Source organism: Actinoplanes oryzae (assembly GCF_030757795.1).
Taxonomy (GTDB): Bacteria; Actinomycetota; Actinomycetes; order Mycobacteriales; family Micromonosporaceae; genus Actinoplanes.
Window position 1 is genome coordinate 1 of record NZ_JAUQWH010000051.1, and the last position, 50893, is coordinate 50893.

Consider the following 50893-nt stretch of genomic DNA (forward strand, 5'->3'; position numbering starts at 1 on the left):
GTGTCGCGCGGCGCAGCGGTGTCGCGCGGCGCAGCGGTGTCGCGCGGCGCGGCAGGTCCGGGCTTCGGCGCCGCCGGTTTGTCGTGTGCGGCCGCGGCGTCGCGCCGGGTGGCCGCTCCCCACGGGTCGCCGGCCTCGTCGACGGGGGCCTCGCGCACCGGTCCGGCGGTCGCCCGGGTGGCCGCGGACCACGACTGGTCGGGCGTCGGCTCGGGCCGGACGGGACCGCTCCTCGGCTCGGCCCGGCCCGGGCCGCTCCTCGGCCTCGACGAGCCCGTCGCGGAACTCACCGCGGAGAACGCCCGCATGAGACTGGCCACCCCGGTGGCGAAGTCGCCGGCACCCGCGGCCAGCTTCGCCGCCGTGTCGGGGCTCGGGTCCCGCAGCGACGCCATGGCGCGACAGATCGGGCACACGCAGCACTCCGCCGAGCCGGTCGACCACCCGCCCCGATGCGCGGCCGACCCGCCCGATTTGTCGGAAGAGTCACCACTCACGGCGTCGGTGATGCGCCCGATCGCCCCGGTCACCAGGTCCCCGAGACCGCCCAGCCCCCCGAACCCGCCCAGGTCACCGGACCTGTCCGGATCGCCGGATCCGCTCGGGTCTCCGGACCCGCTCGAACCGCCGGACCCGCCGGACCCGCTCATCTGCGAGGCCATCGCCAGCACCGTGGCGACGAGCCGCTCGGCCTCTTCACGTGCCGTTCCCGTGCTCCCCGCCATGGCCCGGCCTCCGTTACTTGCTCTCGACGCGGCGCTTGAGCTCCTTGAGCGCCGTATCCATGATCATCTTCTCGGCCTTGCGCTTGAACATCCCCAGCATGCCCACGGTCAGCTCGACCTCCAGGGAGTACGTGACGCGCGTCGCGCCCTCCCCCTCGGCGACCAGGTCGTAGGAGCCGGTCAGCGCCTTCTGCACCTTCGACGGTGCCACGAGATGCCACTCGATGCGCGACAGGTCCTCCGCGTACGCGTAATCGAGCTCGTAGTCGTCGGCCAGCGGCCCGGCGTCGATCACGAAGCGCACCCGCGCCGCGTAGCCGTCCTCGTACTCCTCGACGACCTCGGCCACCTTGACCGCGTCGGCCCACTCGGGATAGCGCGGGAAGTCGCAGATCACCGCGGCCACGACGGCCGGCGGGGCCTGGATGAGGATCGACTGCGTCGACGTGTCCGCCATGGCTGGGAGGCTACCCGGTACCGGTCCCGGGGCGGTGATCTCCCCCGCCGGTGGCGCATCGCCGCCGGGCAAGGCCCCGGGCCCTGCGGCTACGATCCGTCACGTGCCCGCCTCAGCCAGCGCCCCCCTGCGCCTCCATCCGCTCGCCGTGGCCGCCCGCCTCGTCATGCTCGCCCTGGTCACCGCGCTCACCCTGATCGCGACGCAGGACGCGAAACAGCTCGGGTGGATCGCATTGTTGCTGGTCGCCGCCCTGCCCGCGGTGCTCGCCCCGGACCACCGGTTCGCGGCGCCGCTGGGCCGGATCGCCGAGGTGACGATCACCGGGCTGGCGGCCGGGTCGGTGGCGGCCGCAGCCAACACCCTGGGCACCGTCGACGTGGGCTTCGGCGCCGAGGCCGTCCTCCCGTACCTGGCTGTGCCGCTGCTCACCGCGGCCCTGCGCCGCCGTCCCACCGAGGGCGCCGCCCTGCTCGGGGTCGCCGCCGTGGCGATGGTCGTCGGCGGCCTGATCGTGGGCGACGGCACGGCGGTGATCACCCAGCTCGGCTATCTGGCCGCGGGCGCGCAGTGGCTGGTGCTCGGGGCGATCATGACCTTCGCGGCGGACACCATGCGCCAGTTCATGACGCCGGCCGAGCCGCAGCCCCAGCCGTACGAGGAGGCCACCCGCCTGCTGACCCAGCTGCGCAGCGTGGCTCGTTCGCTGCCGGGGGCGACGCTGGACCCGGGCGGCATCTCGGAGCACCTGCTGGAGGAGCTGCGCACGGTGGCCCCGGCGGCGCGTACGGCGGTGTTGTCGGCCAGTGGCGGCGGGCGCCTCGTCGTGCTGGCCCAGTCGGGGGCCGAGCGGGTCGACTGGGAGACCACGCTCGACGCCGACTCCGCCATCGCCGACGCGTGGGCCTCGCAGACCCCGATCACGGCCAACCGGTCGCAGGCCCGGTCGCACGCGGGCGGGGAGGCGTCGTCGCTGGTCGTGCCGCTGGTCGCCGGGGTCCGTACGATCGGGCTGGTCGTGCTGGAGGCGGACGCCGCGAGCGCGTACCCGTCGCCGGTGATCGCCAAGGTCACGGACGTGACCGGACCGGCCGCGCTCAGGCTCGAGGCCGCCCTGCTCTTCGACGAGGTGCGCTCGCTCGCGACCAATGAGGAGCGTCAGCGCCTCGCCCGGGAGATCCACGACGGCGTCGCGCAGGAGCTCGTCATGGTCGGCTACGGGATCGACAACGCCCAGGCGACCCTGCCCGAGGGCGCCGACGAGACCGCCGAGGAGCTGCGCACGCTGCGCAGCGAGGTGACCCGGGTCATCACCGAGCTGCGGCTGAGCCTCTTCGAGCTGCGCTCCGAGGTGGACCGCAACGGCGGCCTGGCGGCGGCGATCGCCGAGTACGCGAGGACGCTGGGCACCTCGGCCGGCCTGCGCGTCCACTTCACCTTCGACGAGTCCACGGCGCGCCTGCCCGCCGCGACGGAGGCCGAGCTGCTGCGCATCGCCCAGGAGGCGATCACCAACGCGCGCAAGCACGCCGGCGCCTCGAACCTGTGGGTCACGTGCACGGTCGATCCCCCGTACGCGGAGATCGAGGTCTCCGACGACGGCAAGGGCTTCGCCGACGACCGGCCGGACGGCCGCTACGGCCTTGCGATCATGGCCGAGAGGGCGGAACGTATCCGTGGTCGGCTGGAGATCAGGCCGCGACACCCCAGCGGGACAACCGTAGCGGTAGTGCTCGGAACCTCCGCTCGGCGCGATAGCGTGCGGGATAGCGTTTCCGCACCAGAAGGGGAGTAACCCGAGCATGTCGACCAGTCCGATGCCGACGACCCGCACCAAGGTGCTGCTCGTCGACGATCACGACCTGATCCGTAAGGGGCTGCGGCACGCGTTCGAGCGGGACCGGCAGTTCGAGGTGGTCGGCGAGGCCGCCACGGCCGCCGAGGCCGTCCGCCAGGCCGGCGCGCTCCAGCCCGACGTCGTCATCATGGACCTCCGCCTGCCCGACGGCAGCGGCCTCGAGGCGACGCGCGCCCTCCGCAAGAACAACGCGAACATGGGCATCGTGGTGCTGACCATGTATGCGGGCGACGACCAGCTCTTCGGCGCGCTCGAGGCCGGGGCCAGCGCTTTCGTCCCCAAGACGGCCCCCGCGGACGAGGTCGTGGCGGCCGCCCGGCACGCGGCGTCGGCGCCCAGCGCGTTCACCGCGGCCGACCTCGCCGAGGCCATGAAGCGCCGCCTCGCCCCCTCCGGCCCGCAGCTCTCCCCGCGCGAGGGCCAGGTGCTGCGCCTGCTCGCCGACGGCATGAGCGTGGCCGGCATCGCCAAGCAGCTCTTCGTCTCCGAGTCGACGGCGAAGACGCACATCTCCAAGCTCTACGAGAAGCTCGGCGCGGCCAACCGGGCCCAGGCCCTCATGACCGCCCTGCGGCTGGGGCTGCTCGAGGCCCCCGACGCGCCCAAGTTCTGATCCGGTCCGCGGCACCGCCGGCCCCCGCTTCGGGGACCGGCGGTGTTCTTGTTGTCACCCGTTCGGGTGGACTATTGCCGTTCACCGGACATCTGCGGCGTGTCCGGACACGTCAATTTTCACTCATGGCATTGCCGCGGCTACGGCCGTCAGCAGTTGCGGCTTGGTCGGCACGCCGGCCGCCCGCTTGGTCACGTCGCCGTCCGGACCGATGATCAGCAGCGTCGGCGTCTGCTCGATCCGCAGGGCTCGCACCGCGTCGAGGTGACTCTCCGCATCGACCTCGACATGCCGCACCCCGGGCACGAGCGCGGCGACCTCCGCACTGACCCGCCGCAGCGCCCGGCACGGCGCGCAGAACGCCGTCGAGAACTGCAGCAGCGTCACCCCACCCGGCTCCACGCCCAGCCCGGCCAGCAGCCCCTCGTCGATCTCCACCGGACAACTGTGCCTCACGCGGCGTCCTGATAGGCGCTGGCCTGCAGCGTGAACAGCTGCGCGTAGTTCCCGCCGAGCGTCATCAACGCCTCGTGGTCGCCCTCTTCGACCAGCTCACCGTGGTCGAACACGTAGATCCGGTCGGCCTCGCGGACGCTGGCCATGCGGTGCGTGATGAGCACCACCGTACGGCCGGCGGCCAGCTCGCGCAGCCGGCTGTAGATGTCGTGCTCGGCCCGTGCGTCGAGGTTGGCCGTGGGCTCGTCGCAGATCAGCAGCGGCGCGTCCCGGTAGAACGCCCGGCTCACGGCCAGCCGCTGCCACTGCCCGCCGGAGAGGTCGGCGCCGTCGGTGAAGTGCCGGGACAGCAGGGTCTGGTACTCGCGGGGCAGCTCCATCACGAACTCGTGCGCGTCGCCGGCCCGGGCGGCGTCGTGGATGTCGGGGGTGTGCGCCTGCCGTTCGTACCGGCCGATGGTGATCGTCTCCCGGGCCGAGAGCGGCCAGCGGGTCGGCTCCTGCATGACCACGGCGACGCGGCGGCGCATCGACTCGGGGTCGATCGTGGTGAGGTCGCGCCCGTCCCAGGTGATCCGCCCGCCCTCGGGCCGGTAGAGCCCGGCGAGCAGGCTGGCGAGCGTCGACTTGCCGGAGCCGTTCTCGCCCACCAGCGCGATGATCTGGCCGCGGCGCAGGGTCATGCTGACGTCGCGTACGGCCGCCCGCTCGGCGTCGGGATAGCGGAACGTCACGCCCTCCACCCGGATCTCCTCGAAGCCCTCCGGCGCCTCCCGCCCGGAGTCCTGCTCGGTGCGCGCCAGCGACAGGTCACAGAAGCCCTGGAAGTCGGAGAAGTAGAGCCCCTGCTCGAACACCCTGTTCGCGCTGTACGCCAGCTCGGTCAGCTTCCCGATGCCGGTGCTGATCGCGTACGCCGCCGCCCCGCCCGCGGCCAGTTCCATGCGCCCGGTCCACAACAGCCAGAGCAGCACCGCGTACGTGATCCCGGTCGCCACGGCGCTCAGCGAGTTGCCGACCAGGGTCGTCCGCACCTGGTGCGTGGAGAGCCGGATCTCCTCCCGCGTCGCCGCCGTCAGCAGCCGCCGGATCTCGCCCAGCAGGAACTCGCGGACCGTGAAGGCGCGCAGCTCGGCCGCGGGCTCCCGGGCCGCCAGCAGGTACGCGAGCATCCGCTGCCGCCGCCACACCGTGATGAACTTCAACATCTGCCGGTAGCCGAGCCGGGCCGACCGTACCGCCGCCCAGGCGATGGGTACCACGGCCAGGACCAGCAGCGGCAGCAGCACCGGGTGCAGCACCGCCAGCACGCTCGCCGCCGCCACCAGCCCGATGAGGTGGGTGCCGAGCTCGATGGCCCGGTCGACCAGCATCTGGCCGGCGTCGATGCCCCGGTCCCGCGCCCGTTCCATGGCGTCGCGCCAGTCCGGGTCGTCAAAAGTGGACAGATCGACCGCCGTGGTCAGCTCCAGCAGCCGCATCTCGGCCGCCTGGAACACCAGCGGCGACAGCCGCCCGTTCGCGGCGGCGGCGGCCGAGGTCAGCGCCCCGCGCACGGCCAGCGCCCCCACCAGCAGGAGCAGCGACGGTACGGCCGCCCGCACCCGCTCCGGCGTCGCGCCCGCCTGCAGCAGCCCGTCGAACACGCCCACCACGCTGATCAGCCCGACCGCGCTCGCCGCCCCGCCGAGCAGCTGGAACACGACGAGCGCCAGCGTGGTCCGCGGCCCGGCCCGCCACGCGAGCGACCAGGCGTCCCGCAGCAGTCGCGGCAGCCGGCGGCACATCTGCAGGAAGCTCGCCTTGGCGGCCTCCTCAGTGCTGCGCAACCAGTACGGCAGCGCGAGCTCGGCCTCCTCCCCGTCCGCCTCGTCACTCTCCAAGGCGGCGGTCAACGGCCCCGCACCGTCCGGCGCATCGGCGGCAGCTTCTGGAGAACTCGCGTGGGGCATCGACGGCTCCCGTCCCATGGGCTCTCCGCCGTTCCTACCCCGATCTGACGCACAGCGTCCACCCACCAACGATGAGTGACCGCCATTCATCCCGATCTGGCACTAAGCGGACCCGCGCAGCAGCTCCCCCAGGCGCGCGGCCTTGGTCTCCCAGCGCCACTCCGCCTCGACCCACGCCCGCCCGGCCGCCCCCATCCGCCGGGCCAGCTCCCGGTCGCCGAGCAGCCGCGCCACCCGGTCCGCGATCGCCGCCACGTCCCGCCCGCCGACGACGAAGCCCGTCTCCCCCTCGCGCACCGCGTCCGGCGCGCCGCCCGAGTCCCCGGCCACGACCGGCAGCCCGGTGGCCGACGCCTCCAGGTAGACGATGCCCAGCCCCTCGACGTCGAGCCCGGCGCCCCGGGTCCGGCACGGCATCGCGAAGACGTCGCCGGCGGCATAGTGCGCCGGCAGTTCCTCCCACGGCACCGAGCCGGTGAAGACCACGTCGGACTCGACGCCCTGCGAGCGCGCGAGCTCGGCCAGCTTCTTCCGCGACGGCCCCCCGCTCACGATCAGCAGCGCCGCCCCGGGCACCCGCCGGCGCACCTCGGGCAGCGCGCGGATGAGCATGTCCTGGCCCTTGCGGGGCACGAGCCGCGAGATGCACACCACGACCGGCCGGTCGCCGAGGCCCCACCGGGCCCGGACCGCCGACCCGTCGACCTCCGGGTGGTACGCGTCGACGTCCACGCCCGGCGTGAGCCGCTCGAGGGTGGTGAGCCCGTCCAGTGCCTTGCCGAGCCGGGCCCGCTGATAGTCGGTGAGGTAGGTGACGACGTCGTTGCCCCTGCCGATCCGCCGCAGCAGCTGCCGGGCGCCGGGCAGCGCCGCCCAGCCGATCTCGTGCCCGTGCGTGAGCGCCACGGCGCGCTCGATCCCGGCCCGCCGCCGCAGCCCGCCGGCCAGCAGCCCGAGCGGCGCCGCCGCCCCGAACCACACCGAGTCGCACTCGTGGGACCGTGCGATTTCCGCCGCCCGCTTGGCCACCGCCGGCGTGGGCAGCAGCACCCCGGTCTGCTCCCGGATGACCTCGAACGGCTGCTCGGCGTCGAACTTCTCCGCCCCGCGCCACGTGGACGCGTAGACGACGACCGACCCGGCCGGCCGGCGGACCGCCAGGTTGTGCACGAACTGCTGGATGCCCCCGGGCCGCGGCGGGAAGTCGTTGGTGACCAGCAGCGTCCGCCCGCCCGCTCCGGCCCGGCCGGCGTCTCCGCCCGCCGCTGTCTCGCCGCTCGCTCCGGCACGGGCTGCGTCTCCGCCCGGCCCGGCGTCTCCGGCTCGGCCGGCTTGCCCGCTCATCGTTCTCCTCGTGCGTAGGCGGCGGCCGCGGCGATGCGCTCCACCGTGGACGGGTGGGACGCGGTCAGCGCGTGCTCCCACGCCGGCGGGTCCGGGTCGGACAGGTTGACGGTGCCGAGCCGGCGCTGCATCGCGGCCATGGTCTCCGGCTCGCCGGTCAGGTCCATGGCGTGGGCGTCGGCCCGGGCCTCGACCCGCCGCGACACGAAGGCCTGCGCCGGGCCGCCGATCAGGCCCGCGAGGGTCACCAGCGCGAGCAGCAGCGCGATCGCCCGGGGCTCAGCCATCGACTCGACGCCCGCCCGGCGCAGCAGCCACCCCAGCGATCCGAGCAGGAAGAGCACCACCACCGAGGTCGCCGCCCCCAGCGCCCCGAGCACCGTGCCGATCAGCACGTCGTTGCGCTTGGCGTGACCCAGCTCGTGCGCCGCGACGGAGACGACCTCCTCCGGGGTGGCCTCGGTGAGCATGGTGTCGTAGACGACGATCCGCCGGGTGGGGCCGAACCCCGACACGTAGGCGTTCACCGCCCGGGTGCGCCGGGACGCGTCGGCGACCAGGACGTCCTTGACCGGCACGCCGTCGCGCGCGGCCAGCTGCATCAGCTCGGTGCGCAGCGGGCTCGCCGCCATCGGCGTGAACTTGTTGAAGATCGGCTCGACCACCACCGGCAGCACGAACGACAGCAGCACGACGAGCACCGCCGCGCCCGCCGCCCCGAAGGCCCACCACCAGCGCGGCGCGAACCGGGTCACCGCGAAGAAGCCGAGCAGCACGACGCCGCCCAGCACCGCCCCCACCGCGTAGGACTTGGCGAGGTCGACCGCCCAGGCGCCCCAGGACTGGGTGGAGATGCCGTACTCCACGACGATGCGGTGCCGCCACGCCGCGAACGGCAGGGTCAGCACCTCGACCACGAGCACGACCAGGAGCCCGCCCAGCACGGCCCGCGCGATCCAGTGGTCGCCGAACGGCCGCCCGGCCAGGGCCACCAGCCGCGCCCCCAGCGGCGTCAGCCCGAGCACGAGCGCGGCGGCCAGGCCGAGGACCATCGACCCGTACGTCGCCGGGCGCAGCGCCGCGTGGAAGGCCCGCGCCCGCGCGACCTGCCCGGCCGGGAACTCCCGCAGCGCAGCCACCTGGTCGGCCCGGGGCGCCGGGGGCCGGTGCCAGGGGATCGTCGCCGCGGCGAAGGCGGCCAGCGCCACCACGAGCACGCCCAGGGCACACAGAGCCCATCCACGCGGTGTCACACGCCCACCTCCCGCCGACCGATCGGACCCGGCCGGGAGATCCGGCCGATGAGCGCCCATCCTAGGTCGTCGGGAGCGGGCGCCGGGCGAGCCGCCACCGGGCCTGTGGACAACGGATCAGGCCTGCGCCCGCCTGTGGACAACGCCGCCGGCCCGGGCGGCGGGGCGGACAATGATCACGCCACGTGTCCGCGCGGGCGGAACAGCGGCACGGACACCGGCGGCTCCGGCGTCTCCAGCAGCTCCACGTCGAAGCCCGCCAGCTCGAACATCTCCACCGCCCGCAGCTCCGCGGGCGTCAGGTCGGCGAGCCCGTCGGGCGTGTCCGACAGCGTCTTGATCAGGCAACCCTCGCATCCGCGCCCCCGTCCGGGGCAGCGGCCACAGTCGATGAGCATCCTTCCTCCTCACCGGCGGAGGCCCGGCCGCGATCCGGGGGAAGTGCGTGCCGCGGACCGGCCACCATCGGTGACCATCACGCTAGGCGGGGGGTACGACAAAAATTACGCGCGCGACAACCGCCGCAGCAGCGAGTCGGCCCCCATCGGGTAGGCGCCGTGCCGCCGCACCCCGTCCGCGACCTCCCGGTCCGACGAGATGACGACCAGCGGGCGCCCCGCCGGCTCGGCCCGCACCAGCTGCCGGATCAGCTCGTCCGCGGTGTCGCCCTTGTGCGAGAAGAGCACCCGCACGCCCCGCGGCGCGGGCGGCAGCCCGTGCACCCGCTCGGCGCCGTCGAAGACCACGGTCACCTCGTCGCCGGTCTGCGCGGCGATCCCGCCCAGCCCGGTGATCAGGCGCTTGCGCTGCTGCTCCAGCGACATCTCGGCGAAGCCGCGCTTGGTCACGTTGTAGCCGTCGACGATCAGGTGGGCGCGGGGCAGGCCGAGCAGCTGGTCGAGCCGGCCGGGATCGTCGGTGTCCTGCGCCCGGGGCCGGGACCGCTCGAGCGCCCCGGGCCGGTCGGCGGACTGGTCGGCCACGAAGTCGGCGGGCAGCTTGTCCGCCGGGCCGAGCGCCAGCTCCCGCCGCAGCCCGGTCGCCGCCTGCCCGATCGTCTCGAGCAGCAGCCAGAGCCGGGCGTCGCCGGCGGCCCGGGCGTCCTTGACCGTCTGCCTGCCCGACGCCGCCTGGGCCTCCGCCTCGGCGAGGCGCGCGCGCATCCGGCGCACCTCGGCGTCGTGCTCCGCCGCGGCCTTGGCCGCGCGCCCCTTCTCGGTGGCCACCAGGTCGGTCGCGCGCTTGTGGGCGGCCTGCGCCTCACGCAGGGCACGGGCGGTGCTGCGGGCCTCCTCGCGCAGCTGGCCGAGCTCCTCGCGGACCCGGGCCAGCTCGTCGCGCAGCTTGTCGGCCTCGACCTTGGCGACGGCCCGGTCGTGCTCGGCGCGGGTGGCGCGCTGCTCGGCCTCGCGGATCTGGCTCGCCACGGCGGCGCTGTCGGCCTCGGCGCGCACCGACTCGCCGGCCGCCTCGACCAGCTCGCGCCAGCTCTCGGGACGGGCCAGATAGGCGAGCGCGGCCACCTCGACCGGGTCGGCGGCGGCGGGGGCCATGCCGGCCGCGACCGCCTCGCCGAGGTCGCCGGCGTCGGTGAGGATCTTGCCGCCCAGCCGCTGGCGGAAGAGCGGGTCCGCGGCGAGCTGCGCGGCGATGGCCTGCCCGCCCAGCCGGGCCCGCCGATGGGGGGCGAAGCGGGCGACCCGCCGGAGCGCGACCGGGACCTCCTCGCCGGGCAGCCCGGGCAGCGCCGCGGCGGCCAGGGTGGTGATGCGCTGCCGCACGGCCTCCGGGAGGGAGGGCTCGTCGAGAGGCGCCGCCACCTCCTCGGGGCGGTCGTCGGACTCGTACGGCGCGGACATCTTCCTATTCTTCCACCCTGGGCAGGGAAAAAGCTTGCGGAGGCAAGTGATGTTTCCGGCCGGCGCCCGGGGAATGTCACACCCTGCCTCTACTCTGCCCGCCGTGGCACAACCGGCATATGTCCAGGGCACTCTGGACACCCTCCTCACCGCCGACGGCTCGGTCGATCCCGCCGCCCTCTCCCTGCGCGACACGACGTTCGTGGTGCTCGACCTGGAGACCACGGGCGGCGCCCCGGACGGCGGCGGGATCACCGAGATCGGGGCGGTCAAGGTCCGCGCGGGCGAGGAGCTGGGAGTCTTCGCGACCCTGGTCAACCCGGGCGAGCCGCTGCCGCCGTTCATCACGGTGCTGACCGGCATCACCGAGGCGATGCTGGCCCCGGCGCCGCCGATCGAGGTGGTGCTGCCCAGCCTGCTGGAGTTCCTGCGCGGTGCGGTGCTGGTCGCGCACAACGCGCCGTACGACGTGGGGTTCCTGAAGGCGGCCTGCGCCCGGCACGGCTACACCTGGCCGAATCCGCGGGTGGTGGACACCGCGGCGCTGGCCCGCCGGGCCCTGACCCGCGACGAGGTGCCCAACCGCAAGCTGGGCACGCTGGCGCAGTTCTTCGGGGCGGCCGTCACGCCCAGCCACCGGGCCCTCGACGACGCGCGGGCCACCGTCGACGTGCTGCACGGGCTGATCGAGCGGCTCGGCAGCTTCAAGGTGCACACGCTCGGCGACGCGATCGAGTTCGCCAAGGTCATCACGCCCGCCCAGCGGCGCAAGCGGCACCTCGCCGACGACCTGCCGCACGTGCCGGGGGTCTATGTCTTCCGGGCCGCCGACGACCGCCCGCTCTATGTGGGCACGTCCGTCGACATCGCCAAGCGCGTGCGCAGCTACTTCACGGCCGCGGAGAAACGCGCCCGGATGTCCGAGATGATCGCCGCGGCGACCCGGGTCGAGGCGGTCGAGTGCGCGCACCCGCTCGAGGCCGAGGTCCGTGAGCTGCGTCTCATCGCGTCGCACGCGCCGCCGTACAACCGCCGGTCCAAATATCCCGAGCGCGTCGTCTGGCTCAAGCTGACCGCCGAGCCGTACCCCCGGTTGTCGGTGGTCCGGCAGCTGGCCGAGGACGGCGCGTCCTATCTGGGCCCGTTCTCGTCGCGCCGCACCGCCGAGCTCGCGGCCGCGGCGGTCTACGACGCCGTCCCCTTGCGCCAGTGCACGCACAAGCTCTCGCTGCGCACCAAGACCGCGGCCTGCGCGCTGGCCGAGCTGGGGAGATGCCCGGCGCCGTGCGAGCACCTGATCACCCCCGAGGAGTACGCGGCCACCGCCGCCGATCCGTTCCGGACGGCCACCCACGGCGACCCCCAGCCGCTGGTCGACGCGTTGATGGCGCGCATCGAGGGCCTGTCGGAGCGGCAGCGCTACGAGGAGGCGGCGGTGCTCCGATCCCGGCTCGTCGCCCTGCTCCGCGCGGTCGTGCGCATGCAGCGGCTGGGCGCGCTGACCCGGATCGGCGAGCTGGTGGCCGCCCGGCGCAACGACGCGCTGGGCTGGGACATCGCCGTGGTCCGGCACGGCCGGCTCGCCGCGGCGGCCTCCTCGCCGCCCCGGGTCCACCCCCGGCCTACCCTGGACATGGCGCTGGCGACGGCCGAGACAGTCCTACCGGGACCGGGGCCGGTGCCCGCGGCGAGCGCCGAGGAGACGGAAAAGATCCTCGCGTGGCTCGACCGGCCGGACACCCGGCTGGTGGAAGTTTCCGGCGACTGGGTGTCACCGGCGCGTGGCGCTGCGCGGTTCACTAGCCTTCTCACCAGGGCGGAAGCCGCGTCGTCGAGAAGAGACTCATCCGTTCGCTCATCGGTAACTGACCGTTCGGACGACGCTCGCTCGCTTAGGCTGTAGGGAACTCGGTTGGCCCGTCCGGATCTGGGTAGGGGCAAGCCGGGAGAAGTGGCGATCCCGCGCCCGGTGCGCGGGCGATCGGTGAGGAGGTGTCCGAGTGGACGTCGACGCCGGCCACGGCGCCGCGCTGGGACGTGCCTTGCCTGCGACGCCGCTCGCGCGGCGGCTCCGGTCCTTCCTCAGCTTCCAGGGCAACGACGACGACCCGGTCACCACTCTGACCCGGACCCATCGCGCAGTCCATCCGACCGCCGACGCCGCGGTCCTGCGCCGCAGCTACGCGGTCGCGGAGAACATGCACCGCGGCCAGTTCCGCAAGAGCGGCGACCCCTACATCACCCACCCGCTCGCGGTCGCGCAGATCTGCGCCGAGCTGGGGATGGACACGACGACGCTGGTCGCCGCCCTGCTGCACGACACCGTCGAGGACACGGCCTACACGCTGGAGACGCTGCACGGCGACTTCGGCCCCGAGGTGAGCCATCTCGTCGACGGCGTGACCAAGTTCGACAAGGCGTTCTACGGCAAGGCGGCCGAGGGCGAGACCATCCGCAAGATGATCGTCGCGGCCGGCAAGGACGTCCGGGTGCTGGTGATCAAGCTCGCCGACCGCCTGCACAACATGCGCACGCTCGGCGCCCGCTCCCCCGCCTCGCGCGCCCGCATCGCCACGGCCACCCTCGACGTGCTGGTGCCGCTCTGCGACCGCCTCGGCATCCAGGCCCTCAAGCGCGACCTCGACGACGTGGTGCTCTACCACCTGGAGCCCGACTCCTACGCGCGCATCGACGAGCATGTGAAGAACCGCCCGGGGTGGCACGAATACCTCGCCGACGTCACCGCCAAGGCCCGCACGGCCCTGCGCCGGTCCCGCGTCGACGCCGAGGTCACCCCCCGGCCGCGGCACTACTACTCGATCTGGAAGGACACGGTCGCGGGCGGGCACGCCGTCCCCTTCGACCTGCCCCGCATCGCGGTGGTGGTGGACGGCCCGGAGACCGACTGTTACGCCGCGCTCGGTGCGATCCACGGGCAGTGGCGACCGGTCGCCGGCCGCTTCAAGGACTTCATCGCCACCCCGAAGAACAACCTGTACCGCTCGCTGCACACCACGGTGACCGGCCCGGAGGGGCGCCTGGTCGAGGTCCTCATCCGGACGGTCTCGATGCACCAGTGCGCGGAGTACGGCGTGGCCACCGGCTACCGCTTCCCCAAGTCCGACATGGCCTCGCCGGGTCAGGACCAGCTCACGTGGCTCAAGCGCGTGCTCGACTGGCAGGAGGAGGCGACCGACGCGAGCCAGTTCCTCGCCTCGCTGCGCTGCGACCTGTCCGAGGCGCAGATCACGGTCTTCGCGAAGGGCCGGATGGTCGAGCTGCCGTCCGGGTCCACGCCGGTCGACCTGGCGTACGAGCTGCATCCCGACAAGGGTGACCAGACGCTCGCCGCGACCATCAACGGCCGGCTCGCCCCGCTGAGCTCGGAGCTCCGCGACGGGGACGTCGTGGAGATCTTCTCGGAGAACGAGGGCCAGGTGCCCGCGGCGCCCGGCGCGCAGAAGGGCCCCCGCAAGGAGTGGCTCGAGTTCGTCAAGTCGACCCAGGCGCAGATGCAGATCAAGCGGCACTTCTCCGAGGAGAACGCGCCGGGCATCAGCATCCAGGACAAGGTCCGGCTGGGCCGCGCCACGATCGGCCTCACGCTCCGCAAGCACGACCGCGGGCTGGCCAGCGAGGTGCCGCTCCGGCGGCTGGCCGAGGAGCTCGGCTATCCCGACCTGGAGACCATGCTGGTGGCCGTGACCGAGCGCAACCTCGAGCCCGATCAGGTGGTCGAGCAGCTCATCGCCCTGGTCGACCACCCGGACTAGGCAGCTGGACGATCACCGATAGCCTTGTCGCCGTGAAGATTCCCCGACGGGTGCGCGGTGCGGCCTATCGAGCGTTCTACAACCTGCCGCACCCGGTGCGCCGGCGGATCGTGCGGCTCGTCGTGCCGAAGTACCTGGTCGGCGCGGTCTGCCTGATCTCCGACGCGGAGGCGCCCGAGCCGGGCCGCCTCCTGCTGCTGCGCCAGCCGCCGGGCCGCGCCTGGGGCCTGCCCGCCGGCCTGCTCAAGAAGGCCGAGCCGCCGCACGTCGGCGCCGCCCGCGAGCTGCACGAGGAGTCCGGCGTCCGGATCGACCCCGACGACCTGACGCCCGCCACGCCCAACGCCATCGTGCACGCCAAGGGCTGGGTCGACATGATGTTCACCGGCTCGGTCCCGGCCTCCACCACCGAGCTGATCGTGGACGGCGGCGAGGTCATCGAGGCCGGCTGGTTCGCCCTCGACGACCTGCCCAAGCTCACCCCCAACACGGCGAAGGTCCTCGGCGTGTACGGCATCGGTCCCCGGGCCGCGTCCTGATGCCCGGCATCCCCACCGTCCGCTCCGCCCGCGCGGCTTCGTGATGTCCGAGGTCTGCGCGATCATCCTCGCGGCCGGCGAGGGGCAGCGGCTGCGTCCCCTCACGACCCTGCTGCCCAAGGCCCTGTGCCCGGTCGGCAACGTCGCCCTCCTCGACCGTGCCCTGCAGCGCGTGGAGGCCCTGGGCCTGCCGGCGGCTGTCAACGCCGCCTACCTGGGCGAGCAGGTGGTGGCCCACGTCGGCACCCGCGCGCACGTCTCCGTCGAGCCGGACGGCCCGCTGGGCACCTCGGGCGGCGTCGGCCTGCTCCGCGACTGGATCGACGGCCGCGGCGTCCTGGTCGGCAACGCGGACGCCTACCTCGCCGACCCCGACCGCGCGCCGGGCAAGGACATCGCCGCGCTGCTCGACGGCTGGGACGGCGACTCGGTCCGCATGCTGACCACGGCCCCCCGCCCCGGCCGCGCGGGCGAGTTCGGCGGCGAGTGCTTCGCGGGCTTCTCGCTGCTCCCGTGGCGCCTGGTCCGCGACCTCACCCCCGCGTTCTCCGACCTGGTCCGGACCGTCTGGCGCCCCGCGGAGGCGGCGGGAGACCTCTCCCTGATCCGGTACGCCGGCCGCTACATCGACACGGGCACCCCCGCCGACTACCTGGCCGCCAACCTCCACGCGGCCGCCGGCACGACCGACCCCACGGCGGTCGTCACCGGTCACGCCACGCAGTCCGTCATCGGCGCCGGCGCCACCGTCGCCGGCCAGGTGACCCGCAGCGTCATCTGGCCCGGCGCCACCGTCGCCCCCGGCGAGCTCCTCACCGCCGTCATCCGCGCCGGCACCGACATGACCGTGTCCGCGCCTGCCTGATGGACTCTGCCGCGTCGCCGGCCCTCCCGCTGACCAGGCCCTGTCCTAGCATGAAGCGACGCCGATCAAAGGAGCCCGCGTGAACACCGCCATCGTGCACATCGACTGCGCCACCGACCAGATCCCCGAGGTGGCCGAGGCCCTCGCGGCGACGCCCGGGGTCAGCGAGGTCTACTCCGTGGCCGGCGGCGCGGACCTGATCGCCATCGTGCGCGTCCCGAAGTTCGACGACATCGCCGAAGTGATCGCGGGCCGCATCTCCAAGACGCCCGGCGTCGTGAACACGGAGACCTACATCGCCTTCCGCGCCTACTCCCGCCACGACCTGGAGGACGCCTTCGCCATCGGCCTCCCCGACGCCGACTGAGCGACACCGCCCCGCCCCGGCCGAGCCCCGACCCGCCTCGACCGAGCCGCGCCGGCCCTCGACCGAGCCGCGCCGACCCTCGATCGCGCAGAGCCCACCCACCCCGGTCGAGCGGCGACGGAGCATCCGGCCGTCCGGCGCTCCCCGGTCGACCGTGCGAGCGCTCGGGGAGTCGCACAGCGAGGCGGCTCTCCCCGTCTGACGGCGCATCCGAGGGCGTGCCAGAGGCCGAGGGAGAGGGTGAGCCGGCGGAGGAGAGGGCGGACAGCCAGCGGAGGAGAGGGCGGGGCAGCCGGCGGATCCGTGGGGGCCGGAACGCAGAAAACGGGGCCCCCGATCGGGGACCCCGTTCTCGACGTGCGTGACCTCAGCGGCCGGAGGTGATCTCCTCGCGGGTGCCCGGGCCGCTCACCGGCGGGACGGCCGGGGACACCGGCGCCTCGACCGGCTTCTCGACCGGGAAGAAGAAGCCCTTGACCGCGGGCGCCAGGGCGCCGAGGCGGTTCATCTTCTTCGGGACGACCCAGCCGGCGTAGTCCAGCGGGAGCGGGTGGCCGTGGTCGTCCACCGGGCCGAGCGGCTGGTGGACCTCCTCGAACTTGCCGTTCGGCAGGCGCCGGATGATGCCGGTCTCCACACCGTGCGCCAGCACCTCGCGGTCGTGCTGCTGCAGACCGAGGCAGATGCGGACGGAGATGTAGTAGGCCAGCGGGGGCAGCAGGATCAGGCCGATGCGGCCCGCCCAGGTCATCGCGTTGAGGCTGATGTGGAACTTGTCGGCGATGACGTCGTTGGCGCCGGAGATCGTGGCCACCATGAAGAACGTGAAGGCCATCGCGCCGACACCGGTGCGCTCGGGCGCGTCCCGCGGGCGCTGCAGGATGTGGTGGCTCTTGTGGTCCTTGAGCCGCCGCGCCTCCATGCTCGGGTAGAGCATCGGCAGCGTGAACAGCGCGCCGAGGCCGACCACGGCGGGCCAGAACAGCGGCGGGATCACATAGCCGTCACCGATCGGGATGTCGATCTGCCAGGCGGGCATGAGCCGGACCAGGCCGTCCATGAACATGACGTACCAGTCGGGCTGGCTCGCCGAGGAGACCTCGGCCGCGCGGTAGGGGCCGAACAGCCAGATCGGGTTGATCTGGAAGAGGCCGGCCATCAGCGCGATCGTGCCGAAGACGGCCATGAAGAAGCCGCCCTGCTTGAGCGCGTAACGCGGGAACATGCGCTCGCCCACGACGTTGTCGTTGGTCCGCATCGGGCCCGGCCACTGGGTGTGCTTCTGCTTGAAGACGATGCCCAGGTGCGCCGCGATCAGGGCGAGCAGGCCGCCCGGGATCAGCAGCACGTGCGCGATGTAGAACCGGCCGATGATCAGCTCGCCCGGGTACTCCCCGCCGAAGACCGCCGCCGAGAGCCAGGTGCCGATCACCGGGATGGACAGCATGATCGCCGAGGCGATGCGCAGGCCCGTGCCGGAGAGGCCGTCGTCCGGCAGCGAGTAGCCGGTGAAGCCGGCGAAGAAGCCGAGCAGGAAGAGGATGACGCCGATCGTCCAGTTGGCCTCGCGCGGCTTGCGGAACGCGCCGGTGAAGAACACGCGGGCCATGTGGATCACGATGGACGCCATGAACAGCAGCGCCGCCCAGTGGTGCATCTGCCGCATGAACAGGCCGCCGCGCACCTCGAACGACAGGTGCAGCGACGACGCGTAGGCCGCGGACATCTCGGTGCCACGCAGCGCCGTGTAGGGCCCGTCGTAGGCGACCTCGCGCATGGACGGGTCGAAGAACAGCGTCAGGAACACGCCGCTCAGCAGCAGCACGACGAACGAGAACAGCGCGATCTCGCCGAGCAGGAACGACCAGTGGTCGGGGAAGACCTTGTTCAGCAGTCCGCGCAGGGGGGTGGCGGCCTGGAAACGGTCGTCGACACCCTTGCCGATGTTAGCGGGGACCTGGGCCAGGTCCAGCTTCCGGCGTTTCATGGCCGCTCCCAGAAGTCGGGTCCGACAGCTTCCCGGAAGTCCGACCTTGCCACGAAGAAGCCTTCCTCGTCCACCTCGAGGGGCAGCATGGGCAGGCGGCGGCTGGCCGGACCGAAGATCGGGCGCGCGTTGTCGGTGATGAGGAACTGTGACTGGTGGCACGGGCAGAGCAGACGGTTGGTCTGCTGCTCGTAGAGGCTGGCCGGGCAGCCGGCGTGGGTGCAGATCTTCGAGTAGGCGACGTAGTTGCCCCACATGCCGCCCTTGTTCACCTCGTCGCCCTCGGCGGCGGAGCGGGTGCGCTCGGCGTCGTCGGCGCGCAGGTGCACGAGCAGGGTGGGCGAGTCGGCGTGCTCGTTGGTCGCGCCGTGCGGAATGCCCGGGAAGACCGTGATCTGGCCGCCGACGCTCACGTCGTCGGGCCGGACCGGCGAGCCGTCCTGCCGGGTGAGGCGGACGAGCTGACCGTTGTTGCTCACGGGGTCGAAGCCGGTGTGGTACATCATCGGCTCGTCACCCTTGTGCGGGTTCTCGATGAGGCCACCGATCAGCGGGGCGGCCGCGGCCACGCCCAGCGGGGCCAGGCCCAGGGCGATCGCGCCCTTGAGCAGCGGCCGGCGCTGCACGCCCAGCTCGTCGACCATGTAGACCATGGTCTGGCCGGTGATCAGCCGGTCGTCGTCGCTGGAGGGCTGGTTGTGCCGGTCCTGGATCGAGACCTCGTGCGGCAGCAGCTTCTTGGCCCAGGCGAGGATCGCGATGCCCAGGAGGAAGAGCGAGAGGCCGAGCGTGATGCCCAGGACCGGGGTGAAGTAGTCGCCCATCGAGCGGCCCAGCTCGGCACGCCAGGGCCACACGATGAAGGCGACCACGAAGGCCAGCGCGAAGAGGCCGGAGACGAGGAACAGCAGGGCGATGTTGCGCACGATGCGCTTCTCCGCCTTGGAGTTCTGCCCGTCGAACTGCGACTCGTACGTGACGATCTCGATGTCGTCGCGCCGGGCGCCCTCACGGACGATGTCGAAGCGCGACAGCTTGGGGTCGTTGACGTCGACCGGCTCGGTGCCGGTGCTCGTGCCGTGCGACCCACCGTGCGTGACGGTCATGACTTCCCCGCAATCCACAGCGCCGCGAAGACCAGGAGCGTGATGCCGACCACGAAGATCGCCAGACCCTCGGTCGACGGTCCGTAGCCGCCCAGGTCGAACAGGCCGCCCGGGTCGGTGTCCTCCTGGAGCTGCAACGAGATGTAGGTGATGATGTCCTGCTTCTCGCTCGGTGTCAGCTCGTTGTCACCGAAGACCGGCATGTTCTGCGGGCCGGTGAGCATGGCGCCGTAGATCTGCTCGGCCGTCGGGTCGTGCAGGCTGGGCGCGAACTTGCCGGACGAGAGCGCGCCGCCTGCGCCGCCGAAGCCGTGGCACTGCGAGCAGTTGAGCCGGAACAGCTCACCACCGTTGGACAGCGCCTCGGGGTCGGACTCGACGTCCTTGGTCAGCGAGCCGGCCGGGATCTCCGGGCCGCCGCCGAGCTCCTGGATGTACTGCCCCAGCTGCTTGGTCTGCGTCTCGTCGAAGACCGGGCGCTTCTGCTCGGCCTGGGCCTCCTGGCGGGTCATCGGCATGCGGCCGGTGCCCACCTGGAACTCCACGGACGCGGAGCCGACGCCGATGAGGCTCGGACCGCGGCCCTCGACGCCCTCGGCATTGCGACCGTGGCACGTGATGCAGCTGTTGTCGAAGAGGGCCTTGCCCTCCTGGGCCGCGGTGGAGAGCTGCCGGTCGTCCTCGGCGAAGGCGCCGGGCGCGAAGGCGGTGTAGACGCCTCCGGCCAGGGCGAGCGCGGCCAGCATGCGGACCGCTGCACCGATACGCCGGCGAGCCCGGCTGGGCGCGGAACGCCGCCGGGTGAACACCCGGAAGCGCCGTCCGGCGGGGGTGTCAGAAGTCATGGGCTGTGTCCCTCTGGGTGTTGACCTTGAAACTCACGGACGGCGGCGGGCTACTGCAGCCAATAGATCATGGCGAACAGCGCGATCCACACGACATCGACGAAGTGCCAGTAGTACGACACCACGATCGCCGAGGTCGCCTGGGCCGGCGTGAAGCGGCCCATGGTCGTGCGGATCATGTAGACGATGAAGGCGATGAGCCCGCCGGTCACGTGCAGACCGTGGAACCCGGTCGTCAGGTAGAACATCGAGCCGTACCCGTCGCCGTTGAGCTTGATGCCCTCGTGGACGAGATTGCGGTACTCGTTCGCCTGGCCGAGCACGAAGATCAGGCCCATGACGAAAGTGATCGTGAACCAGCGCCGCAGCGCGAACACGTCACCCTTCTCCGCCGCGAACACGCCGAGCTGGCAGGTGACGGACGAGAGCACGAGGATCACCGTGAACGTCGTCGCGTACGGGATCTTGAGAGCTTCGGTGTGCTCTTCCCACATGCTGTAGTCAGCTGCGCGGATCGCGAAGTACATGGCGAACAACGCCGCGAAGAACATGAGCTCACTGGAGAGCCACACGATGGTCCCGACGCTGACCATGTTGGGTCGGGTCAGCGAGTGGATCCGGCTCTTGTCGATGGCTGAGGCCGCTGTCACGGGCTCATTATTGCCCCGCGATCACCTCAACGTGTCGCGGGGGGCCTAATCCGGTGTGTGTCGTGGCCCGGTAGAACGCGCGCACCCCGTCCGGGCATAGCCTGAAGTGGTGCAACACGTCGAAACGGCCACGCTCGCGGCGCCGGCGGGCGATACTGTCCCCCCGCCGTTCACCGTCGGCGCCATCTTCACCGAGATCCGGCTGACCAGCCTGATCGCGCTCTTCCTGCTGGTCGCGGCGGCGCTCTACCTGTACGGCGTGCACCGCCTCAGGCAGCGCGGCGACCACTGGCCGGCGGGCCGCACCGCGGCGTTCCTCGCCGGCGGGCTGGGGTCGATCGCGGCCGTCACGGTGACCGGCATCGAGGCGTACGACACCACGCTGCTCAGCGTGCACATGGTGCAGCACATGGTGTTGTCCATGGTGGGCCCGATCTTCCTGGCCCTGGGCGCCCCGATGACGCTGGCGCTGCGCACGCTGCCCAAGGACGGGCGCAAGGTGCTGCTCGCGATCGTCCACAGCCGGTACGTCCGGGTGCTGACGTTCCCGCTGGTGGCGTTCGGCATCTTCATCGCGAACCCGTTCGTCCTCTACTTCACGGGGCTCTACCGGGCCACGCTCGAGCACGCCTGGCTGCACGAGTTCATCCACGTGCACTTCATCGTGACGGGCTGCCTGTTCTTCTGGCCGCTGCTGGGGCTCGACCCGCTGCCGAACAGGTGGCCGTACCCGGCTCGCGCCCTGCTCATGGTCCTGTCCGTGCCGTTCCACACGGTGCTCGGCCTGACGATCATGCAGAGCAAGGACCTGCTGGGCGGCGACTGGTACCCGAACCTGCACCTGAGCTGGATGGATCCGCACAGCGACCAGGTCACGGCGGGCGGCATCCTGTGGGCGGGCGGCGAGATCGTGAGCGTCACGATGCTCGGCATCCTGGTCCTGCAGTGGATCAAGCAGTCCGAGCGCGAGGCCCGCCGGGTCGACCGCGCCCTGGACCGGGCGGAGGCGGAGGAGGCGGCCGCGGCCGCGGATCCGCCCGCCACGTCCGATGTGACGGAAGAGACGGAAGAGACGCAGGCCACGTCGCCCGGCGCGGCGAGCAAGATCACAAACCCGCACGCCACGACCGGACCACGCACCGACCCCGAGTGACCGGGCGGGTACCATCAGCGGGCATCTACGAGCGTCGGAAGCCGGGGCAGATCAATATGAGTGATGCCAGCAAGACCGAGCCGAGCACCTACACCGTCCTGCTCTACAGCGACGACAGCGCCGTCCGCGACAAGATCCGCCTGGCGATCGGCATCCGCCCCGCCGCGGACCTGACCGTGGAGTTCGTCGACGCGTCGACGTGGGAGGACTGCCGCCGGCTCCTCGACGAGTACGAGATCGACCTGATGGTCCTGGACGGCGAGGCGAGCCCCGCGGGCGGCCTCGGCATCGCCCGGCAGACCAAGGACGAGTATGCGGACCCGCCGCCCACCTGCGTCGTCATCGCCCGCGCGGCGGACCGGTGGCTCGCCGCCTTCGCCCAGGTCGACGAGACGCTGACCTTCCCGCTCGACCCGGTGACCACCGGCCGCACGGTGGCCGGCATGCTGCGCGCCCGCCGCTCCGGCGCGGTGCCGCTCGGCACCCTGGGCAAGCTCGCCTGATCCCGGCCCGGGTCCGGTCCGCCGGGCCCGGGTTTTCCCGGCCGCCATCCTGGCCTGCACAGGCCAGGTGATCCGCGCCGAGGTTTGAACCCCGATCCGCTCGCTCCCCCCGGAGGCCCCCATGGCCACGCCCACCTGGCCCGATCTGCTCGGCACGCTGCTGCGCGCCGAGGAGCTGCCCCGGGAGCACACGGCCTGGGCCATGGGCGAGATCATGGCGGGCAACGCCACCCCGGTGCAGATCGCCGGCTTCGCGATCGCGCTGCGCGCCAAGGGTGAGACGCCCGCCGAGCTGTCCGGCCTGGTCGACGCCATGATCGCCAACGCCACGCCGGTGGACCTGCCGGAGGAGACCCGGGCGGACGCCGTCGACGTGGTCGGCACCGGCGGCGACCGCGCCCACACCGTCAACATCTCCACGATGGCCGCGATCATCGTGGCCGCCGCCGGGGTGACGGTCGTCAAGCACGGCAACCGCGCGGCCTCGTCGGCGTGCGGCACGGCCGACCTGCTCGAGTACTTCGGCATCCCGCTCGACCTGGGCCCCGGGGGCGTGCGCCGCACCGTCGCCGAGGCGGGCGTCGGGTTCTGCTTCGCGGCCCGCTACCACCCGGGCATGCGCCACGCGTCGGTCCCGCGCCGCGAGCTGGGCCACCCCACGTTCTTCAACTTCCTCGGCCCGCTGTCCAACCCGGCCCGCCCCCGCAACGCCGCGGTCGGCTGCTTCGACCTGCGGATGGCCCCGGTGATGGCCGAGGTGTTCGCCCGCCGCGGCGACTCCGCCCTGGTCATGCGGGGCGAGGACGGCCTCGACGAGTTCACGACGGCCGCGCCCACCCGGGTCTGGCTGGTCCGCGACGGCGAGGTGACGGAGTCGCTGGTCGACGCCGAGGAGTTCGGCCTCCCCCGCAGCGCCCCGGGCGCCCTGCGCGGCGGTGACGCCGAGTTCAACGCCGGCGCGGCGCTGCGCGTGTTCGCGGGCGAGAAGGGCCCGGTCCGCGACGCCGTCCTGCTCAACGCGGCCGCCGCCTTCGCCGCGCACGACGGCTTCCCCGGTTCCTTCGGCGAGGCCATGCGGGCGGGCATCGACCGCGCCGCGAGTACGGTGGACTCCGGCGCCGCCACGGCCCTGCTCGGCACGTGGGTCGAGGCCGCCAAGCGGGCCAAGGCCGCCGAGCAGTAGGCCCGGCCCGCCCCCACCGACGACCACAGCAGAGACATGGAGGAAACCCTGTCCGCGACGGCCGGACATCCGATTTGTCCCAACACGCCGGGGCGACGTCCCACCATTGCCCGGCGGAGTCGTGACAACGTTTGAATGACATTCGGGTAATTCCACCTTCCGACGAAGAGGAGCCACCCGTGGACGAACGAGAGCTGCGCTGCGTCCTCTGCGACGCCGAGATGCCGTTCGAGGTGCCGCCGTGCACCGACGGACACGACGACTGCCCCGAGCTCGTCTGTACCCGCTGCGGTGCCGCCGAGATCCTGGCGCCCCTGGAGATCCGCGTCTGGCTGCGCCCCAACGGCAACCGGGTCGCCCCGCTCCAGCGCACAGCCGCCTGAGCCGCCTTCCGCCGCCCGCCCCGGCCACCGGGGAGGGCGGCCCCTCTTCCGGCCGCCCACGCGCCTCTCAGCCCCGCAACGTCTCCCTGGGCGCACCAGGGGGCCACCCGCCTCGTCAGCACGCCCTCGGGCGCCTGCGCACTGGGGCGATGAGCTTTTCGCGACGCGTCGATGCACTGCGCGGCGGGATGCCCGGGCGTGCGGCCGGCCGGATTGCCGCTGCGACACACGCGTGACAGCGCCCTCCGGCGACACCGGCAGCCTGCGCATCCGGCGACAGCATCCGGCGACACCGGCAGCCTGGGCGTCCGGCGAACACCGGCAGCCTGGGCGTCCGGCGAACACCGGCAGCCTGGGCGCGGTCACGCCCATCGACGCCGGCCCGCCGTACCCGGGAAAGGCCGGAAACGCAGAAGGCCCGCACCGAAGTGCGGGCCTTGCGGGAAACTCAGCGGGTCAGTGCTCGACCGGGTGCCGGGTGCCCGAGTAGTACTCGAAGAGCAGACCGCAGGCGGCGAAGACCACCATGATCATGCCCAGGGCGATCAGCCACCACATCCAGAAGACCAGGCCGAGGCCGGCGGTGGCGGCGGCCAGCGCGAGGCCGAAGGGCCAGTAGCTGCCGGGGCTGAAGAAGCCGATCTCGCCGGCGCCCTCGGCGATCTCGCCGTCCTCACGGTCCTCGGGGCGGTCGTCGATGCGCCGGGCGACGAACCAGAAGAAGCCGCCGCACATCGAGCAGAGCAGGCCCGACAGGACCAGCGCCACGGTGCCGATCCACTCGAGGTGGCCGACCTCGCCGTGGGTGTAGAGGCCGTAGACGATCGCCGCGCCGAAGAGGAAGACGGCGACGCCCGCGAAGATCTTGTATTCGGTCTTCAACTTGGTCCCCTACTTCCCGAGCGCCGTGGTCTGGCCGGACTGGTTCCAGGAGTCCGTGTGACGGCGGCTGTCGTACGGCTGCGTCGTCACCGCGTAGCGCTGGTCACCGGTGAAGCCGATGGCCTCCATGGCGTCCTCGGTGGTGGCGCCGCCCTCCTTGGCCTGCAGGAAGGTGTCGAACTTCTCCGGCGAGACCACGACGAGCTCGAACTGCATGAACGCGTGGTACGTGCCACAGAGCTCGGCGCACCGGCCGACGTAGCGGCCCTCCTTGTCGAGGGTGACCTCGAAGGCGTTGCGCACGTTGCCCGGGAAGACGTCCCGCTTGAACAGCATCTCCGGCACCCAGAACGAGTGGATGACGTCCTTGCTGGTCTCCTCGAACCGGACCTTCTTGCCGGTCGGCAGCACGAGCAGCGGGATGACGTCGGTCGAGCCGAGCGTCGAGGCGACCGTGTTGGCGTCCTCGCCCATGCCGTCGCGGTAGTTGAACTGCCAGTTCCACTTGAACGCGACGACCTCGACGGTCATGTCGGGCTTGGCGGAAAGCTTGTCCACCTCGGTCTGCACGATCGCGGTGTAGTAGAAGAGCACCGCCACGATCAGCACCGGGGTGACCGTGTAGAGGACCTCCATGGGCATGTTGAACCGGGTCTGCACCGGGAGCTTGTCGCCCCGCTTGCGGTACCGGATGATGCACCAGAAGATCAGGCCCCACACGAAGATGCCCACGACGAGGGCCGCGATCACCGACGCGATCCACATGTCGTACATGTCGTGTGCCTGCTCGGTGATGCCGTGCTTGGGCCAGCCGAAGCCGCCCATGGCGTCACCGATCTGATCGGCCGAACAGCCGGACAGCACGGCGAGCAGCAGAGCACCACCGACACCGAGCCCGGCGAGCCGAACGACGCGAGGTCGCGCGACCGAACTCCTTGAGACCACCTGCTCCTGCCTCCCTAGAGCACCGCCCGGTGCCAGCGAAATCCGGACACCGACGGCAAGGTGTCACCGACGGTCGCACACTACTCGACCTGCCGAGGCCCTCTGCCTGCCGGGGGTCGGATCTTGCGGGCACACCCCCGTTGCCGTGACGATACCGTTCTCTGGTGGAAGCCGACGCTTATTTGGACGCCGCGAGCGCGGCGCCGCTGCATCCGGTCGCCCGGCAGGCACTGCTCGCGGCGCTGGAGGACGGCTGGGCGGACCCGGATCGGCTCTACGCCGCGGGCCGGCGGGCCCAGCAGCTGCGGGAGGCCGCGACGGCCACGGTCGCGAGCTGCCTTCAAGTACGGCCCGACGAGGTCAGCTTCTGGCCGTCCGGCACCGCCGCCGCGCACGCCGCCGTCCTGGGCGGACTCGCGGGACGTGTCCGAGCAGGCCGGACGTTGGTCCACTCGGCGATCGAGCACTCCGCGGTCCTGCACGCCGCCGCCCGCCACGGCGACGCCGCCGAGGTGGGAGTGGACCGCCTCGGCCGCCTCGACCTGGACGCCTGGGCCGACGCCGTCACCCGCCCCGGCGTGGCCCTGGCGAGCCTGATCAGCGCCAGCCACGAGGTGGGCACCGTGCAGCCGGTCGCCGCGGCGGCATCGCTGTGCGGCGACGTGCCCCTGTACGTGGACGCCGCCCAGACGGTCGGCCATGCGCCCGTACCGGCGGGGTGGTCGTTGTTGTCGGCCAGCGCGCGCAAGTGGGGAGGCCCCGCGGGCGTCGGCGTGCTGGTGGTGCGCAAGGGCACGCGATGGGTGTCGCCGCACCCCGGTGACGATCTTCACAGGCCCCGGGCACAGGGGACGCTCGACCTGCCGGCGGTGGTCGCGGCCGCGGCGAGCCTGCGGGCCGTCCTGGCCGAGGCCCAGCAGGAGTCCGTACGCCAGAGCGCCCTCGTCGGCCGCATCCGCGCCACCGTCGCGGCGACCGTCCCCGACGTGGAGATCATCGGCGACCCGGACGACCGGCTGCCGCACCTCGTCACGTTCTCGTGCCTGTACGTGGACGGGGAAGCGCTGCTGTACGCCCTCGACCGGCGCGGCTTCGCGGTGTCGTCGGGCTCGTCGTGCACGGCGTCCACCCTGCGCCCGAGCCACGTGCTGGAGGCGATGGGAGTGCTCAGCCACGGGAACGTGCGCGTGTCGCTGCATCCCGGCGTGTCGGCCGCCGACGTGGACCGTTTCCTGGCGGAGCTGCCGGGGATCGTCGCCGGCCTGCGCGCGGAGGCCGGCCTGTGACGGCCCGCCGGTGTCTATTTTCGATCACGGCCGCCGGCGCTCCGACCGTCGTCGACCCACGCGGGCGTCTCCCGATGGTGGCGGTCGGGCCATGACCGTCGTCCACTCCCGCGGGCTCCTCCCGACGGTGGTCGGGCCATGACCGTCGTCGACTCGCGCGGGCGCCGGTGTCCTCTGCCGATCATCGATCTCGCGCGGGCGCTGCCGGAGGTCGAGGTCGGCGGCCTGATCCGGGTGCTGGCCGACGACCCGGCCGCGGCCAACGACATCCCGGCGTGGTGCCGGCTGAAGCACCAGGAGTACGCGGGAAGCCCCTCCCCCGGCGTCTACGAGGTGCGGCGGCTCAGCTGACGGTCACGGGCGCAGGTAGTTCACGACCGGCGGGACGGGATCCTTGGCCAGGTGGGTGTCGACCACCACGCGGGGACCGAGATAGGGCTCGTACGCGGCCGGCTGTCCCGCCGCGCCGGCGCCGCCCGCTTCCAGCCGGCGCCGCAGCTCCTCGTCGTCGCCGCACACCACCTCGACCACCCGCAGCGGCACGTCGAGGCGCTCGGCGAGATCCGTCCACAGCTGCCGCACCGCCCGCACCGGGTTCACCGCGTCGATGATCACACTGTGGCCGAGGGTGAGTTGCGTCTCCGCGAGTGCGGCCACCACGCCGTAGGCGGCCAGGCCCGGATCGCGCACATCGTACGTTCGCAGGGCCGAGTCGACGGTGTCGACCGCGAGGACGACCGCGGGCAGGGCCGCCCCCACCTGCTGCGCCAGCGTGGTCTTTCCCACACCCGGCAGCCCGGCGAAGACGGCCAGCACCACAGTCGTTCTCCTCGTTCGCTTCCGTGCGGCCCGCGGAGCGCGGCTCAGGCTTGCGTCAGCCCTGCGCTCGCCTCCGTCATCGGCCCTCGTCCTACGCCAGCCTTCGTCGCCCGCGGGGTCTCGTCAGACCGTCGCCCGTCATCGGCCCCGTGAGGCCCTTGTCACGCCTTCGTCAGGAAAGGCTGGATCTCGGCGGCCGCCTCATCACCGTACGAGTCGGCGAGCCGCTTGAGGAACAGATCGGGCCGGATGTCGTACTCCTGGCCGCCGTCCGTCTCGAGGACGTGCGCCGCGACCAGGGAGCCGGCCTGCGCCGCCCGCTCGAGCCCCACGCCCCAGCTGAGCGCCGCGAAGAAGCCGGCCCGGAAGCCGTCGCCGACCCCGGTCGGGTCCTGCGGCACGACGTCCCGCGCGACCGGCACGTGGATCCGCTCGATGTCCCGCCCGGTGATCTCCACGCCGTCCGCGCCGAGCGTGGTGACCCGGATCGTCACGTGCTCGAGCACCTGGTCGCCGGTGAGGCCGGACTTGGTCTCCAGCAGCGAGCGCTCGTACTCGTTGGTGAGCAGGTAGCGCGCCCCCTCGATGAGCGGCATGACGTCCTTGCCGTCCATCCAGGCGAGCTGCTGCGACGGGTCGGCGGCGAACGCGTAGCCCCGGGCCCGGCACTCCTCCGAGTGGCGCAGCATCGCGGCCGGGTCGTTGGCGCCGATCAGCACGAGGTCGAGGCCGCCCGCGCGCTCCGCGACGGGGGCGAGCTCGATGTTGCGCGCCTCGGCCATCGCGCCGGCGTAGAACGACGCGATCTGGTTCAGCTCCTCGTCCGTCGTGCAGACGAACCGGGCGGTGTGCAGCACGTCGCTGACGTGCACGGACCCGCAGTCCACCCCGTGCCGCTCGAGCCACGACCGGTAGTCGGCGAAGTCGGCACCAACCGCACCAACCAGAATCGGGCGGAGCCCCAGCTTCCCCATGCCGAACGCGATGTTCGGCGCCACGCCGCCGCGCCGGACCACGAGATCATCGACGAGGAAGGAGAGGGAGACCTTGTGCAGCTGATCGGCGATCAACTGCTCGGAGAACTTGCCGGGAAAATGCATCAGGTGGTCGGTGGCGATCGAGCCGGTAACGGCGATCTTCATGGCGGCCCTCGGGGGTCGGGTGCGATTACCCCAGGAGCCTACCGGGGGTTCGCATGCCGGACATCCCCGCGTCGTCCCGCTTCCACCACGCCGAGAGCAACCCTCGAGCGCGCCGGGCGTGTCACGCAACCGCCCGGACCGCTTCGGCGCGGGCGTTCGCGCCCGGCCGGCCGGCACCAGCACGAGCGGCACTGCCCTGCGTCGAGCGGCGCCGACCAGGAACGAGCGCGCTGACCGGGAGCGAGCGACGCCGAGCGGGAGCGAGCGACGTTGACCGGAGCGAGCGACGCTGACCGGGAGCAAGTGCGCTGACCGGGAGCGAGCGGCGCCGACCGGGAACGAGCCCGCTGACCGGGAGCGAGCGGCGCTGACCGGGGACGGCGAAGGCCGCCGGTCCCGGCTGGGGACTGGCGGCCTTCGGGGCGTGCGGTGGCGGCTCGGGGCCGCCGGGCGGCTCAGTGGAAGCTGTCGCCGCAGGCGCAGCTGTTCTGCGCGTTGGGGTTGTCGATCGTGAAGCCCTGGGCGTCGATGCGGTCCGCGAAGTCGATCGTGGCGCCCGCGAGGTAGGGGGAGCTCATCCGGTCGACGACGACCTCGACGCCGTCGAAGTCGCTGACGACGTCGCCGTCGAGCGAGCGCTCGTCGAAGAAGAGCTGGTAGCGGAGGCCGGAGCAGCCGCCGGGCTGGACGGCGATGCGCAGCCGCAGGTCGTCGCGCCCTTCCTGCTCGATCAGGGCCTTGACCTTGACAGCCGCGACGTCGGTCAAAATGACGCCGGTCGGCGTGGCCGTGGTGGCCTCGGTCGACTCGGTGTGCGCTTCAGTGGTCACGTGCGGTTCTCCCTGCCGGTCAGCTGATGTGCCGTAGAGGTCAACGCTAACTCTCCCGGGCCCTATTCCCAATCGGCAGGTGCGAGATGTCGGCCACCGGAATCCCGGAACGCGCTCAGCGGCTCCACTGCCGGGCCAGCCGGGCGCCGATCTCGCGCAGCCCCGCGGCCGGCTCGGCGAGCGCGCGCTCGGTCGAGCCGTAGTGCTCCACCAGGGCGTACGTCTCGGTGACGCCCGCGGCGGCGGCCTCGCGGTGGCCCGTCTCGTTGCGGCCGGCGACGACGACGCAGGGCAGGCCGTGGTCGCGGGCCTGGTTGGCGATGCCGGCGGTCACCTTGCCGCGCAGGGACTGGTGGTCGAAGGAGCCCTCTCCCGTGATGACCAGCTCCGCGGCCGCCAGCGACGCGTCGAGGCCGATCAGGCGGGTGACGAGGCCGATTCCGGAGACGACCCGGCCACCCAGGGCCAGCAGCGCCGCGCCGATGCCCCCGGCCGCGCCCGCCCCGGGCATCGAGGCCAGACCCTCGACCCCAAAAGCCTTCTCGAGTACGCCGGAGAAGTGCTCGAGCGCGGCGTCCAGTCGCATGACGTCCTCGCGGGTGGCGCCTTTCTGGGGCCCGAAGACGTTGCTGGCCCCGTACAGGCCGGTCAGGGGGTTGTCCACGTCCGTCGCGGCGACCAGGCTGACCTGGCGCAGCTGGGGCGTTCCGGCGAGTGCTTCGGCCGTACCCAGGGCTGCTCCGCCGTAGGGAAGCGCGTAGCCGCCGACGTCGACCGGCCCCGCACCCAGCGCGGCGAGCATCCCGGCGCCGGCGTCGTTGACCGCCGATCCGCCCAGCCCGACGACCACCTCGGAGGCGCCCGCCTCGACCGCGGCCGCCAGCAGCAGGCCCAGCCCGTACGACGTCGTGGTGTTGGGGTTGCGCTCCTCCGCGGTCAGCAGGTGCAGGCCGCACGCCTGGGCGCTCTCGACATAGGCCGTGGTGCCGGCGAGCAGCACCTCTCCGCGCACCGGGCGCCCGAGGGGGTCGACCGTGGCGACCGTTGTCCGGCGGCCGCCGAGCGCGGTGCCGAGCACGTCGACGAAGCCGGGGCCGCCGTCGGAGAGCGGCCGCAGCACGCACTCGTCGGCGGGCGCGACCTCGTGCCAGCCCTGCGCCACGGCGGCGGCGACCTCGGCGGCGCTGAGCGTTCCGGCGAACTTGTCGGGGCAGATGAGTACGCGCACGAGCAGAAAGTACAGGTTTCGCTCAGCCTCGGCTGGCAACGTTATAGGCATGCCCACGCTTGTTCAGAGACTGCAGAAGTTCCTTGCCAGCCCGCAGGGCCAGAAGGTGATCTCCGAGGGGCGCCGCCAGCTGGCCAAGCCGGAGAACCAGGCGAAGCTGAAGCAACTCGCCACGCGCTTCCAGAGCCGCCGCCCGCGCTGAGGGCTTCGCCACACCTCGATCGACGTCACGCTGTGGAAACATAGTGGCGTGACGTCGACCTGGACCGAACCCGCGAACACCCCTCTCGCGCTGCTGCTCCTCGGCCAGGGCACCGACCCCGCCAGCGAGCGCGGCGTCGACTGCCCCGGCGACCTGCCCGCGCCCAGCGACCCCGACCTGGTCGCCCGGGCCACCGCCGCCAAGGCCGCCCTGGGCGACCGCGTCTTCGTGCTGGGCCACCATTACCAGCGCGACGAGGTCATCCAGTTCGCCGACGTCACGGGCGACTCGTTCAAGCTGGCCCGCGAGGCCGCCGCCAAGCCCGACGCGGAGTTCATCGTGTTCTGCGGCGTGCACTTCATGGCCGAGAGCGCCGACATCCTGACCAGCGCCGCGCAGCAGGTCATCCTCCCCGACCTGGCCGCCGGCTGCTCGATGGCCGACATGGCGGTGCTCGGGCAGGTCGAGACCGCGTGGGACCAGTTCGCCGACCTGGGCATCGCCGGCGACATCGTCCCGGTGACCTACATGAACAGCTCCGCCGACATCAAGGGCTTCGTCGGCCGCAACGGCGGCGTCGTGTGCACGTCGTCGAATGCGGAGCGCGCGCTGCGGTGGGCGTACGAGCAGGGTCAGAAGGTCTTCTTCCTCCCCGACCAGCACCTGGGCCGCAACACGGCCGTCCTCGAGATGGGTTTCGACCTCGACGACTGCGTGCTCTACGACCCGCACAAGCCGCAGGGCGGGCTGACGGCCGAGCAGCTGCGCGACGCGAAGATGATCCTGTGGCGCGGGCACTGCTCGGTGCACGGGCGCTTCACGATCGACAGCGTGCGCGAGGTGCGCGAGCGGGTGCCCGGCGTCAACGTGCTGGTCCACCCCGAGTGCCGCCACGAGGTCGTGCGCGCCGCCGACTACGTGGGCTCGACCGAATACATCATCAAGGCGCTCGACGCCGCGCCCGCCGGGTCGGCCTGGGCGGTGGGCACCGAGCTCAATCTCGTCCGTCGCCTGGCGCTCGCCCACCCGGACAAACAGATCATGTTTCTCGACCGAACGGTCTGCTACTGCTCCACCATGAACCGCATCGATCTGCCGCACCTCGTGTGGGCGCTCGAGGAGCTGGTGGCGGGGCGCGTGCCCAACCAGATCACGGTCGACGAGGACACCGCGAAGTACGCCCGCGTGGCCCTCGACCAGATGCTCGCCCTCCCGTAAGTCCGTCACGTTGAGTAGCGGATGATAAGCCCAGCGCTCCGCCGTACCTTTTTCTTGGCTTAATCATCAGCAATTCGTGCCGCGCTGGGCGTTGTGGTGATTTTCGCGATGGTCACGCAGGGCTATGCTGCCCGGGCGGCTGCCTCCGGTGTACCCCCCACCGCCGGCAGCACCCCTACTCGCTCCGGGCGCGCTGATGCGCCCGCCTCAGGAGGTTGCGTTGACCGACGACGTCCTGGCCGTCCACGGCGGTACGCCGCTGAACGGGCAGATCCGGGTCCGTGGCGCCAAGAACCTGGTTTCCAAGGCCATGGTGGCCGCCCTGCTCGGGGAGACCCCGAGCACGCTCTTCGACGTGCCGCGCATCCGCGACGTCGAGGTCGTCAGCGGCCTCCTCGAGCTGCACGGCGTCAAGGTGACGAAGGGCACCGACGACGGCGAGCTGATCATGGACCCCACGAACGTGGAGAGTGCCAGCAGCGACGAGATCAACGTCCACGCCGGCTCCTCGCGGATCCCGATCCTGTTCTGCGGTCCCCTGCTGCACCGGCTCGGGCACGCGTTCATCCCGGACCTGGGTGGCTGCCACATCGGCCCGCGGCCGATCGACTTCCACATCCAGGCGCTGCGCGAGTTCGGCGCGATCGTCGACAAGACCCCCCAGGGCATGCACCTGACGGCCCCCAACGGCCTGCACGGTACGAAGCTCGAGCTCCCGTACCCGAGCGTCGGCGCGACCGAGCAGGTCCTGCTCACCGCCGTCCGCGCCGAGGGCGTCACCGAGCTGCGCAACGCCGCGATCGAGCCCGAGATCGTCGACCTCATCTGCGTCCTGCAGAAGATGGGCGCGATCATCAAGGTGCACACCGACCGCGTCATCGAGATTCAGGGCGTCCCCCGGCTGTACGGCTACCAGCACAAGCCGATCCCGGACCGCATCGAGGCCGCCAGCTGGGCCGCCGCCGCCCTCGCCACCCGCGGCGAGATCGAGGTCCTGGGCGCGCAGCAGGCCGACATGATGACGTTCCTCAACGTCTTCCGCTCGATCGGCGGTCAGTACGAGGTCACCGACGCCCGCGTCAGCCGCCCCGGCGTCACGGGCGTCGAGGGCGGCATCAAATTCTGGCACCCGGGCGGCGAGCTGCAGGCCGTGGCGCTGGAGACCGACGTGCACCCCGGCTTCATGACCGACTGGCAGCAGCCCCTCGTCGTCGCCCTCACCCAGGCCCGCGGCCTCTCGATCATGCACGAGACCGTGTACGAGCAGCGCCTGGGCTACACCGAGGCGCTCAACTCGATGGGCGCCACGATCCAGGTCTACCGCGACTGCCTCGGCGGCACCCCCTGCCGCTTCGGCCGCCGCAACTTCAAGCACTCCGCGGTCATCGCCGGCCCGAGCAAGCTCCACGCGGCCGACCTGGTCATCCCGGACCTCCGCGCGGGCTTCAGCCACCTCATCGCGGCCCTGGCCGCCGAGGGCACCTCCCGCGTGTACGGCGTGGACCTCATCAACCGAGGCTACGAGGACTTCGAGAACAAGCTCGCCGCCCTCGGCGCCCACGTCGAGCGCATCTGATCGCCCCAAGACCGCGTCTCCCGCCCGCCGGTGGGAGGCGCGGTTTCGGATTTGTGACCTGACTTGGCTACGCTGCGGGGGTGTCCTCGCTGTTTCGCCGCAAGTCCGCTGATCTGGTCGCCGACTCCACCGCCACGGTGACCGAGCCCGACCCTGCCACCGAGCCGGTCCGCAAGGGCTACACGCCCTCGAAGAAGGAGCTTGGCCAGCAGACGCCGAAGCGGCAGAGCAGCCAGCGCCGCCACGACGCGGCCGCCGCGCCCGCCAACCGCCGCGAGGCGTACAAGTCGATGCGCGAGCGCCAGCGGGCCGAGCGCGCCGAGGCCACCGCGGGCATGCGCGCCGGCGACGAGCGTTACCTGCTCGCCCGGGACCGCGGGCCCGAGCGCAAGCTGGTCCGGGACATCGTCGACTCCCGTCGCACGGCCGGCACCTGGTTCTTCGGCGGCGCGATCCTCGTCTTCATCGGCTCGCTCGGCAACATGCCGATCCAGGTGCAGCTGGCCGCCAACCTGCTGTGGGCGCTGCTCGCGATCAGCGTCATCGTCGACAGCTTCCTCATCTCGCGCCGGATCAAGAAGCTGGTGACCGAGCGCTTCCCGGACACCAAGGAGCGGATGGGGTCGCTCTACCTCTACGGCATCATGCGCGGCATCTCGTTCCGCCGGATGCGCGTGCCGAAGCCGCAGGTGGAGTTCGGCGCCAAGATCTGACCCTGCTGGCATTCCCCGGCCTGGGCGTCCCCGGCCTGGGCGTCCCTGGCCTGGCGTCCCCGGCCTGGCGTTCCCCGGCCTCGTGTCCGCCGCGCGGGCCGGGCGCCACAGGGGCAACCCGTCACGAGGAACGGCCGCCGGTGCCCTCGCGGTGCGCGGCCACCGGCATCCTCGCGGAGCGCGGCCACCGCAACGCGACTCGCCGCCGCTGCGAAGCGTGCGCACCTCGGAGCCAGACAGGCATCGGCGGCGCGGAGCTAAATGGGCGCTCGCGGCGGGTGGTTATTGCAGTCCGGCGAGGCGGAGCAGGGCGGCGGTTGCTGCTGCCGCCACGACGACCACGACGAAGGGTGCGCGGCGGGCGGCGAGGAGCGCTCCCACCAGGACGCCGAGCGGCCGCGCCGGGCCCACGAACGCGGCGCTCTCCGTCAGGGCTGCCGTCGTGGCCAGCGCCGCGAGCAGGGTGGTTGCCGCCATGGGCAGGAGGCGCTGGACCGGTTCCGAGAGTTCGAGCCGGTCGCGGAGGAGGACCCCGCTCAGCCGCATCGTGTACGTCCCGACGCCCAGGACGAGGATGGCCACGAGCAGTGTCATGAGTCACTCCCACGGGGGCTACCGGACCGCGGACCAGCGCCGGGGCGGGAGCAGCTGACGGCAACGGGCTCGGCGCGAGGAACAACGTCCGGGCCGGGGACGCGCTCGGCGCGAGGATCAGCGTCCGGGCCGGGGACGGGCTCGGCGCGAGGATCACCGTCCGGGCCGGGGACGGGCTCAGCACTCGGACCGGAACCAGAAACGGCCTGAGAGCTTGGACCGGCGCCGGGGCCCGGACCGGATGCGCGGCACGAAGAGGACCAGCAGCCCGAGCAGCGCACACAACACCGGCAACCCCGCGGGCAGCACCGGGGTCAGCAGGACGGCCAGCGCGGCCCCGGTCACCGCCGCCGCCCGGGTCGCCCGGTCGCCCAGGGCGGGGAGGATCAGCGCGATCAGGCCGGCCGGGAACGCCGCGTCCAGGCCCAGCACCTCCGGGTCGCCCGCGGCCGTGCCGATCAGGACGCCGAGCGCCGTGCCCACGTTCCAGGAGGTGAAGAGCGTGAGGCCGATCATCCAGTACGTGCGGCGGCGCCGGGCCGGATCCTTCTCGCGCAGGGTGAAGGCCACCGTCTCGTCGGTCATCAGGTGGCTGCCGAGCAGGCGATCGCGCCACCGGGGGCCGATCGTGTCGGCGACGGCCATGCCGAACGGCAGGTGGCGGGCGTTCAGGAGCAGGCCCGCCAGCACGGCCGCGACGGGGTTGCCCGCCGCCAGCAGACCGGCCGCGAGGAACTGGGCGCCCCCGGCGAAGACCAGGGTCGACATGGCGAAGGGCACCCAGAGCGGCAGCTCGTACGCCACGGCGATCGCCCCGAAGGACCCGCCGACCGCGATCATGGCGGCCGCGATGGCAGCCGCGTCGCGAAGCAGAGCACCGTCCCGGGGCGAACCGGCCGGGCGGGAACGGGACAGCGCGCCGCCCCGAGGCGGTGTTCGCTTCGACGTACGCATGGTTCAAAATAATGAACGACCCGCCTGCCGTTCGTCAAACCGAACGACCCGACCGACGGAGTGAACATGGATCAGTCCGCGCCGCCGCTCGCCACCATCGCCACGGCCCTGCGCCGGGAACGGGAGCGGGCCGGCATCTCGCTCGCCGAGCTGGCCCGGCGGGCGGGCATCGCGAAATCCACGCTCTCCCAGCTCGAGAACGCCACCGGCAACCCGAGCATCGAGACGCTGTGGTCGCTCGGCGTCGCCCTGGGCGTACCTTTCAGCAGGCTGGTCGAACCGCCCGCGCCCACCGTGCAGGTGATCCGGGCGGCGGAGCAGACGCGGCTGCACGCCGACCACGCCGACTTCGTGGCGCGGGTGCTGGCGACGGGGGCCCCGCAGGCGCGGCGTGACCTGTACGTGCTGGAGCTCGAGCCGGGATCGCCCCGCCAGGCCGAGGCGCACATTCCGGGCACGGTCGAACACATCGTGGTGGCCGCGGGGCTGCTCCGGACGGGGCCGGCCGGCGAGACGACCGAGCTGGCGCCGGGCGACTACGCGTCCTTCCCCGGCGACGTGCCGCACTACTACGAGGCGCTGAGCCCGGGGACGTGGGCGATCCTGATCGAGGAGTATCGCTAGCCGGCGGCGTAGAGGCGGGCCACGACGTCCTCGATGTCCGGCTCCTGGAGCGACAGGTCGCGCAGGCCCACGGCGGCCAGCGCGCCCGCGACCGCCCCGGCCGACGACGAGACCAGCTCGAAGGTGACGCGATGGCCGTCGGCCTCGGTGGTCACCAGGTCGGCGCCCGGGACCACGAAGCCGGGCGGCAGCGGGGCGTCGAGGTCCGCGACCAGGCGGCGGCGGGAGCCGTACCGGGAATGGAGGTCCTCGATCGTGCCGTCGTGCACCACGTGACCGTGATCGATCACCACCAGGCGGCGGCAGAGGCGCTCGATGTCGGCCAGGTCATGCGTGGTGAGCACCAGCGTGACGTCGCCGCCCGCGCCGAGCTCGGCGAGGAAGCCGCGGACCGCCTGCTTGCTCACCACGTCGAGCCCGATCGTCGGCTCGTCGAGGAACAGCACCTCGGGGCCGTGCAGCAGCGCCGCGGTCAGCTCGCCGCGCATCCGCTGGCCCAGGGACAGCTGGCGGACCGGCGTGTCCAGGAACTCGTCGAGGCCGAGCAGCTCCCGGCAGCGCCGCAGGCGGGCGGCGTGATCGGCGGGCGGCACGCGGTAGATGTGACGCAGCAGCGTGTACGACTCGTGCAGCGGCAGGTCCCACCACAGCTGCGAGCGCTGGCCGAAGACGACACCGATCCGCAGCGCGAGGCGGGTGCGCTGCGGCACCGGGGCGAGGCCGCAGACCGACACCTCGCCCGCGGACGGCGTCAGCACGCCGGTGAGCATCTTGAGGGTGGTCGACTTGCCGGCGCCGTTCGGGCCGATGTAGCCCACCATCTCGCCCCGGGCGATGCTCAGGTCGATGCCGTCCACGGCCGCCACCGTGCGTTTCTCGCGGCGGAACGTGCCCTTGCGGACCCGTACCGTGAAGTCCTTGCGCAGGCCCCGCATGTCGATGACGCTGGTCACGCTGCTCCCCTCAGGATCCCGTACTCCGGTAGTGCTTGATGCCGGCGCGCCACACCAGGGCCGCCACGCCGGTCGCGACCAGCGCGAGCAGCGGCGACAGGAAGCCCGTCCAGGCGGGCAGGCCCAGCGGATCGGCGCGGCCCAGCAGCGTCACCGCCGGCTGGTAGGCCACGAAACCGAAGCCCAGCGCGTACGCGAACAGCGCCCGGAACCAGCCCGCATAGACCGACACGGGGTACGCCGTGAAGTCCCGCCCCCCGTAGGTGAACGCGCTGCCCACCTCGCCCGAGTCGATCCACCAGAACGCGGTGCTCGCACTGATGACGAAGATCGCCCCGAAGATGACAGCCCCGGCAACAGGAGCTGTGATCACGAGCACGACGCGTGACGCGTCCCACGGGATGTCGTTCAGGTTCAGGGCCACGATCAGGGCGGCGAGGCCGACGAGCACGCGCAGACCCTTGCGGATCGGCAGGTCCATGAGCAGCAGCTGAGGCAGCGCGCGCAGGGGCCGGACGAGGACGGCGTCCAGGGTGCCGCTCCGCACGTACGTCTTGAGGTGATCGACGTTACCCACCACCAGGTCGGCGGCCGCGAAGGACAGCGACGAGAGGCTGACAACGAGCAGCCCCTCCGCCAGGGTGAAACCCCCGACGGTCCGGGTCGCGCGGAACAATACGAGCACGGTCACCACGTCGAGCGCCGACGAGAGGACATTGCTGAGCAGATCGACCGCGAAGGAGGTGCGATAGGAGAAGACCGAGCGCCATTGCCCCTTGGCCAGGGCGACGTACGCGTTCACCTCACCCACCCTGGGCCACCAGTCGCCGCTGCGCCCGGTGCTGGACCAGCCGCGCCAGCCCGAGCAGCACGAGCACCCAGATCAACTGCAAACCCACGAGACCCCACTGCTGAGGTACGGGGTCCCGCTCGACGAGCACGTCCGCCGGCGTCTGCATGAGCCCGGGGAAAGGGGTCGCCACGTAGAGGACGACGGTCAGCCAATCGGGGAGAAATCGCAGCGGGAAGTAGAGCCCGACCAGCACACCCGACGACAGGGTCCAGAAGGTCATCGGGCCGCGCACGTCGTGCAGCCAGTAGGCACTGGCGTTGACCAGGAAGCGCATCAGGAACGACGCGACGGTCGCCAGGGCGATCGAGACGGCGAAGAGGGGGACGGTGAACCAGCGCCGGGGGGCGTACAGATCGAAGAAAAGCGCGCCCACCGCGAGCGGCGGGAGGAAGCGGAAGATCAGCGCGTGCAGGGCCCGGCCCAGGTCAGCGGCGAGATAGCTGGTCACGGGGTGGACCGGCCGCAGCAGGTCGGCCGTCACCTCGCCGGTGCGGATGCGCTCGGCCAGCTCGGTCCAGCCCCACAGCAGGATGACGGCGAATAGACCCTGACCCACCCACACGTACGTGACCAGTTGCCGGGCGTCGTACCCTGCGGCCTGCTGCCCCACCGCGCCGGCCGCCACGGCGAGCAGCACGTAACACCGGAGGAACCCGAAGACGATATTGGTGAACGATCCGGCTATGGTCGCCTGCCGGTAGGACATGTACCGCCGGAAACCCGACCACGAGAGGGCACCGAACGTAGTGACCCACTCGCGTAACGGTTGGACTCGTGAGAGCAGGGGCACCCTGGCGTCGGGCAGGTCCACGCCGTTAATCTCCTTTCACGAGAACCCCGCAGCGGAGCCCGGCGACCCTACCCGCCGCTCCGCGACGCCACCATGCAATTTCGACAAGGCGGATCGTCGTGACGCTCAGTAGCCACCTGTCCGGTACCTGTCCGGGTGCCCGATGAACGGCTGGAGCTCCCACAGCGGTTATCCGTACGGTGGCTGGGAGGACGAGCCCGCCTGGGTCTACGAGATCACCTGGGAGTGGGAACCCCTCCCGGGCCAGCGCTACCCCGGCGACCCGGGCCGGCGCCGCGCCGTCCACCACCCGGTGTACGACGCGTCGGCCGCCGCCTCGGCCGCGGCCGCCTGGGACGCCGATTTCAAGACCATCGCCCAGGCCTCGTCCCCGCCGTCGTTCGACGCCCCCACCTCGGGCGCCCCGTTCGAGGGCATGCCGGTCTCCGGTCCCCCCGTCTCCGGCCCCGGCTACGGCCGCGCCGTCCCCCCGGTGTCAGGCGCTGGCTACGGCCGCGCCGTCCCCCCGGTCTCGGGCGCGGGCTACGGCCGCGCCGTCCCGCCCGTCTCGGGCGCGGGCTACGGCCGCGCCGTCCCGCCCGTCTCGGGCGCCGGCTACGCGGGGCCCGACTCCGGGGCGCCGGGCCGAGGCGCCCGGCCGGTCTCCCCCGCCTCGGGACGCGCCTCGGTCGGACGTCCCCCGCAGCCGCCGCCCTCGTGGGAGGGTCCCGGCCGCGGCGGGCAGGGCTTCGGCGGGCCGGCCGCGGGCGGCCAGCCGTCCTGGAACCGTCCCGTGCCGCTGCCGGACCGGCTGCCCGAGTCCCAGCAGCCGGGCTTCCGCCAGCCGGGCACGCCGGGCTCCCCGCAGCCCGGCCCACACCAGCCTGCTCCCCACCACGCCGACCCCTACCAGCCCGGCCCGCACCAGCCTGCTCCCCACCAGGGCGACCCCTACCAGCCCGGTCCTCAGCAGGCCGATCCTTACCAGCCTGGCCCTCAGCAGGCCGCGTCCTATCCGCAGGAGGCCTACCAGCAGCCGCGGCCGGGATACGAGCAGCCGCACTCGCCCTACGGGCAGCCGGGCCGGCCGCAGCCGCCCGCGTGGGACCAGCCCCCACCGCCCGCGTGGGAGCAGTCCGCGCGGCCCTCGGGAGCCCCGCAGCCTTCGCGGCCCGCGCAGCCTCCGCAGGCCGCCCAGCCGCAGCGGTCGCCGTCCTCGCCCTGGGACGGACCGCAGCCGGGATCCTGGGAGCAGCCCCGGGCTCAGCAACCGTCCTGGAACCAGCAGCGCCCGCAGCCCCAGCCGCACGAGCGCCAGCCGGGCGGCCACTCCCCCGCGCCCGGCGCCGCGACGCCGCACGCCGCACCGGATCCGAGCCGGGCGCCCTTCGCTGCGCAGGGGCAGGACCGCACGCCGTTCGACCCACGCCAGGAGCAGCCGGGGCAGGACCGCACGCCGTTCGACCCACGCCAGGAGCAGCCGGGGCAGGACCGCACGCCGTTCGACGCGCGCCAGGGGCAGCCGGGGCCGGTCGACTCGCGGCAGAGTTGGCAGGGTCCGGTCGATCCGCGCCAGGGCTCGCGGCCCGCGGCGCAGGACCAGCGCCAATCCGCCCAGCAGGGGTGGCAGCAGGTTCCGGACAACCGGCACGACGCCCCGGACGCCCGCCCCGGCCAGGACCTTCGCCGTCCGCCCCAGGAGGACCGGCTGCCCCGTGGCGGCTTCCCGGCGCCCCAGCCGACGGCACAGAACGCGCCCTGGTCTCCCCCGGCCGACCCCCGCCCCGCGCCTTCCCAGGACGCCCGCCCGGCGCCATCACAGGACGCTCGCCCGGCGCCTACCCCGGACGCCTCCGCCCGGGCGCCCTACGGGCAGGAGCCGCCCACGCCTCCTTACGCGGCGCCTGAGCAGGCTGCGCCGCCTTTCGCACCCCAGAGTGCGGCGCCGCCGTTCGCACCCCAGAGTGCGGCGCCGCCTTTCACGCCTCGAAGTGCGGCCACACCTTTCTCGCCGCAGGCGTCGCCGTCGCCTACGTCGTCGGCTTCGTTCGCGCCGCAGGTGGGAGCCGGTGCTCCGGGGACGCGCGACGTCGAGCCGCCGACCGAGACCCGGTTGCCGGCACCGTCGCGGGAGAGCGCCCCGACGTCCTCGGCGCCTACCCCCACGTCGCCGGCAGCCGCGTCGCCGGCGCCATCTTTCGCTCCGGCGGCGCAGACTCGGGCGCCGGTGGCCGGGGCCGGTGGGCCGCTGTACCCGGGTTCGCCAGCAGCGGATCCCGGTCGTCACGGCGCTGCGTCCGAGGCGACCGCCCCGGCCGGCACGGCGGGCAGCTCCGCGGTGGCGGGCACGTCGGGCGCGCCGACCGGCGTCGATCCTTCGCTCGAGGACACGGCCATCACGGAGCTGCCCGGGGAGGGCGCTGCGCTCGGCGAGCCGCGGGAGCAGGCGGCGACCGGATCGCTGGAGGACACGGCGATCACGGAGGTGCCCGGCGGGGTGCCGTTCACGGGCGGGGCTGCGGCGGCGGAGGCGATCGAGCCTGCCGCCAGCGGGCCGCCGTTCGTGGCCGGGGAGATCGAGCCGGCTGCCGGGGAGCTCGGTAGCGCGCTTGCCGGGGAGCTCGAGAGCGCGCCTGCCGACGAGTTCGGTAGCGCGCCTGCCGGCGAGATCGGAAGTGGGAGCGCTGATGATCTCGCGAGCGAGGCCGGTGCGTCCGGCGGCGACCTCGGTGGGGCCCCGGACGGCGGCGCCGGGAACGAGGACGAGGAACGCGGGCTTGGCTGGCTGCTGAAGATGAGCGGGCTGGGTGCGGCTACGGCTGATCCCGAGTCGCTGCCCGTCTCGCCGGCTCCGGCGTCGGCGGAGGTTGTGCCCGCCGCGCCGGTTTCTCCGGATGTGCCCGTGCGGCTCGACTGGTTCTCCGGCACCGGTGAAAACGCGCTGGCCACGACGGACGTCCCGGCCAAGGAAGCACCGGCCGAGGAAGCACCGGCGGAGGCGCCGGTCGAGGAAGCACCGATCGAGGAAGCGGCGATCGAGGAAGCGGCGGTCGAGGCCGAACTCGTCCAGGCGGAGCCGGACGAAGCGCCCCTCGAGGAGCAGGACGTCGAGGCGCGCACGGACGAGGGCGCCGAAGGCCCGGAGACTGCCGAGGCGATCGCGGAGAGCGGCGAGGACGCCGCGGACGATGGGTCTGCCGAGGTTGATGCGGTTGCTGTCGTAGTCGAGGAGCCCGCTTCTGACGAGGCGGGCGAGGAGAAGCCGCCGTCGGAAGAAGCAACGTCGGATGATGTGGCTCCCGCGGGGCCGGATGCCGAGGACTCGGACCGGGAGACGGACTCCGGCGACGCGGGTGAGCCGGAGGAAGCCGCAGACACCGAGAGCCCGGAAGCGGCGGAGCTACCGGGCGATGGCACGCACCCGGAGCAGGGCCAAGCCGAGGAACTACAGGCAGAGCAACCGCAGGCAGAGGAAGTACAGGCAGAGGAACCCCGGGGCGAGGAATCCGAGGCCGAGGCCACGCCGGCCGAGGAAGCGGCGCCCCCGGAAGCGGAGCCCGAAGACACTGCAGCTGAAGAAGAGCAGCCCCAGGAAGAGCAGAAGGAAGAGCAGCCCCAGGCAGAGGACGCCCAAGAGGAGCACGCCGGCGAGGAGCCGGAGACAGCCGTCGAGGAGCCGGCTGCGGAGGTGCAGGACGCGCAGGGCGGCGAGGACCCCGTACGGGCGCCGTCGGTGCAGTTGCCGGTGCTTACCGTGGCGCCTCCGCCGGAGCCGGTGGTGGAGGTCGAGCGGCGGCGGGCGGATCCTGAGGAGGTGCTCTCGGCGTACGCGTGGGTGGTGGACCCGGTCACGCTGCGGGAGCGCGCCGATGACCCCGAGCTGCTGCTGGGGCTGCGGGATCGGTTGAGCGACCGGCTGGAGTACGCCGAGCGGGACGCGATCCGGGCACGGCTGCTGAGCCTGCGGGCGGTGACGAGCCGGCTGCTCGGGGAGTTCGGGCGGGCGCTCGCGGACGGGCGGGAGGCGCTGCGGCACGCGGAGGCCGCCGGTGAGCTGGCGCTGACCGCGCTCGTGCAGGCCCGGGTCGCCGGGGTGCAGCACTGGCGGGGTGATTTCGCGGAGGCGGACCGGCTCTACGCGGAGGCGAACTCCGTCGAGCTGCCCGCGCGGTTGCGGGCCGAGATGCACGTGAACGCCGGGCGGTCGTGCTACGAGCAGGGGCGCTATCTCGAGGCGTGCAACCACTTCGAGCGGGCGCTGGAGTTGCGGCGGGTGGAGGATCCCGAGCTCGTCGCCCGGACGGGGGCCGCGCTCGACGCCGTGATGGCGCGCGTGCAGGAGGGCGGCTGGGGGCCGTACCCGCGGTCCCGGGAGGAGATTCTGCAGCAGAGCCGTCCGCCGCAGCCCTCCGCGGATCACGAGACCGGCCTGCACGGGTACGCAAACAGCAGCGGCGACCTCGTCGTCCCGGCGCTCTACGCGGAGGCGAAGACCTTCGCCGAGGGTGCCGCGTGGGTACGCAAGCCCGATGCGGACGCCTGGGAGCTGATCGACGAGTCCGGCGCGCTGCTGATCGACGACACGTCGGCGTACCGGAATGTCGGGCCCTTCTCCGACGGGCTCGCCTGGGTGTCGCGGGAGGACGAGGGCGGCTGGATCGCGGTCGACTGGCACAACCGGGTCATCGTGCCCGGCGGGTTCGACGAGGTGCGGCCGTTCCGGCGCGGGGTCGCCCCGGTACGCCGCGGCGGCTGGGGTGCGGTCGACCGGCACGGGCGGATCGTGGTGGCGCCGCGCTACCAGGGGTTCGTGACGGTGCTGACCGGCGGCGGCCCGGTGGACGGGTTCACCGAGGAGGGGCTGGCCGTGGTCGACGCCGGGGACGGGGTCGGCGTGGTGGACGCGGCCGGTCAGGTGGTCGTACCTGCGGTGCATGCGAAGCTGCTCATCCACCCGGTCGCCTTCGTCGTGGCGGACGCGGACGGGCGCTGGGGTGCCCTCGACCGCCGGGGCGAGCCGCTCATCGACCACGCGCACGCCGACCCGGCCGAGGTCGCGCGCGAGATCGAGCGGCAGCGGGCGGAGACGCGCCCCGTTTTGTAAGTGAACCGGCGGGTAGCCTCCGCTCCATGGAATATCGTCACCTGGGCCGCTCCGGCCTGATGATCAGCGAGATCGCGTACGGCAACTGGATCACCCACGGCTCGCAGGTCGAGGAGGACGCGGCGAAGGCCTGTGTGCGCGCCGCCCTCGAGGTGGGCATCACCACGTTCGACACCGCGGACACGTACGCGGGCACGAAGGCCGAGGAAGTCCTGGGCCGCGCGCTGAAGGGCGAGCGCCGGGAGGGGCTGGAGATCTTCACGAAGGTCTTCTGGCCGACCGGACCGGGGCGCAACGACCGCGGCCTGTCCCGCAAGCACATCCAGGAGTCGATCAACGGCTCGCTGCGCCGGCTGCAGACCGACTATGTCGACGTCTACCAGGCGCACCGCTACGACTACGAGACACCGCTCGAGGAGACGATGCAGACGTTCGCGGACGTCGTGCACAGCGGCAAGGCCCACTACATCGGCGTCTCCGAGTGGACCGCCTCCGAGATCCGGGCCGGCTGGGAGCTCGCGCAGGACCTGAAGATCCCGCTCGTGTCGAACCAGCCGCAGTACTCGATGCTGTGGCGGGTCATCGAGGCCGAGGTCGTGCCCACCAGCATCGAGCTGGGCGTCGGCCAGGTGGTCTTCTCCCCCATCGCGCAGGGCGTGCTGTCCGGCAAGTACGAGCCGGGCAAGCAGCCGCCGGCCGGATCGCGCGCGGAGTCCAACTCGCAGATCATCCAGCGCTACATGAGCGACGAGATGCTCACCACGGTCCAGAAGCTCAAGCCGCTGGCCGAGCAGGCGGGCCTGTCGATGGCCCAGCTCGCCGTCGCGTGGGTGCTGCAGAACGACAACGTCTCCGCGGCGATCGTGGGCGCCTCGCGTCCCGAGCAGGTTCACGACAACGCGAAGGCGGCCGGCGTCAAGCTCGAGGCCGACCTGATGAAGGCGATCGACGAGGTCGTGGGCGGGATCGCCGAGCGCGACCCGGCCAAGACCGTGAGCCCGGCCAAGCGGCCGTAACGGTCAGGGGGTCCCGTGCCGGGACCCCCTTTCAGCTCCAGAACCGCATGAACGCGAGCCCGACCTGCCCCAGATCGCCCGGGATCCCGATCAGCGCGCACAGCCAGTCGACCACGTCGAAGAAGATGACGTTGATCCTCGACTGCCACAGCAGGACGAAGAGCAGCAGGAAGCCGTACGGCGCGAAGAGGTCGTAGGCCCGCTGGTAGGCCGGGTTGAGCCAGGGCCGCAGCATGTTGCCGCCGTCCAGACCGGGCACCGGCAGGAAGTTGAGCAGGCTCGCGGTGACCTGCAGGAAGCCCAGCGCCGCCAGGCCCAGCCAGAACTCCCCGTGCGGGCCGAGCGAGGCCGTGCCGCCGCTGATCACCAGCGCGTCGTCGGCCGCGCCGAACCAGAACGGGATGGCCAGCAGCAGGGCGAAGAGCACGTTGGTGCCCGGGCCCGCCGCGCTGATCAGCGACTCCTTGACCTTGCTGCGGATGTGCGCGTGGTCGACCCACACCGCGCCGCCGGGCAGGCCGATGCCGCCGAGCACCACCGCGATCAGCGGGAGGACGATGCTGAGCACCGGGTGCGTGTACTTCAGCGGGTTGAGCCGCAGGTAGCCGCGGTCCGCCACGCCCCGGTCGCCGGAGAAGTAGGCGATCAGGGCGTGGGCGTACTCGTGCAGGCAGAGCGACAGGATCCACCCGGAGATGACCAGCAGGAAGACGTCGACGCGGATGTTGCCGAAGCCGGTCCACGTCATCCACCCGCTGACCACGACCAGCGCGAGGATGCCGATGAAGACCGGGCTGGGCACGAAGGCGCTCCGGGGCGCCCCGCGGCTCACCTGGAAGCTGCTGCTCACTCGCCCGGCAGCAGACTCATCTTGTAGTCGACCCGGTCGTCCTCGACGAGGCTGACCTGGGTGACCCCGGCGGCCGCCAGGTCACGGTGCACCTGCCCCAGCCACGACTCGGCGTCGGCCTGGCTGCTGAACGACTCCTGGGGACCGGCCACCGGCTGCCCGTCGACGCCCTCGTACCGCCAACTCCACGGCATGTGCTGTCGCCCTCCTCGAATGAGCTTTCGTCCCACCCTACGGTGTGCGGCGCGACGCGCCCGTGCGGGCGCGCGGGCGGGGCGCGCCACGGCAACGACCATGACGGCTCTAAGGTACGGGTCATGTCGTGGAATTCGGTTCTGGTGCTCGGCGGGATCCGGTCGGGGAAGTCCGCGTTCGCCGAGGCTCTGGTCGCCGACGCGCCCGCGGTCCGCTATGTCGCGACGGCGGCCGGCGGTCAGGACGACCCCGAGTGGCTGGCCCGCATCGAGGCGCACCAGCGCCGCCGCCCGCAGGCCTGGAGCACCGAGGAGACCGGCGCCGACCCGGCCCGGCTGACGGCCCTGCTGACGGAGGCCAAGCCCGACGACACGCTGCTGATCGACGACCTGGGCGGCTGGGTGGCCGCCCTGCTCGACCCGGCACACCAGCCCAACGACGACGTGGCGACGGTCACCGCGCTGGCCGAGGCCGTGCGCTCCTGCGCCGGCCGGGTCGTGCTGGTCAGCCCCGAGGTCGGCCTGTCGCTGGTCCCGCAGACGCCGCTCGGCCGCGCCTTCGCCGACGCGGTCGGCACGGCCAACCAGGCGCTCGCCGACGCCTGCGACCGCGTGGTGCTCGTCGTCGCCGGCCGCCCCGCGTGGCTCAAGACGTCCCCCGACGAGCCCGGCATCGTGACCGACGTCCAGGCCGACGAGAGCGTGACCGTCGAGCCGCCGGCGGCCGTGCGCGTGGCGGCTGCCGCCACGCCGCTCACCGGGACCGCGACGGCGGAGCGCCCCGACATCGTTGCCGTCACCGCGGGCGCCGGCGACGTCTCCGAGATCGAGCCGGGCATGGACCTGCCGCTGCCCGACAGCGACGCCGGTCCGGACGCCCGCGATCGGCTGGTCACCCTCGACCTTCCGGGCGCCGGCCTGGGTGCGCTGATCGAGGCCGTCGAGTTCGCCGCGGCGACGCAGGGCACCGCGACCCCACGCCCGTGGGGCCCGGCCCGGGTGCTGCTGCTGGCCGGCCACCACGCGGGCGGCGCGGCGAGCGGCAGCGATCCCGCCGAGGGCGAGCGCCGGGCCGGTCAGGCGGAGGCCGGTGCGGGCGCGCTGGCCCGGCTGGCGGGCAGTGCCGGGGCGGATCTGGCGGTGGTGCGCGTACCGGAGAGCGGCGCGATGGAGGACGGCCCGGTGCTGACCGCCGAGGCCGTCGACGCCGCCCTGCGCCAGGGGTGGAGCCTGGCGGCCCAGGCCGCCGAGGACGGGCGCGAGGCCCTGGTCATCGCCGCCTGCGGCACCGGCACGGACGCCGCGGCTGCCGCCGTCCTCGCCGCGACCACAGGCGCCGAACCGGTGGCGGTGCTGCCCCGGGTGCTCGTGCCGGGCGGGTTCTACGACGACGAGGCGTGGATGCGCCGCTGCGCCGCCGTCCGGGACGCGATGCACCGCATCCGCCAGGAGCCGCGCGGCGCCAAGGACCTGCTGGCCCAGCTGGGCGGCGCGGACCTCGCCGTGGCGGCCGGCGTGCTGCTGGGCGCGGCAGCCGCCCGGCTGCCGGTGCTGGTCGACGGGCCGGTGGGCATCGCGGCCGGGCTGATCGCGCGGGACCTGGGTCCGCAGAGCCGGCACTGGTGCCTGCTGGCCGACGCGGGCAAGCTCGCGCTGGTCCGGCAGGGCGCGGACGTGCTCGGCCTGACCCCGGTGCTGGAGCTCGGCCTGGACCTGGGCGAGGGCGCCAACGCGCTGGCCGCGCTGCCGCTGCTGCGGACGGCGATCGCGCTGGCGGGCGCCCTGCCGGTGCACCCGGCGCTGCTCGAAGAGCCGGGCGACGGCGGGCTGGACGACGACGCCGCCTTCGTGGAGCCCGAGCCGGACGGCCCCGGCCCCGCGAGTGTCTGACGCCCTGCGGCTGGCCTTCACCACGCTGACCGTCCTGCCGCTGCGGGGCGGCCGCGTCGACCGTACGGTCGCCGGCGGGGCGATGACCCTCGCGCCCCTGGTCGGCGCGCTGCTCGGCCTGGCCCTCGCCGGCGTGCACGAGGTGCTGCCCGCCGGCCTGCTGGGCGCGGCCGTCACGGTCACGCTCGGCGTCCTGCTCACCCGCGGCCTGCACCTGGACGGCCTGGCCGACACGACGGACGCGCTGGGCTCCTACCGCCGAGGCCCCCAGGCCCTAGAAATCATGAAAAAGTCGGACATCGGGCCGTTCGGGGTCGCGGCCATCGTCCTCACGCTGCTGCTCCAGACCGCAGCCGTGGCCCAGCTCGGCGCCTGGGCCCTCGTCGCCGCCTGGACCACCGGCCGCCTGGCCGTCACCCTCATCTGCCGCCGCGGCGTCCCGGCCGCCCGCCCGGAGGGCCTCGGCGCCCTGGTCGCCGAGACCGTCCCCGCCTGGCGAGTCGCCCTGGCGACGCTGCTGACGATGGCCGTCGCGGTGCCCGCGGTCCCCGGCACCCCGTGGCTCGGCCCGCTGTTCACTGCGCTGACCGCCCTGGCGATCGTCGTGCAGGTCCGCCGCGCCGTGGCCCGCTTCGGCGGCATGACCGGCGACCTCATCGGCGCCGGCGTCGAGCTGGCGACCACCCTCATGCTGGTCGCCCTGGCGCTCGCCGCTCAGTAGGTGAGCGTGAGGTCGGCCCGCCGGTTGCGGGCCATGCCGGCCGCGGTCCTGTTGCTCGCCGCCGGGTTCGCCTCTCCCCTGCTGACGACGACGGTACGCACCCCCAGCCCCGCCGCGACCGCCGAGCACACCGCCCGCGCCCGCTGCCGTCCCAGCGCGAGCCCGGCCGCCCGCGATCCACGGTCGTCGGTGTAGCCGGTGCACGTGACGGTCCGCACCCCCGCCAGCTGCCGGCGCACCCCGGCGAGATACCGCGCCTGCGCCGTGCCGATCGCCGTCGAGCCCGAGGCGAAGTAGACCGCGCGCGGCAGCGTGAAGGAGCTGAGCACCAGGTGCGTACGCCGGGAAGCGCGCAAGGTCCGCCCGCTCGCCGGCACCGTCGTGATCGCCACCGCGACCGGGTAGCCGCCCGGTCGCGCGGCCAGCGCCCGTCCCGCCGCGTTCAGCGTGACCGGCACGACGACCCGCCGGGAAGCCGTGCTCGTCACCACCGCCCCGCGCCCGAGGGTGAGGCGCCGCCCGGAGACGGTGCTCCAGAGCAGCACGGTGTGCCGCCCCCGGACCGCGCTGCTGAACGTGGCGGTCGCCGTCATCGTGGCGCGGCTCGGGCGCCCGCTGGTGACGACGCGCTTGCCGACGACCACGCGCGCCGAGCCGGTGGACGGCTGCGGGCCCTCGGGACCTTCGCCGGCGGCGGTGACGACGGCGGTGTAACTGCCGGTGACCACGGTGCCGACCGCGTCGGTGAGCCGGTAGGCGACGGGTGTCGCCCGGCCGGTGAAGCCCGCCACGGGAACGAAGGTGATGGTGCCCGTCGTGGCGTCCAGGGCGTACGTGCCTTGCGCCACGGTGACCGTACTCACGGGGGAACCGGAGGCGTCGATCAGCGTGAGGGCACCGCCCCGCGGGACCGGCAACGTGGTCTGCTGGCTCGTCTCCCCGCTGCCCGAGCTGCCGGTCGTGGTCGGCGCGACCGTGACCGGCAACGCCATCCGGTGCGTCGCGCCCTGCCGGTCCACGCCCTGCGCGAGGAACGTGTGGGCGCCCGTGTCCAGCGCCGCCGGGATCCGCACCGGCAGCGCGAAGGCGCCTTGCGCGTCGGTGGTGACCGTGCCCAGCGTGATCGGCTCGGAGTGGAGCGTGACGCGAACGGTCGAGTGCGGCGCGAAGCCCGTCCCGATGACCGAGAGCGTCTGGTCCGGCGCGGCGAGCGCCACCGGGCCCTTGTCGGTCGTCAGGGTCGTCGGCACGTCGGCGGGCACGTCCGGCGGCACCACCGGGGCGGTCGGCGTCACGGCGTTGGACGCGGGCGACGCGGCGGACGAGCCGCCGGGCCCGTGCGCGACCACGGTGACGGTATAGCTGGTGCCCGCGACCGCACCGATCACACAGGTGAGGGTGCTGGTCGAGCAGGAGTTACCGCCCGGCGTCGCATAGGCCGTGTAGCCGGCGACGTCCCCTGAGGCGGCCGGCCACGACACGGTGATCGACGACGTGCCGGCCGTCGCCGTGGGAGCCGCCGGGGCGCCGGGCGGCGCGTAGACCACGGGCGCCGACGGCACGACCGGCGCCGAGGGGTCCGAGAGCGCGGAGGTGCCGATCGCGTTGGTGGCGGTGACCCGGAACGTGTAGGCCGTA

48 protein-coding genes are annotated in these 50893 nt (G+C 72.9%); 22 read left to right on the top strand and 26 right to left on the bottom strand.

Annotation, left to right across the window (positions count from 1 at the left end; all coding sequences use genetic code 11):
* Both RBH18_RS18440 and RBH18_RS18445 read right to left on the bottom strand, forming a co-directional pair.
* Positions 1–725, bottom strand: a 725-nt coding sequence (locus tag RBH18_RS18440; protein WP_306209372.1) for a hypothetical protein, incomplete at its 3' end; no start/stop codon positions are given.
* 13 nt (positions 726–738) lie between these two features.
* Positions 739–1182: an SRPBCC family protein gene (locus tag RBH18_RS18445; RefSeq protein WP_306209374.1), complete on the bottom strand. Its 444-nt coding sequence runs from the start codon at positions 1180–1182 to the stop codon at positions 739–741.
* Positions 1183–1285: 103 nt separating this feature from the next.
* Between RBH18_RS18445 and RBH18_RS18450 the strand changes: the two genes are divergently transcribed.
* Together RBH18_RS18450 and RBH18_RS18455 are read left to right on the top strand one after the other, a co-directional pair.
* Positions 1286–2977, top strand: coding sequence for a GAF domain-containing sensor histidine kinase (locus RBH18_RS18450; protein WP_372338938.1), 1692 nt, complete (start codon positions 1286–1288; stop codon positions 2975–2977).
* 7 nt (positions 2978–2984) lie between these two features.
* A complete protein-coding gene (locus RBH18_RS18455; protein ID WP_023359837.1) occupies positions 2985–3653 on the top strand; it encodes a response regulator transcription factor in 669 nt (222 codons plus the stop codon).
* A gap of 123 nt (positions 3654–3776) precedes the next feature.
* Here RBH18_RS18455 and RBH18_RS18460 read toward each other — a convergent pair whose 3' ends face one another.
* The 6 genes from RBH18_RS18460 to RBH18_RS18485 form a co-directional block, all read right to left on the bottom strand.
* Positions 3777–4091, bottom strand: coding sequence for a TlpA family protein disulfide reductase (locus RBH18_RS18460; RefSeq protein WP_306209382.1), 315 nt, complete (start codon positions 4089–4091; stop codon positions 3777–3779).
* A 14-nt stretch (positions 4092–4105) separates the two neighbouring features.
* Positions 4106–6004 (bottom strand): ABC transporter ATP-binding protein, encoded by a 1899-nt coding sequence (locus RBH18_RS18465; protein WP_306209385.1) that lies wholly within the window; start codon positions 6002–6004, stop codon positions 4106–4108.
* 159 nt (positions 6005–6163) lie between these two features.
* The gene (locus tag RBH18_RS18470) at positions 6164–7405 is read right to left on the bottom strand and encodes a glycosyltransferase family 4 protein (RefSeq protein WP_306209388.1); all 1242 of its coding nucleotides are present in this window, start codon (positions 7403–7405) and stop codon (positions 6164–6166) included.
* A complete protein-coding gene (locus RBH18_RS18475) occupies positions 7402–8658 on the bottom strand; it encodes a M48 family metallopeptidase (protein WP_306209390.1) in 1257 nt (418 codons plus the stop codon). Before RBH18_RS18475 ends, RBH18_RS18470 begins: the two co-directional genes overlap by 4 nt.
* A gap of 176 nt (positions 8659–8834) precedes the next feature.
* Positions 8835–9056, bottom strand: a complete 222-nt coding sequence (locus RBH18_RS18480; protein ID WP_306209392.1) for a hypothetical protein — start codon at positions 9054–9056, stop codon at positions 8835–8837.
* A 105-nt stretch (positions 9057–9161) separates the two neighbouring features.
* A complete protein-coding gene (locus RBH18_RS18485) occupies positions 9162–10517 on the bottom strand; it encodes an NYN domain-containing protein (protein ID WP_306209394.1) in 1356 nt (451 codons plus the stop codon).
* A 103-nt stretch (positions 10518–10620) separates the two neighbouring features.
* Between RBH18_RS18485 and RBH18_RS18490 the strand changes: the two genes are divergently transcribed.
* The 5 genes from RBH18_RS18490 (at position 10621) to RBH18_RS18510 (ending at position 16061) form a co-directional block, all read left to right on the top strand.
* Positions 10621–12420, top strand: a complete 1800-nt coding sequence (locus RBH18_RS18490; RefSeq protein WP_306209396.1) for a DEDD exonuclease domain-containing protein — start codon at positions 10621–10623, stop codon at positions 12418–12420.
* Positions 12421–12517: 97 nt separating this feature from the next.
* A complete protein-coding gene (locus RBH18_RS18495; protein WP_306209398.1) occupies positions 12518–14290 on the top strand; it encodes a RelA/SpoT family protein in 1773 nt (590 codons plus the stop codon).
* A gap of 32 nt (positions 14291–14322) precedes the next feature.
* On the top strand, positions 14323–14829 hold the full coding sequence (locus tag RBH18_RS18500) for an NUDIX domain-containing protein (RefSeq protein ID WP_306209400.1): 507 nt from the start codon (positions 14323–14325) through the stop codon (positions 14827–14829).
* A 43-nt stretch (positions 14830–14872) separates the two neighbouring features.
* Positions 14873–15694: a sugar phosphate nucleotidyltransferase gene (locus tag RBH18_RS18505; RefSeq protein WP_306209402.1), complete on the top strand. Its 822-nt coding sequence runs from the start codon at positions 14873–14875 to the stop codon at positions 15692–15694.
* A 79-nt stretch (positions 15695–15773) separates the two neighbouring features.
* Positions 15774–16061, top strand: coding sequence for an Lrp/AsnC family transcriptional regulator (locus tag RBH18_RS18510; protein ID WP_305786218.1), 288 nt, complete (start codon positions 15774–15776; stop codon positions 16059–16061).
* Between the two features lie 367 nt (positions 16062–16428).
* Here RBH18_RS18510 and qcrB read toward each other — a convergent pair whose 3' ends face one another.
* Genes qcrB through ctaE form a run of 4 tightly spaced genes read right to left on the bottom strand, consistent with a single transcriptional unit; the run spans position 16429 to position 20649 of the window.
* Positions 16429–18048, bottom strand: coding sequence for a cytochrome bc1 complex cytochrome b subunit (gene qcrB / locus RBH18_RS18515; protein WP_306209406.1), 1620 nt, complete (start codon positions 18046–18048; stop codon positions 16429–16431).
* On the bottom strand, positions 18045–19154 hold the full coding sequence (gene qcrA, locus RBH18_RS18520) for a cytochrome bc1 complex Rieske iron-sulfur subunit (RefSeq protein ID WP_306209408.1): 1110 nt from the start codon (positions 19152–19154) through the stop codon (positions 18045–18047). The genes qcrB and qcrA overlap by 4 nt, the downstream gene beginning before the upstream one ends.
* Positions 19151–19999 (bottom strand): cytochrome bc1 complex diheme cytochrome c subunit, encoded by an 849-nt coding sequence (gene qcrC, locus RBH18_RS18525; RefSeq protein ID WP_306209410.1) that lies wholly within the window; start codon positions 19997–19999, stop codon positions 19151–19153. Before qcrC ends, qcrA begins: the two co-directional genes overlap by 4 nt.
* A 50-nt stretch (positions 20000–20049) precedes the next feature.
* Positions 20050–20649 carry an aa3-type cytochrome oxidase subunit III gene (gene ctaE, locus RBH18_RS18530; protein ID WP_306209412.1) on the bottom strand — a complete coding sequence of 200 codons (600 nt, stop codon included), beginning with the start codon at positions 20647–20649 and terminating at the stop codon, positions 20050–20052.
* A gap of 109 nt (positions 20650–20758) precedes the next feature.
* Between ctaE and RBH18_RS18535 the strand changes: the two genes are divergently transcribed.
* The 4 genes from RBH18_RS18535 to RBH18_RS18550 all read left to right on the top strand — a co-directional run bounded on the left by RBH18_RS18535 (position 20759) and on the right by RBH18_RS18550 (position 23871).
* A complete protein-coding gene (locus RBH18_RS18535) occupies positions 20759–21802 on the top strand; it encodes a cytochrome c oxidase assembly protein (RefSeq protein WP_306209414.1) in 1044 nt (347 codons plus the stop codon).
* A 56-nt stretch (positions 21803–21858) separates the two neighbouring features.
* The gene (locus RBH18_RS18540) at positions 21859–22305 is read left to right on the top strand and encodes a hypothetical protein (RefSeq protein WP_306209416.1); all 447 of its coding nucleotides are present in this window, start codon (positions 21859–21861) and stop codon (positions 22303–22305) included.
* 121 nt (positions 22306–22426) lie between these two features.
* On the top strand, positions 22427–23488 hold the full coding sequence (gene trpD, locus RBH18_RS18545) for an anthranilate phosphoribosyltransferase (protein ID WP_306209418.1): 1062 nt from the start codon (positions 22427–22429) through the stop codon (positions 23486–23488).
* A gap of 179 nt (positions 23489–23667) precedes the next feature.
* Positions 23668–23871, top strand: a complete 204-nt coding sequence (locus RBH18_RS18550; RefSeq protein WP_305786210.1) for a hypothetical protein — start codon at positions 23668–23670, stop codon at positions 23869–23871.
* 456 nt (positions 23872–24327) lie between these two features.
* On the opposite strand, the gene RBH18_RS18555 is transcribed toward RBH18_RS18550, so the two are convergent.
* Positions 24328–24753: a cytochrome c oxidase subunit 4 gene (locus tag RBH18_RS18555; RefSeq protein WP_306209421.1), complete on the bottom strand. Its 426-nt coding sequence runs from the start codon at positions 24751–24753 to the stop codon at positions 24328–24330.
* 9 nt (positions 24754–24762) lie between these two features.
* Entirely contained in the window at positions 24763–25698 is a 936-nt protein-coding gene (gene ctaC, locus RBH18_RS18560) for an aa3-type cytochrome oxidase subunit II (protein WP_306209423.1), read from the bottom strand.
* Between the two features lie 164 nt (positions 25699–25862).
* On the opposite strand from ctaC, the gene RBH18_RS18565 reads away from it, so the two are divergent.
* Both RBH18_RS18565 and RBH18_RS18570 read left to right on the top strand, forming a co-directional pair.
* Positions 25863–26984, top strand: coding sequence for a cysteine desulfurase family protein (locus tag RBH18_RS18565; protein ID WP_372338939.1), 1122 nt, complete (start codon positions 25863–25865; stop codon positions 26982–26984).
* A 138-nt stretch (positions 26985–27122) separates the two neighbouring features.
* The gene (locus RBH18_RS18570) at positions 27123–27335 is read left to right on the top strand and encodes a sulfurtransferase TusA family protein (protein ID WP_306209425.1); all 213 of its coding nucleotides are present in this window, start codon (positions 27123–27125) and stop codon (positions 27333–27335) included.
* A 3-nt stretch (positions 27336–27338) separates the two neighbouring features.
* On the opposite strand, the gene RBH18_RS18575 is transcribed toward RBH18_RS18570, so the two are convergent.
* The 4 genes from RBH18_RS18575 to RBH18_RS18590 all read right to left on the bottom strand — a co-directional run bounded on the left by RBH18_RS18575 (position 27339) and on the right by RBH18_RS18590 (position 31054).
* Positions 27339–27803 carry an AAA family ATPase gene (locus RBH18_RS18575; RefSeq protein ID WP_306209427.1) on the bottom strand — a complete coding sequence of 155 codons (465 nt, stop codon included), beginning with the start codon at positions 27801–27803 and terminating at the stop codon, positions 27339–27341.
* Between the two features lie 161 nt (positions 27804–27964).
* The gene (locus RBH18_RS18580; protein WP_306209429.1) at positions 27965–28945 is read right to left on the bottom strand and encodes a carbohydrate kinase family protein; all 981 of its coding nucleotides are present in this window, start codon (positions 28943–28945) and stop codon (positions 27965–27967) included.
* A 455-nt stretch (positions 28946–29400) separates the two neighbouring features.
* Positions 29401–29775 carry an iron-sulfur cluster insertion protein ErpA gene (gene erpA / locus RBH18_RS18585; RefSeq protein WP_306209431.1) on the bottom strand — a complete coding sequence of 125 codons (375 nt, stop codon included), beginning with the start codon at positions 29773–29775 and terminating at the stop codon, positions 29401–29403.
* Between the two features lie 115 nt (positions 29776–29890).
* Positions 29891–31054, bottom strand: coding sequence for a glycerate kinase family protein (locus RBH18_RS18590; protein ID WP_306209434.1), 1164 nt, complete (start codon positions 31052–31054; stop codon positions 29891–29893).
* On the opposite strand from RBH18_RS18590, the gene RBH18_RS18595 reads away from it, so the two are divergent.
* The 4 genes from RBH18_RS18595 to RBH18_RS18610 all read left to right on the top strand — a co-directional run bounded on the left by RBH18_RS18595 (position 31053) and on the right by RBH18_RS18610 (position 34712).
* Positions 31053–31205: a hypothetical protein gene (locus RBH18_RS18595; protein ID WP_306209436.1), complete on the top strand. Its 153-nt coding sequence runs from the start codon at positions 31053–31055 to the stop codon at positions 31203–31205. The two genes, RBH18_RS18590 and RBH18_RS18595, sit on opposite strands and share 2 nt — an antisense overlap.
* Positions 31206–31253: 48 nt before the next feature.
* A complete protein-coding gene (gene nadA / locus RBH18_RS18600; protein WP_306209439.1) occupies positions 31254–32423 on the top strand; it encodes a quinolinate synthase NadA in 1170 nt (389 codons plus the stop codon).
* A 220-nt stretch (positions 32424–32643) separates the two neighbouring features.
* Positions 32644–33999 (top strand): UDP-N-acetylglucosamine 1-carboxyvinyltransferase, encoded by a 1356-nt coding sequence (gene murA / locus RBH18_RS18605; RefSeq protein WP_306209441.1) that lies wholly within the window; start codon positions 32644–32646, stop codon positions 33997–33999.
* An 80-nt stretch (positions 34000–34079) separates the two neighbouring features.
* The gene (locus tag RBH18_RS18610) at positions 34080–34712 is read left to right on the top strand and encodes a DUF3043 domain-containing protein (protein ID WP_306209443.1); all 633 of its coding nucleotides are present in this window, start codon (positions 34080–34082) and stop codon (positions 34710–34712) included.
* A gap of 282 nt (positions 34713–34994) precedes the next feature.
* On the opposite strand, the gene RBH18_RS18615 is transcribed toward RBH18_RS18610, so the two are convergent.
* Positions 34995–35306 carry an AzlD domain-containing protein gene (locus tag RBH18_RS18615; RefSeq protein WP_306209444.1) on the bottom strand — a complete coding sequence of 104 codons (312 nt, stop codon included), beginning with the start codon at positions 35304–35306 and terminating at the stop codon, positions 34995–34997.
* A 177-nt stretch (positions 35307–35483) separates the two neighbouring features.
* Entirely contained in the window at positions 35484–36260 is a 777-nt protein-coding gene (locus RBH18_RS18620) for an AzlC family ABC transporter permease (RefSeq protein WP_306209445.1), read from the bottom strand.
* 66 nt (positions 36261–36326) lie between these two features.
* On the opposite strand from RBH18_RS18620, the gene RBH18_RS18625 reads away from it, so the two are divergent.
* Positions 36327–36884 carry a helix-turn-helix domain-containing protein gene (locus tag RBH18_RS18625; protein WP_306209446.1) on the top strand — a complete coding sequence of 186 codons (558 nt, stop codon included), beginning with the start codon at positions 36327–36329 and terminating at the stop codon, positions 36882–36884.
* On the opposite strand, the gene RBH18_RS18630 is transcribed toward RBH18_RS18625, so the two are convergent.
* The 3 genes from RBH18_RS18630 to RBH18_RS18640 are packed head-to-tail and all read right to left on the bottom strand — an operon-like array spanning position 36881 to position 39396.
* On the bottom strand, positions 36881–37819 hold the full coding sequence (locus RBH18_RS18630; RefSeq protein ID WP_306209465.1) for an ABC transporter ATP-binding protein: 939 nt from the start codon (positions 37817–37819) through the stop codon (positions 36881–36883). The two genes, RBH18_RS18625 and RBH18_RS18630, sit on opposite strands and share 4 nt — an antisense overlap.
* A 28-nt stretch (positions 37820–37847) precedes the next feature.
* Positions 37848–38648 carry an ABC transporter permease gene (locus tag RBH18_RS18635; protein WP_306209447.1) on the bottom strand — a complete coding sequence of 267 codons (801 nt, stop codon included), beginning with the start codon at positions 38646–38648 and terminating at the stop codon, positions 37848–37850.
* Complete coding sequence (locus RBH18_RS18640) at positions 38641–39396, bottom strand: ABC transporter permease (RefSeq protein ID WP_306209448.1); 756 nt, start codon at positions 39394–39396, stop codon at positions 38641–38643. The genes RBH18_RS18635 and RBH18_RS18640 overlap by 8 nt, the downstream gene beginning before the upstream one ends.
* Before the next feature lie 247 nt (positions 39397–39643).
* On the opposite strand from RBH18_RS18640, the gene RBH18_RS18645 reads away from it, so the two are divergent.
* Both RBH18_RS18645 and RBH18_RS18650 read left to right on the top strand, forming a co-directional pair.
* Positions 39644–44584, top strand: a complete 4941-nt coding sequence (locus tag RBH18_RS18645) for a WG repeat-containing protein (protein WP_306209449.1) — start codon at positions 39644–39646, stop codon at positions 44582–44584.
* Between the two features lie 26 nt (positions 44585–44610).
* Positions 44611–45600, top strand: a complete 990-nt coding sequence (locus RBH18_RS18650; protein WP_306209450.1) for an aldo/keto reductase family protein — start codon at positions 44611–44613, stop codon at positions 45598–45600.
* A gap of 31 nt (positions 45601–45631) precedes the next feature.
* On the opposite strand, the gene RBH18_RS18655 is transcribed toward RBH18_RS18650, so the two are convergent.
* Together RBH18_RS18655 and RBH18_RS18660 are read right to left on the bottom strand one after the other, a co-directional pair.
* Positions 45632–46450 (bottom strand): site-2 protease family protein, encoded by an 819-nt coding sequence (locus RBH18_RS18655; protein WP_306209451.1) that lies wholly within the window; start codon positions 46448–46450, stop codon positions 45632–45634.
* The gene (locus RBH18_RS18660; RefSeq protein ID WP_306209452.1) at positions 46447–46644 is read right to left on the bottom strand and encodes a hypothetical protein; all 198 of its coding nucleotides are present in this window, start codon (positions 46642–46644) and stop codon (positions 46447–46449) included. Before RBH18_RS18660 ends, RBH18_RS18655 begins: the two co-directional genes overlap by 4 nt.
* 123 nt (positions 46645–46767) lie before the next feature.
* Here RBH18_RS18660 and RBH18_RS18665 point away from each other — a divergent pair, with 123 nt between their 5' ends.
* On the top strand, positions 46768–48534 hold the full coding sequence (locus RBH18_RS18665) for a bifunctional adenosylcobinamide kinase/adenosylcobinamide-phosphate guanylyltransferase (RefSeq protein ID WP_306209454.1): 1767 nt from the start codon (positions 46768–46770) through the stop codon (positions 48532–48534).
* Positions 48527–49255 (top strand): adenosylcobinamide-GDP ribazoletransferase, encoded by a 729-nt coding sequence (locus RBH18_RS18670; protein WP_306209456.1) that lies wholly within the window; start codon positions 48527–48529, stop codon positions 49253–49255. Before RBH18_RS18665 ends, RBH18_RS18670 begins: the two co-directional genes overlap by 8 nt.
* Here the strand turns inward: RBH18_RS18670 and RBH18_RS18675 are convergent.
* Positions 49249–50893, bottom strand: a 1645-nt coding sequence (locus tag RBH18_RS18675) for an OmpA family protein (protein ID WP_306209458.1), incomplete at its 5' end; no start/stop codon positions are given. The genes RBH18_RS18670 and RBH18_RS18675 overlap by 7 nt on opposite strands.

Coding starts and splice junctions, on each gene's coding strand:
- trpD (WP_306209418.1), top strand. CDS start 22,427: ATGGCCACGCCCACCTGGCCCGATCTGCTCGGCACGCTGCTGCGCGCC.
- RBH18_RS18455 (WP_023359837.1), top strand. CDS start 2,985: ATGTCGACCAGTCCGATGCCGACGACCCGCACCAAGGTGCTGCTCGTC.
- RBH18_RS18660 (WP_306209452.1), bottom strand. CDS start 46,644: ATGCCGTGGAGTTGGCGGTACGAGGGCGTCGACGGGCAGCCGGTGGCC.
- RBH18_RS18470 (WP_306209388.1), bottom strand. CDS start 7,405: ATGAGCGGGCAAGCCGGCCGAGCCGGAGACGCCGGGCCGGGCGGAGAC.
- RBH18_RS18625 (WP_306209446.1), top strand. CDS start 36,327: ATGGATCAGTCCGCGCCGCCGCTCGCCACCATCGCCACGGCCCTGCGC.
- RBH18_RS18595 (WP_306209436.1), top strand. CDS start 31,053: ATGCCCACGCTTGTTCAGAGACTGCAGAAGTTCCTTGCCAGCCCGCAG.
- qcrB (WP_306209406.1), bottom strand. CDS start 18,048: ATGAAACGCCGGAAGCTGGACCTGGCCCAGGTCCCCGCTAACATCGGC.
- RBH18_RS18650 (WP_306209450.1), top strand. CDS start 44,611: ATGGAATATCGTCACCTGGGCCGCTCCGGCCTGATGATCAGCGAGATC.
- RBH18_RS18665 (WP_306209454.1), top strand. CDS start 46,768: ATGTCGTGGAATTCGGTTCTGGTGCTCGGCGGGATCCGGTCGGGGAAG.
- RBH18_RS18630 (WP_306209465.1), bottom strand. CDS start 37,819: ATGCGGGGCCTGCGCAAGGACTTCACGGTACGGGTCCGCAAGGGCACG.
- RBH18_RS18505 (WP_306209402.1), top strand. CDS start 14,873: ATGTCCGAGGTCTGCGCGATCATCCTCGCGGCCGGCGAGGGGCAGCGG.
- RBH18_RS18615 (WP_306209444.1), bottom strand. CDS start 35,306: ATGACACTGCTCGTGGCCATCCTCGTCCTGGGCGTCGGGACGTACACG.
- RBH18_RS18570 (WP_306209425.1), top strand. CDS start 27,123: ATGACCGTCGTCGACTCGCGCGGGCGCCGGTGTCCTCTGCCGATCATC.
- RBH18_RS18485 (WP_306209394.1), bottom strand. CDS start 10,517: ATGTCCGCGCCGTACGAGTCCGACGACCGCCCCGAGGAGGTGGCGGCG.
- RBH18_RS18640 (WP_306209448.1), bottom strand. CDS start 39,396: ATGTCCTACCGGCAGGCGACCATAGCCGGATCGTTCACCAATATCGTC.
- qcrA (WP_306209408.1), bottom strand. CDS start 19,154: ATGACCGTCACGCACGGTGGGTCGCACGGCACGAGCACCGGCACCGAG.
- RBH18_RS18480 (WP_306209392.1), bottom strand. CDS start 9,056: ATGCTCATCGACTGTGGCCGCTGCCCCGGACGGGGGCGCGGATGCGAG.
- qcrC (WP_306209410.1), bottom strand. CDS start 19,999: ATGACTTCTGACACCCCCGCCGGACGGCGCTTCCGGGTGTTCACCCGG.
- RBH18_RS18445 (WP_306209374.1), bottom strand. CDS start 1,182: ATGGCGGACACGTCGACGCAGTCGATCCTCATCCAGGCCCCGCCGGCC.
- RBH18_RS18645 (WP_306209449.1), top strand. CDS start 39,644: ATGAACGGCTGGAGCTCCCACAGCGGTTATCCGTACGGTGGCTGGGAG.
- RBH18_RS18580 (WP_306209429.1), bottom strand. CDS start 28,945: ATGAAGATCGCCGTTACCGGCTCGATCGCCACCGACCACCTGATGCAT.
- RBH18_RS18620 (WP_306209445.1), bottom strand. CDS start 36,260: ATGCGTACGTCGAAGCGAACACCGCCTCGGGGCGGCGCGCTGTCCCGT.
- RBH18_RS18540 (WP_306209416.1), top strand. CDS start 21,859: ATGAGTGATGCCAGCAAGACCGAGCCGAGCACCTACACCGTCCTGCTC.
- RBH18_RS18590 (WP_306209434.1), bottom strand. CDS start 31,054: ATGCCTATAACGTTGCCAGCCGAGGCTGAGCGAAACCTGTACTTTCTG.